This window comes from Myxococcus sp. AB036A (assembly GCF_006547355.1).
In the GTDB taxonomy this organism is placed as follows: Bacteria; Myxococcota; Myxococcia; order Myxococcales; family Myxococcaceae; genus Myxococcus; species Myxococcus virescens.
Genome location: NZ_VHLC01000023.1, coordinates 1 through 56,285 on the forward strand (window position 1 = coordinate 1; position 56,285 = coordinate 56,285).

The 56,285-nt window shown below is 68.8% G+C and carries 48 protein-coding genes, 6 tRNA genes and 4 pseudogenes; 21 read left to right on the forward strand and 37 right to left on the reverse strand.

Features of this window, described 5'->3' with window-relative positions:
* Positions 1-432: pseudogene (locus FL344_RS38480) on the reverse strand (hypothetical protein); the annotation flags it as partial.
* 146 nt (positions 433-578) lie between these two features.
* Between FL344_RS38480 and FL344_RS12100 the strand changes: the two are divergent.
* A complete protein-coding gene (locus tag FL344_RS12100) occupies positions 579-1,478 on the forward strand; it encodes a MaoC/PaaZ C-terminal domain-containing protein (protein WP_141618628.1) in 900 nt (299 codons plus the stop codon).
* A 28-nt stretch (positions 1,479-1,506) separates the two neighbouring features.
* On the opposite strand, the gene FL344_RS12105 is transcribed toward FL344_RS12100, so the two are convergent.
* Positions 1,507-2,721, reverse strand: coding sequence for a polysaccharide deacetylase family protein (locus FL344_RS12105; protein ID WP_228564973.1), 1,215 nt, complete (start codon positions 2,719-2,721; stop codon positions 1,507-1,509).
* Between the two features lie 213 nt (positions 2,722-2,934).
* Between FL344_RS12105 and FL344_RS12110 the strand changes: the two genes are divergently transcribed.
* Complete coding sequence (locus FL344_RS12110; protein ID WP_141618630.1) at positions 2,935-3,507, forward strand: hypothetical protein; 573 nt, start codon at positions 2,935-2,937, stop codon at positions 3,505-3,507.
* A 15-nt stretch (positions 3,508-3,522) separates the two neighbouring features.
* On the opposite strand, the gene FL344_RS12115 is transcribed toward FL344_RS12110, so the two are convergent.
* From FL344_RS12115 to FL344_RS38485, 10 genes are all read right to left on the reverse strand, one after another.
* Positions 3,523-6,345, reverse strand: coding sequence for an AAA family ATPase (locus FL344_RS12115; RefSeq protein WP_141591595.1), 2,823 nt, complete (start codon positions 6,343-6,345; stop codon positions 3,523-3,525).
* A 117-nt stretch (positions 6,346-6,462) separates the two neighbouring features.
* Positions 6,463-7,071 carry a cytochrome C gene (locus FL344_RS12120; RefSeq protein WP_141618631.1) on the reverse strand — a complete coding sequence of 203 codons (609 nt, stop codon included), beginning with the start codon at positions 7,069-7,071 and terminating at the stop codon, positions 6,463-6,465.
* 386 nt (positions 7,072-7,457) lie between these two features.
* Positions 7,458-8,000, reverse strand: coding sequence for an HNH endonuclease (locus FL344_RS12125; RefSeq protein ID WP_141618632.1), 543 nt, complete (start codon positions 7,998-8,000; stop codon positions 7,458-7,460).
* 21 nt (positions 8,001-8,021) lie between these two features.
* Positions 8,022-8,095 (reverse strand) — tRNA-Leu (locus FL344_RS12130).
* Positions 8,096-8,105: 10 nt separating this feature from the next.
* Positions 8,106-8,176 (reverse strand) — tRNA-Ala (locus FL344_RS12135).
* A gap of 135 nt (positions 8,177-8,311) precedes the next feature.
* Positions 8,312-8,387 (reverse strand) — tRNA-Gln (locus FL344_RS12140).
* An 18-nt stretch (positions 8,388-8,405) separates the two neighbouring features.
* Positions 8,406-8,476 (reverse strand) — tRNA-Lys (locus tag FL344_RS12145).
* A 76-nt stretch (positions 8,477-8,552) separates the two neighbouring features.
* A tRNA-Ile gene (locus FL344_RS12150) sits at positions 8,553-8,623 on the reverse strand.
* A gap of 44 nt (positions 8,624-8,667) precedes the next feature.
* Positions 8,668-8,753: transfer RNA gene (locus FL344_RS12155), tRNA-Tyr, on the reverse strand.
* A gap of 94 nt (positions 8,754-8,847) precedes the next feature.
* A complete protein-coding gene (locus FL344_RS38485; protein WP_194858444.1) occupies positions 8,848-9,006 on the reverse strand; it encodes a hypothetical protein in 159 nt (52 codons plus the stop codon).
* Between the two features lie 402 nt (positions 9,007-9,408).
* Here FL344_RS38485 and FL344_RS39010 point away from each other — a divergent pair, with 402 nt between their 5' ends.
* On the forward strand, positions 9,409-9,690 hold the full coding sequence (locus FL344_RS39010) for a hypothetical protein (protein WP_228558081.1): 282 nt from the start codon (positions 9,409-9,411) through the stop codon (positions 9,688-9,690).
* 359 nt (positions 9,691-10,049) lie between these two features.
* Positions 10,050-10,814, forward strand: coding sequence for a hypothetical protein (locus tag FL344_RS12165; RefSeq protein WP_228564974.1), 765 nt, complete (start codon positions 10,050-10,052; stop codon positions 10,812-10,814).
* Between the two features lie 55 nt (positions 10,815-10,869).
* Here FL344_RS12165 and FL344_RS12170 read toward each other — a convergent pair whose 3' ends face one another.
* A complete protein-coding gene (locus FL344_RS12170) occupies positions 10,870-11,337 on the reverse strand; it encodes an integrase core domain-containing protein (RefSeq protein ID WP_141618634.1) in 468 nt (155 codons plus the stop codon).
* A 142-nt stretch (positions 11,338-11,479) separates the two neighbouring features.
* On the opposite strand from FL344_RS12170, the pseudogene FL344_RS12175 reads away from it, so the two are divergent.
* Positions 11,480-11,880, forward strand: a pseudogene (locus FL344_RS12175) (transposase); the annotation flags it as partial.
* Positions 11,881-12,024: 144 nt separating this feature from the next.
* Here the strand turns inward: FL344_RS12175 and FL344_RS12180 are convergent.
* The 4 genes from FL344_RS12180 to FL344_RS12195 are packed head-to-tail and all read right to left on the reverse strand — an operon-like array spanning position 12,025 to position 15,663.
* Complete coding sequence (locus tag FL344_RS12180) at positions 12,025-12,633, reverse strand: carboxypeptidase-like regulatory domain-containing protein (RefSeq protein WP_141618635.1); 609 nt, start codon at positions 12,631-12,633, stop codon at positions 12,025-12,027.
* The gene (locus tag FL344_RS12185) at positions 12,633-14,297 is read right to left on the reverse strand and encodes a caspase domain-containing protein (protein ID WP_368667425.1); all 1,665 of its coding nucleotides are present in this window, start codon (positions 14,295-14,297) and stop codon (positions 12,633-12,635) included. The genes FL344_RS12180 and FL344_RS12185 overlap by 1 nt, the downstream gene beginning before the upstream one ends.
* 10 nt (positions 14,298-14,307) lie before the next feature.
* Positions 14,308-15,087 (reverse strand): hypothetical protein, encoded by a 780-nt coding sequence (locus FL344_RS12190; RefSeq protein ID WP_141618637.1) that lies wholly within the window; start codon positions 15,085-15,087, stop codon positions 14,308-14,310.
* Positions 15,088-15,090: 3 nt separating this feature from the next.
* Positions 15,091-15,663, reverse strand: coding sequence for an RNA polymerase sigma factor (locus FL344_RS12195; RefSeq protein WP_141618638.1), 573 nt, complete (start codon positions 15,661-15,663; stop codon positions 15,091-15,093).
* A gap of 370 nt (positions 15,664-16,033) precedes the next feature.
* Here FL344_RS12195 and FL344_RS12200 point away from each other — a divergent pair, with 370 nt between their 5' ends.
* The 3 genes and pseudogenes from FL344_RS12200 to FL344_RS12210 all read left to right on the forward strand — a co-directional run bounded on the left by FL344_RS12200 (position 16,034) and on the right by FL344_RS12210 (position 18,936).
* Positions 16,034-16,801 (forward strand): hypothetical protein, encoded by a 768-nt coding sequence (locus tag FL344_RS12200; protein WP_141591587.1) that lies wholly within the window; start codon positions 16,034-16,036, stop codon positions 16,799-16,801.
* A 343-nt stretch (positions 16,802-17,144) separates the two neighbouring features.
* Positions 17,145-17,300 (forward strand): annotated as a pseudogene (locus tag FL344_RS39015) (IS21 family transposase); the annotation flags it as partial.
* Positions 17,301-17,457: 157 nt separating this feature from the next.
* The gene (locus FL344_RS12210) at positions 17,458-18,936 is read left to right on the forward strand and encodes an FAD-dependent monooxygenase (protein ID WP_141618639.1); all 1,479 of its coding nucleotides are present in this window, start codon (positions 17,458-17,460) and stop codon (positions 18,934-18,936) included.
* Between the two features lie 437 nt (positions 18,937-19,373).
* Here the strand turns inward: FL344_RS12210 and FL344_RS12215 are convergent, their stop codons facing one another.
* The 4 genes from FL344_RS12215 to bla all read right to left on the reverse strand — a co-directional run bounded on the left by FL344_RS12215 (position 19,374) and on the right by bla (position 26,149).
* Entirely contained in the window at positions 19,374-20,642 is a 1,269-nt protein-coding gene (locus FL344_RS12215; RefSeq protein ID WP_141618640.1) for a matrixin family metalloprotease, read from the reverse strand.
* A 101-nt stretch (positions 20,643-20,743) separates the two neighbouring features.
* A complete protein-coding gene (locus FL344_RS12220; protein ID WP_141618641.1) occupies positions 20,744-21,622 on the reverse strand; it encodes an RNA polymerase subunit sigma-70 in 879 nt (292 codons plus the stop codon).
* Positions 21,619-24,813: a tetratricopeptide repeat protein gene (locus tag FL344_RS12225; protein WP_141618642.1), complete on the reverse strand. Its 3,195-nt coding sequence runs from the start codon at positions 24,811-24,813 to the stop codon at positions 21,619-21,621. The genes FL344_RS12220 and FL344_RS12225 overlap by 4 nt, the downstream gene beginning before the upstream one ends.
* A gap of 460 nt (positions 24,814-25,273) precedes the next feature.
* Positions 25,274-26,149, reverse strand: a complete 876-nt coding sequence (bla, locus tag FL344_RS12230) for a subclass B3 metallo-beta-lactamase (RefSeq protein ID WP_141618643.1) — start codon at positions 26,147-26,149, stop codon at positions 25,274-25,276.
* Positions 26,150-26,316: 167 nt separating this feature from the next.
* On the opposite strand from bla, the pseudogene FL344_RS39020 reads away from it, so the two are divergent.
* Both FL344_RS39020 and FL344_RS12235 read left to right on the forward strand, forming a co-directional pair.
* A pseudogene (locus FL344_RS39020) lies at positions 26,317-26,505 on the forward strand (hypothetical protein); the annotation flags it as partial.
* A 165-nt stretch (positions 26,506-26,670) separates the two neighbouring features.
* On the forward strand, positions 26,671-27,744 hold the full coding sequence (locus FL344_RS12235; protein ID WP_228564975.1) for a PQQ-binding-like beta-propeller repeat protein: 1,074 nt from the start codon (positions 26,671-26,673) through the stop codon (positions 27,742-27,744).
* Positions 27,745-27,844: 100 nt separating this feature from the next.
* Here the strand turns inward: FL344_RS12235 and FL344_RS12240 are convergent, their stop codons facing one another.
* The 5 genes from FL344_RS12240 to FL344_RS12260 form a co-directional block, all read right to left on the reverse strand.
* Positions 27,845-28,585, reverse strand: coding sequence for a hypothetical protein (locus FL344_RS12240; RefSeq protein ID WP_141618644.1), 741 nt, complete (start codon positions 28,583-28,585; stop codon positions 27,845-27,847).
* 285 nt (positions 28,586-28,870) lie between these two features.
* Positions 28,871-29,443 (reverse strand): ThiF family adenylyltransferase, encoded by a 573-nt coding sequence (locus FL344_RS12245; protein ID WP_141618645.1) that lies wholly within the window; start codon positions 29,441-29,443, stop codon positions 28,871-28,873.
* A gap of 9 nt (positions 29,444-29,452) precedes the next feature.
* A complete protein-coding gene (locus tag FL344_RS12250) occupies positions 29,453-29,701 on the reverse strand; it encodes a hypothetical protein (RefSeq protein ID WP_026113817.1) in 249 nt (82 codons plus the stop codon).
* Between the two features lie 163 nt (positions 29,702-29,864).
* On the reverse strand, positions 29,865-31,172 hold the full coding sequence (locus FL344_RS12255) for a S8 family peptidase (protein ID WP_141591578.1): 1,308 nt from the start codon (positions 31,170-31,172) through the stop codon (positions 29,865-29,867).
* A gap of 144 nt (positions 31,173-31,316) precedes the next feature.
* Positions 31,317-32,258: a hypothetical protein gene (locus FL344_RS12260; protein WP_141618646.1), complete on the reverse strand. Its 942-nt coding sequence runs from the start codon at positions 32,256-32,258 to the stop codon at positions 31,317-31,319.
* Between the two features lie 413 nt (positions 32,259-32,671).
* Between FL344_RS12260 and nfi the strand changes: the two genes are divergently transcribed.
* The 3 genes from nfi (at position 32,672) to FL344_RS12275 (ending at position 36,535) form a co-directional block, all read left to right on the forward strand.
* Positions 32,672-33,379: a deoxyribonuclease V gene (gene nfi / locus FL344_RS12265; protein ID WP_141591576.1), complete on the forward strand. Its 708-nt coding sequence runs from the start codon at positions 32,672-32,674 to the stop codon at positions 33,377-33,379.
* Positions 33,380-33,575: 196 nt separating this feature from the next.
* A complete protein-coding gene (locus FL344_RS12270; protein ID WP_141618647.1) occupies positions 33,576-35,921 on the forward strand; it encodes a GMC oxidoreductase in 2,346 nt (781 codons plus the stop codon).
* A 107-nt stretch (positions 35,922-36,028) separates the two neighbouring features.
* The gene (locus FL344_RS12275; RefSeq protein ID WP_194858443.1) at positions 36,029-36,535 is read left to right on the forward strand and encodes a DUF2267 domain-containing protein; all 507 of its coding nucleotides are present in this window, start codon (positions 36,029-36,031) and stop codon (positions 36,533-36,535) included.
* A gap of 4 nt (positions 36,536-36,539) precedes the next feature.
* Here FL344_RS12275 and FL344_RS12280 read toward each other — a convergent pair whose 3' ends face one another.
* From FL344_RS12280 to FL344_RS12295, 4 genes are all read right to left on the reverse strand, one after another.
* Positions 36,540-36,911, reverse strand: coding sequence for a Mov34/MPN/PAD-1 family protein (locus FL344_RS12280; RefSeq protein WP_225888602.1), 372 nt, complete (start codon positions 36,909-36,911; stop codon positions 36,540-36,542).
* 10 nt (positions 36,912-36,921) lie between these two features.
* On the reverse strand, positions 36,922-37,911 hold the full coding sequence (locus FL344_RS12285) for a hypothetical protein (protein WP_141618648.1): 990 nt from the start codon (positions 37,909-37,911) through the stop codon (positions 36,922-36,924).
* Between the two features lie 31 nt (positions 37,912-37,942).
* Positions 37,943-39,712 (reverse strand): VWA domain-containing protein, encoded by a 1,770-nt coding sequence (locus tag FL344_RS12290; protein WP_141618649.1) that lies wholly within the window; start codon positions 39,710-39,712, stop codon positions 37,943-37,945.
* A gap of 289 nt (positions 39,713-40,001) precedes the next feature.
* Positions 40,002-40,709 (reverse strand): metallophosphoesterase, encoded by a 708-nt coding sequence (locus FL344_RS12295; protein WP_141618650.1) that lies wholly within the window; start codon positions 40,707-40,709, stop codon positions 40,002-40,004.
* Positions 40,710-41,142: 433 nt separating this feature from the next.
* Here FL344_RS12295 and FL344_RS12300 point away from each other — a divergent pair, with 433 nt between their 5' ends.
* Both FL344_RS12300 and FL344_RS12305 read left to right on the forward strand, forming a co-directional pair.
* Positions 41,143-41,811, forward strand: coding sequence for an RNA polymerase sigma factor (locus FL344_RS12300; RefSeq protein ID WP_140788585.1), 669 nt, complete (start codon positions 41,143-41,145; stop codon positions 41,809-41,811).
* A 48-nt stretch (positions 41,812-41,859) separates the two neighbouring features.
* Entirely contained in the window at positions 41,860-43,047 is a 1,188-nt protein-coding gene (locus FL344_RS12305; protein ID WP_141618651.1) for a hypothetical protein, read from the forward strand.
* A gap of 50 nt (positions 43,048-43,097) precedes the next feature.
* Here the strand turns inward: FL344_RS12305 and FL344_RS12310 are convergent, their stop codons facing one another.
* The 4 genes from FL344_RS12310 to FL344_RS12325 are packed head-to-tail and all read right to left on the reverse strand — an operon-like array spanning position 43,098 to position 46,085.
* Complete coding sequence (locus FL344_RS12310; protein WP_141618652.1) at positions 43,098-44,270, reverse strand: AraC family transcriptional regulator; 1,173 nt, start codon at positions 44,268-44,270, stop codon at positions 43,098-43,100.
* 11 nt (positions 44,271-44,281) lie between these two features.
* Positions 44,282-44,836 carry a zf-HC2 domain-containing protein gene (locus FL344_RS12315; protein WP_141618653.1) on the reverse strand — a complete coding sequence of 185 codons (555 nt, stop codon included), beginning with the start codon at positions 44,834-44,836 and terminating at the stop codon, positions 44,282-44,284.
* Positions 44,829-45,596, reverse strand: a complete 768-nt coding sequence (locus tag FL344_RS12320) for an RNA polymerase sigma factor (RefSeq protein WP_090484355.1) — start codon at positions 45,594-45,596, stop codon at positions 44,829-44,831. Before FL344_RS12320 ends, FL344_RS12315 begins: the two co-directional genes overlap by 8 nt.
* Before the next feature lie 3 nt (positions 45,597-45,599).
* Positions 45,600-46,085 carry a PaaI family thioesterase gene (locus tag FL344_RS12325; RefSeq protein WP_141618654.1) on the reverse strand — a complete coding sequence of 162 codons (486 nt, stop codon included), beginning with the start codon at positions 46,083-46,085 and terminating at the stop codon, positions 45,600-45,602.
* A gap of 117 nt (positions 46,086-46,202) precedes the next feature.
* Here FL344_RS12325 and FL344_RS12330 point away from each other — a divergent pair, with 117 nt between their 5' ends.
* Positions 46,203-48,551, forward strand: a complete 2,349-nt coding sequence (locus FL344_RS12330; RefSeq protein WP_090484352.1) for an ATP-dependent helicase — start codon at positions 46,203-46,205, stop codon at positions 48,549-48,551.
* A gap of 105 nt (positions 48,552-48,656) precedes the next feature.
* A complete protein-coding gene (locus FL344_RS12335) occupies positions 48,657-49,121 on the forward strand; it encodes a hypothetical protein (RefSeq protein ID WP_141618655.1) in 465 nt (154 codons plus the stop codon).
* 28 nt (positions 49,122-49,149) lie between these two features.
* Here FL344_RS12335 and FL344_RS12340 read toward each other — a convergent pair whose 3' ends face one another.
* Positions 49,150-50,241, reverse strand: a complete 1,092-nt coding sequence (locus FL344_RS12340; RefSeq protein WP_141618656.1) for a PQQ-binding-like beta-propeller repeat protein — start codon at positions 50,239-50,241, stop codon at positions 49,150-49,152.
* Positions 50,242-50,276: 35 nt separating this feature from the next.
* Between FL344_RS12340 and add the strand changes: the two genes are divergently transcribed.
* The 4 genes from add (at position 50,277) to FL344_RS12360 (ending at position 54,457) form a co-directional block, all read left to right on the forward strand.
* Positions 50,277-51,437 carry an adenosine deaminase gene (add, locus tag FL344_RS12345; RefSeq protein WP_090484346.1) on the forward strand — a complete coding sequence of 387 codons (1,161 nt, stop codon included), beginning with the start codon at positions 50,277-50,279 and terminating at the stop codon, positions 51,435-51,437.
* An 81-nt stretch (positions 51,438-51,518) separates the two neighbouring features.
* On the forward strand, positions 51,519-52,298 hold the full coding sequence (locus FL344_RS12350; protein ID WP_141618657.1) for an SDR family oxidoreductase: 780 nt from the start codon (positions 51,519-51,521) through the stop codon (positions 52,296-52,298).
* Between the two features lie 161 nt (positions 52,299-52,459).
* Positions 52,460-53,884, forward strand: a complete 1,425-nt coding sequence (locus FL344_RS12355) for an RtcB family protein (protein WP_141618658.1) — start codon at positions 52,460-52,462, stop codon at positions 53,882-53,884.
* Between the two features lie 30 nt (positions 53,885-53,914).
* Positions 53,915-54,457: a hypothetical protein gene (locus FL344_RS12360; protein ID WP_141591563.1), complete on the forward strand. Its 543-nt coding sequence runs from the start codon at positions 53,915-53,917 to the stop codon at positions 54,455-54,457.
* Here the strand turns inward: FL344_RS12360 and FL344_RS12365 are convergent.
* Together FL344_RS12365 and glgC are read right to left on the reverse strand one after the other, a co-directional pair.
* Complete coding sequence (locus tag FL344_RS12365) at positions 54,454-54,975, reverse strand: GNAT family N-acetyltransferase (RefSeq protein ID WP_141591562.1); 522 nt, start codon at positions 54,973-54,975, stop codon at positions 54,454-54,456. The genes FL344_RS12360 and FL344_RS12365 overlap by 4 nt on opposite strands.
* A gap of 7 nt (positions 54,976-54,982) precedes the next feature.
* Entirely contained in the window at positions 54,983-56,212 is a 1,230-nt protein-coding gene (gene glgC / locus FL344_RS12370) for a glucose-1-phosphate adenylyltransferase (protein ID WP_011551635.1), read from the reverse strand.
* Positions 56,213-56,285: the final 73 nt, after the last annotated feature.

Genomic DNA, 56,285 nt, shown 5'->3' on the forward strand with positions numbered 1-56,285 from the left:
CACTCCCCACCGAGCCCATCCGGGTGGAGAACCGGCCCACGGCCCGTGCGCCATCACCGTCGCCTTGGGCGGCCTGTCCAGGTGGGTGGCGTGCTCGGTCTGGCGGCTGGCGGGGCGGGCGGGCCGTTCGGAAGGCTTGGAGCCTGATGGCGACGGTGATGGCGCACGGGCCGTGGGCCGGTTCTCCACCCGGATGGGCTCGGTGGGGAGTGTGTCGTCATCACCGCGACCCGCCGTCAGGGTGGACGTGTCCTTCGAGAGCTCCTGCGCGGCGGCGGTGCGTTGCGCCGCCGCGCCAGGCGGCGTCACCCGCGCCAGCAACTGGGCGCACTTGCGGCAACCTTCCGCATGTCTGCGCAATGGATTGGATTCCGAAGCATGAAGCTGTCCAGCGGCGAGCGCCCGCGCGGTGATTTCGTCAAAGCAGGACACGGAGGCAACGTTCTCCCACGCTCCGTGTCCCCGAGAAAGGGGGGCTTTTCATGCCAAGCGGCCCTTTCTTGGACTCTCTGCTTCACGCCGGGGGCCGCGCGTGCTGCCATGCGGTACGTCTGGCTGCGTCATCCTGGAGTCCCAACGTGTCCCACACTTCGCCCTCGCTCGAGCTCTCCCAGCCTCCGCTGCTCGCCAAGGAATTGCTGCGTGCCGCCGTGGCACGCCGGCCCTCTCGGCCCGGAGAGGTGCCTCGCCTGGATGTGCGGGTGAAAGGCTTCACCCCGGATGCCAGACAACTGGCCCGCTACCGGGAGGTGTGTGGGTTTCCCGAGGATGGCTACCTGCCGCTGCCTTTCCCTCAGGTGCTCGCGACGTCGCTGCACCTCACATTGCTCAACCACCCGGCGTTCCCCTACCGGTTGCTGGGCATGGTGCACGTGCGCAATCACATCCAGCAGCATCACCGCCTGCACGCCGGGGCCCGGCTCTCCGTCCATGCCTGGGTCGAAGGCCAGCGTGAGGCACGGCAGGGGCGCGAGCTGGATTTGCACACCGTGGTGGAGTCGGACGGCGCGCAGGTGTGGAGCGCCGTCACCACCATGCTCCGCCGCCTGCCTGGAATGGGGGTGCGGCCACGTGAGGCGGGGCGTCCTCCCTCCACCGACGAGGCGCAAGTCTTCGCCAACAGTCGTCCGGCCAACTGGTCCGTCCCGGAGAACGCGGGCCGCCGTTACGCCCGGGCCTCGGGCGACTACAACCCCATCCATCTATATGGCTTCACGGCGCGCCCCTTCGGCTTTCCCCGCGCCATCGTCCATGGAATGTGGACCGTGGGCCGCTGCGTGGCGGAGATGGGCGAGGCCGCGGAGGCTCCCGCGCTCACGTTGTCCTCGGAGTTCCGCCGTCCGCTCCTGCTGCCTTCCCGGGTCATCTTCCAGACCGCCCCGCAGCCAGAGGGCGCCGTTGCCTACCGGGTGATGGCGGAGGACGGCCAGCTCCACTTGCTGGGCCGCCTGTCACCGGGCGCGTCGCCAGCGCGGTGACGATTCGCCCGGCGCGGGACTGAGGGTGTCACTGCGGCACGAGCAACACGTCATCCAGGTACAGCGCCGGCTGGTCCGTGCCGGAGTCGTCCTGGAAGTAGATGTCCCGCAGCGTGCCCGTGGTGGCCCCGATGCTGGAGAGGGGAATCGTCACCTGTTGCCAGACTCCGGGAGCGATGGGCACCCCCAGCGCGGTGTCTAGGCGGGTGGTGCCAAGCATCTGCGTGCCATCGTGGAGCACCAGCCGCACCGCCTGTCCTCCCGCGGTACCGCCGTGGACCCAGAAGCGGATGGATTGATACTGCGCCAGGTCCAGCCCATGGTGGTGGAAGAGCAGGCCATTCCACGTGTCCGGCTCGAAGCGGATGGCGGCCGATCCCGCATGGACCACCCCCGTCTCGTCGAGCGAGTGGTCCGCCCAGCTCCAGTTGGCGAAGCCGTTCTGCAGTGCGTCGGTGTAGACGAACATGCCCGTGGTCAGGTCGGGTTCGGTGCGCCCCTCCGTCAGTGCCAGTCCTTCGGCCAGCGTCACGGTGCGCACGCCGTGCGTCTGCACGTAGTCGAGGATGTCCGCGAAGTGGGACGTCTCGTACTGGGTGTCACGGGTCGGCGTGCCGTTGACGAGCTCGTGGAAGACGAGGATGAGCCAGCTCTTCTCCGCGATGGCCTGGTCCACCCAGCCCTGGACGGTGCTGACTGGAACGGTGCGGGCCACGTCATTGGCGCGCAGTTCGTAGACGATGGTGTCGCGGAAGTTGCGGCCCGCGTTCACCGTGCGGCTGCTGGCGTAATGCTGGCGGATGGCGTCGAGCACCGGGCCGTTCTGCAGGCCATACGGCACCACGAGATTGGGGACGGCGGGCAGGCCCAGCGCGCTCTCCAGCCAGGCACGAGAGTCCTGGAGTTCGGCCGTGAGCTGCGTTGGGGACAGCGACGTCAGGTCCGGGTGTGTCAGCGTGTGGCTGGCGATGTCATTGCCCTCGGTGACGAGCGTCTGGGCTTGCGTCAGCGACATGTAGCCACCCCAGCCTTCGTGGATGGCCAGGGTGACGAGGCCGTAGGTGGCGGGGATGTTCCGCGCGTTGAGCTCGGGGCGGGCCAGCGAGAACTGTGTGGCCCAGCCGTCGTCCAGGGTGATGGTGACCATCCCCTCGGTGAAGGGCGCCGAGGCGAACGCGGGTGGCGCCAGGGACAGGAGGAGCAGCGAGACGAACCTTCGAAACACCCCGTGCGGTCTGGACATGGATTTCCCCCACCGCGGCGAGTCAGCCTCGTGCGGCATGATGAATCCGATACCAGACGGAACGGACGCCAGGCAACCGGCCGGGCCCCCTGGGCAAGCGGCGTGGACGTGGCAGGTGCATCACGCCGACGCCAGGGCGAGGGAAGGGATTCGAATAGGGGTGCCCCGTGTTCGTCTGAGCCACTGTAGGCCCTTGGAAAAGGAACTCGCTGCATGAAGACAGTCGCCGCGCTCGCATGTCTGTTGGCCTTGTTGGGAGCGATTCCCTCTCAGGCCGCCGAGCTGAAGGACGTATTCGGCCGTGAGGTCCCCGTCGGCAAGGGGCGGCCCACCCTGGTGCTGTACGCCAACCGGGGCTCTCGGGATGAGCTGCGCCAGCACGCCTACTCGTTCATCTACGACCTGCGCGAGGAGCGGCCCATTGTCCTGATTCACGTGGACCTGCGGGACGTCCCCGGCCTCTTCAAGGGCATGGCGCGGGGCGAAATCAAGAAGAGCCACCGCGAGTCCATCGAGCACATGCGGAACATCTTCCGTCAGCACGGCGAGGCGCCGCCTCCCGAGCTGGAGTCGTCGCTCTTCATGGTGGCGGATGCCAAGGGCGAGCCGCACCAGGCCATGGGGCTGAAGAAGGGGTTCGGCCAGGTCGTCGCCAAGGTGCTGAGCCCGTCGGGGCGGGAGCTGGCACGGGGCCCCTTCCCAGAGAGTGCCCGCAAGCTCGGCCAGACAATGGCCTCGGCCTCGGAGGGCCTTTCGACGCTCCGAGTCGTGGACATGTCCCGCTGACGCCTCGCGCCCCGCTCAGCTGCCGGGCGCTGGGGGCTCGGTAGGGGGCCGTGTAATCCATGCGGCGATGAAGACGTCCAGCTCGCCGCGCAGGACGTCCTTCACGCGCGGGGTGCCGGCGCCAGTGCGCGGGTCCTCCACCCGGGCGCCCCGTCCCAGGTAGTAACGCCGTGCCTCGTCTGTGTTGCTGCCCTGGCCGTAGACGACACGCGCGGCGATGTCCTTCAGTTCGTCGATCTCCGTGGCACCAGTGAGCGTGAGCACGCGTCCGGAGGACTCGTCCTTCACCGTCACCTCGGTGCGGACGCGCTGGAGGTAGGCGCCCTCGTGGCTCTTCATGGGCCGGCCCTGGACCTCCAGGTAGGCCAGCTCCTCCTCGGAGATCGAGCCGCCGCGGTGGACGCGCACGTAGGCGCGCTGGCGCTTCTCGTCCTCCAGCCGCCGGTGCATGCCCGCCTCGCCCGCGAGGAAGCCATAGGCTCCCGGGCCGGCGATTCGCACGACGACGCGCGAGGGCTCCTCCGCCTCGGCGACCGCGACCGCCTCGTAGCCGCGCCGCTGGGCCCAGCCCAGGTACATGGTGGCCAGTTCCTGCACCCAGGTCGCCTGGGCCTCCGCCGAGTCACTGGCGCAGATGTCCACCAGTGCCTCGGTGTCCTGGGTGGTGGCCCCGGAGGCGTGCAGGGCCTCCGCCATCTGGACCTCGCGCGCCACGTCCTCCACCTGCCGCGCCGCGGAGCCGAGCTGCACCTCGTTCTTCGCCTCCCGCACCAGCCGCCGCGCGAACAGGCCCGCGGCCTCCAGCCGCTCCAGTTCGTTGAGTTGCGCCTCCACGGTGCGGAAGGCGCGGATGACCTCGGCGGCACGCGTGGGGTCGTCCCAGAGGTTGGGCGCCTGCGTCTCCGCCAGCAGCTCCGCGCGGCGCTGCTCCAACTGCGGCCGGCCGGCGGAGTCCGCCAGGGCGCGCGCCTTGCCCACCAGGCGGTCCATCTCGAACAGGAGTGACTTGCGGTCCAGCCGCCGCTTCACCGGCGCCGCGCGAGCGGATGGCAGCAGCAGCTGTGCGGTGGGGGAGGGCGGCGGCGCGGCGGGCTCCGCCACGGCGGTGACGCGGCCGCCCAGGCGGGCCTCGACGCGGACGGGCGTGCCCGGAGGCAGCGGCCTGCGCGCAATCTCCACGGCCAGCGCCGCGGTGAGCGTCTTCTCGATTTCACGCTGCAGGTAGCGCGCGCCGAACTGGGGCGAGTAACCCCGCTCCACGAGCAGGTCCACCACTGCGGGCGTCACCTCCACGTCCAGGGCGCGCGCGCGGATGCCCTCGCGCTCCAGCACGCGGCCGACCTCGCGCTGCGCAATCTTCCGGATGTCCACCTTGGACAGGGGCCGGAAGTGGCAGATGGCGTCGAAGCGGTTGAGGAACTCCGGACGGAACGCCTCTCCGATGCGCCGGTCGACCTCGGGGACCATCTCCTCCGCGCGGCGCGCGCCCGTGAAGCCCATGCCGGACTCGCGATACACCTCCGCGCCCACGTTGGACGTGGCCACGATGAGCGTGTTGTTGCACGACACCGTCTCGCCGGCCCCGTTGACGAAGGTGCCCTCGTCGAAGAGCTGGAGGAAGCGGTCGTGGACGCTGCGCGCCGCCTTCTCGAACTCGTCGAGCAGCAGCACGGTGAACACCTTGCCGTCCAGCAGCGCGCTCAGCTCTCCCCGCCGTGTCTCCAGTGCCGGGGCCCAGGTGGCGCCGAAGGGGACGCTCTCGTCACCGTCGTTGGGGTAGTCCGCCATGTTGAGGCGCACCAGCCTGTCCGCCGAGCCGAACAGGTACTCCGCCAGCAGCTTGGCCAGCTGCGTCTTTCCCACGCCCGTGGGACCCGCGAAGAGGAACACGCCCAGGGGGCGGCGCGGATCGTTGAGGCCGGCCTTGAGCAGCGCCACCGAGCGCAATACCGCGCCCACTGCGTCCGTCTGTCCCAGCAGCCGCTCGCCGAAGAAGCGCTCTGTCTCATCGAGGTCCAACGGCATCGCGTCGTCGACGACGAAGCGAGGCAGCCGCGTGGCCGCGCAGAAGCGGGTGAGTACGTCTTCGGGACCCACATGGTCCTTGGCCGCGCTGGCCGCCTCCGCGGCTGTCTCCTTCAGCAGCTCGATGGCCTTGCGCGGCATGCGCTGCGCGAGCAGGAACTTGGACGACAGGCGCAGCGCCAGGTCGCACGCCGCCGGGTCGATGGGCAGCCGCAGCTCGCGCTCCAGCTCCTCCGCCACGCGGCCCAGCACCCAGCGGGCCTTCTCCATCGGAGGCTCATGCAGGGGCAGCAGGTGGAGCCGCTCGGCCAGCGCCTCGTCGGAGCGAAGCAGCTCCTGCACGCGCTTGGGCTCTGTCTCGAAGATGAAGCGCAGGCCTCCGGTGCGCAGTCCGCGCACGGCGACGGGCGCCAGCGGGCCACCGAGGGCCGCGGGCAGGTCCCGGATGTAGACGATGGGGCGGGGGTGCCGGGCGAGGTAGGCCAGCAGCTCCTCGAAGCTCTCCGCCGCTTGGCGCTGGGTGCTGCGCGCCAGGATGTTGGCGACGGACACCTCCACGACCCGTGCATTCGCCAGCTCGGCGTCCACGCGGCCTTCGGCGATGCGCCGGGCCACCTCCTGCACCAGGGCGCTCTTTCCCACGCCGGGCTCACCAGCCAGCAGGGGATGCTTGCCGCCCCGCGTGAGCAGGCCCAGCACCTCCGTGACGGCGGCATCCACGCCGTGTGCGGCCGGTAGCTTTCCCTCCCGCGCTAGCGCGGTGAGGTCGCGGTCGATGAGCCGCTCCTGGTCCTCGCTTTTCCTCGTCGCCATGTCTCGTCTGCCGCCCCCTCGCCGGGAGCGCACTCTAACCCCCTTGAACCGTGGGGGTGAGCGCGCAATCCCGGTCAAATGCGTGCCCCGAAGGGGACGCGGCCGTGACGGCCCCGCTCAAGGGGCTGGCGGCGGGGCCATTCCTGGCTGGGCCGGGGGGATGGCCCGGAGATATTCGTAGACGGCCTTCAGGTCCTGGTCGCGCATCTTCGCGTAGATGGGCCAGGGCATCACCGGGATGATGGCTCCGTGTTCACGGCCTGTCCGCATCAGCGCCAGGAACGCCTCGAAGGTCATGCCGCCTGGGAGACCCTGCGCATCCGGGGTGATGTTGGAGGAGACGAGGCCTGGACCGAACGGCTTTCCTCCCGCGAGGAAGTTCGTGGTGTTGATCTGCTCGGGTTCGCCCTGATGCGGGTCGCCTCCGGGGAGATAGCCCGGCTGGGTGTGACAGTCGCTACAGCCGGCCTGGGCATTGAGGATGTAGCTCCCCAATCCCACCAGGTTCCGGTCCAGGCCTTCCAGCTTCAACGGCACGGGCGAGATTCGAAACCCGATGTCGATGCGCTCCTGGTCCTCGGCGCCCACGGGAATCTGGGCCTGCTCTCCTCCGGGAGGTTCCTTCTGGGCGGAGTCATTCGACCCGCAGCCAACGCCGACACCTCCCGTGATGCCCAGGAGGACCCAGCCCGCCGTCACCCACCGTCCCATCCGCGCATGCATCATGTGTCCGTCCCCTTGTTTGGCCGGTGGCGGGAGCGTAGGGCCGCTCGGGGGCACGGCCATGCTGCGTGCCGGTGTCGCATCACGTCACGCTGCGGACAGTCCCGTGTGGCCCGAGGACCGGCGGGGCATGCATAGCGGAAGCCGGAGGACTCGAACCTCGGGCCGAAGAGCGGCTCGCACCCGTTAGCAGCGGGGCCTGGCGCCATCGCCAGTTCAGCTTCCAGAAAAACCGCCAGCAGCGACATCCCGCCTGCTGGCGCGCGGGGCGGCTGTCGGGGTGGGAGCCGCCTCTGGCGGACTCCCGGACCTCCGAGTGCATCCACCGCCGGGGCGGAACACTCAGGAGGCGGAAGCCACCTCGGGTGGCTCCCCTTTCCCCCACGGCCTTACTCCTGCAGTTCCACGTGCCAGTAGGCGACGTCCCTGAGGAACTTCGCCCAGGACATGGGCATGCCCTTCTCGAACAGGAACGTCAGGTGCATCGCCTCGGGCACCTTCTTCGGCTTCATGGGCGCCGTGCGCAGGGCCATGCGGGCCTGCTCCGGCGTCCGGTTGCCCTTCTTCTGATTGCAGGGCACGCACGCGATGACGATGTTCTCCCAGCTCGTCTTGCCACCCTGTGCGCGCGGCAGGACGTGGTCATACGTGGCCTCCGCGCGCGTCACCTTGATGCCGCAGTACTGGCACCGGCAGTTGTCCCGCAGGTAGACGTTCTCCCGGCTGAACTTCACGCCCTTGGGCCGCCGGCGCAGGCCTCGGATGAAGCGGATGACGGAGGGCATGCGAATCTCCACCGTCACCGAGCGCACGACGCGGTCCTCGTACTCCTCGACCACCTCGACCTTGCCCTGGAAGATGAGCATCACCGCGCGTTGCCAGGGAACACGTGCGACAGGTTCGAAAGACTGACTCAGGACCAGCGTCTCCATGACACGATGCCTCGTGGGTTATGCCGGAAGCGGGAGTCGAACCCGCACCCTCCAGGCTCTCGACCTGGTGCCTCTGCCAATTGGGCTACTCCGGCGTTGGTGAAGTGGATTCGCCGGGATTCGAACCCGGATCCCTCGGGTGCAAGCCGAGTGCTCTCCCCTTGAGCTACGTACCCATGTGCTGCAAGAGCAGGCCGCCAGGGAATCGAACCCTGCATGCGCGGATTTGGAGTCCAAGCTGCTCCCAAAGCGCGGCCTATGACGAACTGCTCCCCAAGGAGCGCGCAAACGCTCTGAGGGGGTGAAAGGTGTGGAACCGGAGGCAGGCTTTGCACCTGCACCTGCGGAGTCAGAGTCCGCCATCCTTGCTGGTTAGACGAGTCCGGTATGTGCTGCTGCTTCAGATACCTCCGGAGGGATTCGAACCCTCGCCGTCCGCTTAAGAGGCAGATGCTCTACCAATGAGCTACGGAGGTGTGTTGTGTGCCGCCCCAGGAAAGAGCAGACGGCATACATTCATCACGACGATTCAGTTATCAGATAGCCTGTCTGTCGGGGTACTCGGACTCGAACCGAGATTTCTCGCGTATCAGACGAGTGCCCTACCCTTGAGCGATACCCCGTGAGGTGTGTGCGACTGGGCGTGGCGGGCCACGCTCGTGCTGCATGGGGACGCTGGGAGTTGAACCCAGCGGGCCCTGTCGGGCTCGGGCTCTACAGGCCCGCGCGTCTCCCCTAACGCTCTACGTCCCCGGAGGAGCGGGGCCCTGAAAGCCGAGAGGCCGGGTCCCCTGGATGGGAGCCCGGCCTCTGCGTGGCTTGGCGCGCCGGTGACGGAGCGCGAGCTTCAGCAGGGTACGGGCGGATGGCCGCCAATCCGGTCAAATCCCACGATGCACTTCGAATCGAAGCTCACAAGGGAGCTGGAGGCGGCGTCGAGCTGGGACCAGAGGTTGTTGCGATAGCTGCGCTTCATCGGGTTCGTCTGCATCGTCAACGTCGTCATGGTCGCCGCTCCTTTCGAGGAGACCTTACGTCCGGTGATTTTCGTTCCTGACAAGGCTCGGTGGCACAGAGTGTCGCATGGTGCTTGCGATAGAGCTCGGTGCGCCTTCATGCTGCCGATGCAGAACCCCTTGTCGGTTCTCAACCAGAAAGGTCGCCCTCCATGCATGGTGCATTTGGCAAATCCTCGTGGGCCTGCGGTGTCGTCTTGCTGGCGGGTACGCTCGCCTCGTGCACGCAGCAGGCGCCACCGACATCCATGAACCTTCGAGAATTGAACATTGTGGACGCGCAAGGACAGACACGTGTCCGCATCGGGGCCCCCCTCCCGGGACCACGTGCCGCGCCCGGTTATGGACTTCAGTTCCTGGGCCCGTCGGGCCAGGAAATGGGAGGGATTGGAATGCTGGACGAGCGAGGCTTCCATGGACTGTGCTTCGACAGCGCGGAGGGCTATGAGGCCGTGTGTGTCTCAACCATCCGCGGGAGGCCCTCGATTCAACTTCGCTCGAACGATGGGAACTCCCCCCAGGAGCGCATCACCCTCGGTGTCAACGAGAGCGGCGTCGCGACCGTGGAGATTCGCGACGCTGCTGGCAAGACGCACGTCCGATTGGAGGTCGGAAAGGACGGTCATACGCGCATCGAGGGTGTCAGCCCGCCCCTGACAAGCCAGGAGCCCTAGACTCCGCGCTGATGGCCCTCGTGCCGGCCAAGCCCCGAGTCGTGTGGAGTTGGTGAAGAGGGGCGAGCAGGAACGAGGGACGCTTCTCGGTTAAACCGTCCGAGAAGGTCCTCTCCAGCAGCCCCGCTGAATCCAATCCCGACGTGCGCTTCTTCGCCGACTCCGCCGCGCCATCGGGCGGGTGGACGTGGACGCTCGGAAAGACGTTCGCGGGGGAATCAGCGCTGAACGAGCGACTCCTCACTCGCGAGGCCCACCGTCAGTGCCGCAGCGAGGCGGTGCTCCACCAGGGCCTGCGACTCTCGTGCGCACGCCGTGTTATGCGGCTCCGCTCAAGACCTTCCGACACGGAGCAAGTCATGCGAAGCCTCATTCTCTGGACCCTGCTGTTGTTCTCCACGACGGCCCTGGCGGCCGAGACACGACTCGTCGTGAGGGCTCTCGCTCGGGACGGCAAGTTCGTCGGGACGTCAATGGGAGGCGTGCGGGTGGTGCTCCGGGATGCGCAGTCCGGCCAGGTACTGGTCAGCGGCGTCACTGCCGGCTCGACAGGCAACACCCAGACGCTGATGAAGCAGCCACAAGTGCGGGGGGCGCCGCTCGCGGATGAGTCATCCGCGAAGTTCACGGCCACCCTGGACCTCACCGAGCCGCGGCTGGTGACCGTGGAGGTGTCCGGGCCCCTCGCGCAGCGGCAGGCACTCGCCACCAGCACGACCCAACTCTGGATGCTCCCCGGCAAGCACCTCGAGGGCGATGGCCTCATCCTGGAGCTGCCCGGCTTCGTGATGAAGGTGGTGACCCCGTCAGCTCACGAGTTCTTCAAGCTCCCGGCCGACAAGAAGCTCACCCTTCCTCTTCGCGCCAACCTCACGCTCATGTGTGGCTGCCCTACCGAGCCCAAGGGGCTCTGGGACTCCAACCGGTATGAACTGCAGGCCACGGTGAAGCACAACGGGAAGCCGCTCACCCAGCTCCCCCTGAAGTACGCCGGGAAGACCAGCACCTTCGAGGCAGCGCTGTCCGTCCAGCAGCTGGGTATCTACGAAGTCACCGTGACTGCATACAACCCCATCACGGGCAATACCGGAGTGGACTACACCACGTTCATCGTCGAGTCCTGACAGTGTACCGCACCGGGTTGTTGAGACACCAGGTTGGTCGTAATCAGGCCGCTTGCTACTGCATGAGTTCCCGCCGGGCCTGACTGGGCGAGAGGAAGTTGTGACGCTCCGGCAGCCAGTGCTCGTTGTACCGGTGAGCCCACTGCCGCAGGGGCCGCCGGAGTTCTTCCACAGTGGCGAAGGTGCGTACCCAGCGCAGTTGCTCTTTGATCCTGCGGATGAAGCGCTCGGCGCAGCCATTGCCCTCGGGACTGCGGACGAAGGATGGGCTGGACGCGGCGCCCAGGAAGCGCAGCTCGTCCTGGAAAGCGTCGGAGGTGTACTGACTGCCGTTGTCGTGGCGAATGGTTGGCCCCGACGCCACACCCCGGCCGTAGGCACCGAAGCGCGCCTTGACGTCCTGGCGAATGGGCTCGAGGTCCTCGAAACGGGTGCCCACATTGGCTTTGTGGATGCCGACACACTCGGCGGTGCCGTGGTCGACGGCGATGAAGACGGTGGCCTGGCCCTCCAGCGTCGTCACCGTTCAGGTGGCGTCGGTGCCCCACATGATGTCGGGCTTGTCGGTGGTGATGATGCCGTCATGGTGGCGAGGACCCAGCGCCCGGCGGGCTCGGCCCGGTTGTCCATGACCAGAAATCCGCGCTTCCTGGGGACCATCAACAGCCTGGCTCTGCGTCCAGCCGTAGTCCGCGCTCCTCCCCACCGAGGCAGCCACACTGGCTCGGCTCGAACAGGATGCAGAAGCCGCTCGCGTCGGGCGCTGGCACGTCGCTTCTGCGAACTGGTACGCGAACGCGGCGTTACGCGCGGTGCCAAGCCGACCTCCTCGTGCGCCACCTTCGAGCAGTGGCTGGCCGAGGCGCGCACGTGTGGAGTACGCGCGGTGGAGACCTTCGCGCAGGGGCTTGAGCTGGGTGGCGATGCCGTCCGGGCCGCGCTGACCACCTGCTGGAGCAACGCCCAGGCGGAGGGGCAAATCACGAAGCTCAAGTTCCTCAAACGTCAGATGTACGGCCGCGCCAGCTTCAACTTGCTGCGTCGCCGCGTGCTGCTGGCCGCCTGAGCCTATCCTTCACATAAAATGCGGGAGAGCCACGAAATCGGGGCAACTTCAGCCGCGCTGTCCCACCTGCCACCGCACCAACCACCACCGCACCTCACCTGCTCGGCCTCCCCGTCCACCCCTCGGGCCCCTGACGCAGTCGTGTTAGTCCCCGCCGTCGTCATCTCCCCCGTGGTCATCGTTGCCCAAGACGACCTCGCGCACCAACTCCTCCCCTTCACGGACGCAGACGCCTTCGTCCGTCTTGTCGTGCTCGTCCCCCTCGACCTCCAGCGTGTAGCAGCCCGCAGGCAAAGGACCGATGCGCACCTCGCCGCTCGATGCGTCCACCTCCAGGTCATCGAACACGGTTTCGTCCACCTCCACCTTGGCGCGCGGCGGCACGTCGCCCCGGCTGTCACGCACGCGCACGGTGATGAAGCCACCCAGGGGCGCGTCGATAGTGCCCACGTCGATGATGCGAGCGCCCTGTGCCAGCACCTTCGTGCGGGCAGCCCGGGTTCGCGAGGCCACCAGGAACAACTCCACGGAGGTGGCGGGGACGTCCCTCAATTCGAAGCGCCCGTCCGGGGACACGCTCGCGCGTAGGTCGGGCTTGCCGAACACGCTCACCACCGCCACGTCGGCCTCGACGTCGAGGATTCGCCCGCGCACGATTCCCGCCTCCAAGGGCCCGTTGTTGAAGCCGCCACAGGCTCCCGCGACGGACAGCGCCGCCATCGCCAGGAACGACGGATGTCTCGACGCACGCATCAGAAGCGATACCCTCCACTCAGCGACAGGCCACCGAAGCCAACCACGCGGGTGCGGCCGTCCACCGGGATATAGGCCCAGAGCAACTGGCCCTTCGCCTCCAGCACCAGCCGGGCTCCTATGCGCCATGAGACTCCCCCCATCCAGCCAGGCCACACCGTGAGGTAGCGCTCGTCCTGGCTCAATAGGTCCAACTGGAAGGAGCGCTCCAGCCACAAAGCGGCCACACGCGGCCCTGTGGACACCCCCAGCCGGCCCCACTCCCACGAGGGCCCCACCGTCACACCCAGCATCACCGCGCGGTGGCGCACCGGCACCGTGCCTCCCACGTCGAGCCTGAGTGCCTGACGCCCTTCCCCCACCACCAGGTCCACCCCGACATCCAGCCGCTGCTCCAGCAGCACTCCGCTCAGCCGCAGGCCTGCTCCCGCCATCACCGTGGGCGGGAGCACCTCGCGGCGGTTGCGTCCATCGAGGAATCCCAGCGCGCCCACCTCCAGGGAGACGGTGCGACGGTCGCCCTCCGCCAGCTCACGCAGCAGCGAATCCAGCGCGCGCCGCTCACCAGGTTGGAGCGCCACGGTGTCCTCCCACAACAGCTCGCCGCCCTTGTGCAGCCCCAGCTTGCGCCTGCCCTCTGGGAGCGCCACGCCGCCGGGCAGTTCGCCCGCGTCCACGCCATCCACCTTGAGCGTGAAGCCCTCCAGGCGCGGGCTGTAGGAGAAGACCTCCGGCTGTCCAGGCCTCGTCAGCGTGCCGGCGAGCAGCACCGGGTCCGCGCCCACTTCCGTCATCCGCGCGCTCGGGCGCTGGCGGCCCTGGGTATAGGTCCACGTGTGGCGGCGCGCCCAGTCGTGCGCCTCGGTGGCGCTCACCGCGCCATCCCGGTTGCGGTCTCCGCGGCCGTCAAGCGCCTGGATGAAGAAGTGCGTGTAGATGTCGTTGGCGAGCGCGTCGTCCTCGCGCGCCGCCTCGCCCCAGTCACTGGCGGACAGGATGAGCGAGGCGCGACTGTCCTCTTCAAGCGGACGCGGAAGGAACGCGGCCTTGGTGCGCTCCAGTTCGTCGAGCACCGCCGGGGGCAGCAGCGACTTGCCCGTCCCGCTGTGACACGTGGCCAGCACCAGCACCCGCCTGCGCGAGGCCAGCCGCTCCAACTCCCGCTCCAGTGCCGCCATCTCCAAGCCCGTGCCCTGCACGTCCCGGAAGCGGGTGTCACGCATCACCAGGTAGCGCTGGAGGTCTCCTCGCGCGTCGCGCGCGAGCGTTCCGTGGCCCGAGACATAGACAACCACCACATCCTTCGGCCGCCAGGGACGCGCCGCGAGGGCCCGCAGCGCATCCAGCACCGCCGCGCGCGTGGTCTGTTCGGGGCGGCTCAGCACCGTCACCGAGTGGAAGCCCCCGCGACTCGGGTCCGCCAATGCGCGCCCCAGATCCTCCGCGTCCTTGCCCGGGTAACGCAGGTCGTTCCAGGACTCGTCATCGTAGTGGTTGACGCCGATGAGAAGCGCGTGCCGCTCGCCCTCGTGCGCCGACGCGAGCTCCGCCGAATCCAGGCGCACCCGCACCGCCCGCCCCTTCTCCCCCGTGCTGACGGCAGTACAGGCGGAGAGTGACAGGAGGGCGAGCCACAGGACGACGTGGAGGCCTGGACGGTTCACGCACACACGCTCAGGGGACAACATACCCCGGATCCACACGCAACCGGAGTCGGGCCTGGGTCGCGTCCTCGGGCACCTGCCGCTGGGCCAGCGCCGCGCCCCGCGCGGCCTCGGAGTAGGGGCCACGTGGCCACGCGGCCAGCACCAGCGCCCTGGGCCCCTGCTCACCTTCCAAGGAGACGCCCGCCAGCTCGCCCTCTTCGCTCAGGTCATGCGTGCCCGCCTGCAGCGTGTATCCGCCCAGCATCTGCGCGGGCCCGTCTGGAGACTCCAACACGAGCAGCGCGTCGGCGACCTCGCTGGAGCGGTAGCGCACGAGCACCACCGCGCCCGAGGGGAGCACGGCGTCCTCCGTCACCGCGCGCAGGCTCCCATCCGGTAGTTGCGCGACCGCTGTCAGCTCCAGCGACATCACCGCGCCGCCCTTCAGTCGCTGCGACGGCCCTTCGTGCGAACCCGTCAGCAGCTCCGGGTGGATCGTGAAGGCGACCATGGCCGCGACGGCCACGGCCACGGCGCCAGAGAACCACACGCGGCGGGGGGCGACCAGGCGGCGGCGCAGCCGTGCCCAGCCCAGCGCGTCCTCGCGCGCGGGCGTGAGCGCCCCGAGCGCCTCATCCGCCATCGCGTCCAAGCCGAACACGGGCTCCGCGTCCGCCCCCGCGAGGAACGCCTCGCACACCTCGCAGGGCCTCGACAGGTGGTCGGCGAAGTACGCCACCTCGTCGGGTGACTTGTCTTGCAGGGCCCGCAAGTTGCGCGCATCTAGGTGTCTGCCCGCGTCGCTCATGGCTCATCCCACTCCCGCGGCCAACAGCCGCGCAAGCAACTCACGCTTCACCCGCGCGCGAAAGCGCTCCAGGCGCATCGTCACCGCGCTCTTGCCCAACCCCAGGCGCTCGGCGATCTCCCGCGCGCTCAGTTCCCCCTCCAGATAGAAGAGACGCACCGTCTCCTTCTCGGGGCCTTCCGGCAGCGACTCGATGAGCTCGCGCACCACCGCCACGCGCCGCTCCAACTCCAGGAATGGAGGATGCGCGGGCGTCGTCGTCGCCAACTCCAGCGCCAAGTCCTCCGCCGCGCGACCTCGGACCTGCGCGCCCCGACTGAGCGCCTGCGCATGGTGCCGCGCAATCGTCACCAGCCAGCTTCCAAAGGCGCGCGGGTGCTGGAGCCGTGGCAGCTCCCGGAAGGCACGAACGAAGGTCTCCTGAACCACGTCCTCCACTTCCGCGGGCCCCAGCGCGGAGTAACCCAGCGCGGCGCGACGCACGGACCCATGGAATCGCTGGTACAGCTCCCGGTGGGCATCCTGCGCGCCTCGGGTCGCCCGCTGGATGCAGGTGGAGAGCTCCTCCTCCGTCACGAGATGTTCCCCTCGCCCATACCACGAGAAGCCACTCGCCCCCCGTGGAGGTCCCACATGGACTCGACGTGGCTGCCTGCTCCACATGCGTGCGCCATGGCCCACACGCGGGATGCTCCGGTCCACCGGACGCACTCCATCCTCCAGGCACGCACACAAGACATGTCTCCCCAGTCAGTACCCCGCCTGCAAGGAAGGAGTCACGAGCTGACTATCGGCCACACCCCGTCCCACTCGCACGAGCACGACGCGTCGCGATGTGGCCGATAAGCGCCTCGGTGCTCCTTCATTTTCAGACCGGGGATTTTCGGGCGGCCCCAGGCCGGAGGCGCCGCGCGCCAGCTCCCCTCGCCACCAGGAGATGAAAGGTATGCGATTCATCGGCTTGTTCACGTCCCTCATGTTGCTTTCGGCGTGCGGCAGTGAGGAGACCGTCAAGGTCGGATTGAGCGCCCGCGTGGGCGCCTCGAGTAGGGCCCAAGCCGTTCCCGGCAAGGTCGCCCAGCAGCTCGAGGCGTCTACCGGCATCACCATCGACCGCGTCCGCCTCTCTGTTCGCGAACTGGAACTGGAGCACGAGGGCGACGACAGCGATGACGGGCAGCGGAGTGGACCGGATGACGACCGTCCGGGCTCGCACGACGACGACTCCGAGCAGGAGATTGGCCCGTTCCTCATCGACATGTCGGCGGAGGACCTCAACGGCAAGGTCATCCGCGTGGGCAACCTCCAGGTGGAGCCCGGCATCTTCGATGAAATCGAGTTCGACATCGGCAAGGTGTCCACCACCGAGGCAGGTGAAGACTCCGCGCTCAAGGAACTCGCACAGCTCGGCGCGTCGGTGGTCATCGACGGCCACATCGATGGCCTGCCCTTCAGCTTTGTCTCCAGCATCCGCGTGGAGCAGGAGCGCGAGGCCCACTTCGAGGTGAAGCAGGGCGAGGAGCCGAACATCACCATCAACATCGACCCAACTGGCTGGTTCGTCGATGACAATGGTCAGCGGTTGGACCCGCGCAATGAGTCTGCGCGCTCCACGATCGAGAACAACCTCCGCCGCTCCATCGACGCCTTCGACGACGACGACATGGATAGCAACGAGGATGACGACGACAACAACGACACCAATGATGATTGAGTCCGCCTGAGTCGAAGCGGCCCGCCCCTCGATTGCGTGAGGAGCGGGCCGTGTCCTTGTGGCGCTCAGCCGCGAATGTGGCATGTCTTCCAAGGTTCGCGATTCTCGAACGGCCTCAGGATGTGCGCCTGAAGTCGACTCGTCGCAGGAGTGGACTGGCGGAGCGCTGGGCATTGCGAGCGGAGAGGTAGGCATGCACCCGGGCCATGAGTTGGTTCATGGTCCGGCAGCGGTGGTTGCGGGTGTTCCGCGCCGGATTGTTGAGACACCTGGTTGGTCGCAATCGGGCCGAATGTTCCGCAAGCATCAGGCGCTTCAGCTTCTCGACTCTCCCGTTGCCCTCGAACGGCAGGTGGACTTCGGCCGGAAGCTCGTGTCCATCGCAGGCCACAAGGTGCGGGTGCACTTCCTCGTGGCCGACCTCTCGTACTCCGGGCGCCTCTTCGTCAAAGCCTTCCTGTCCGAGCGTCAGGAGGGCTGGCTGGAGGGGCAGGCGTCCGAGCTTTTCGGATTCGCGACGGGCCGTGGGCGTACCCATGGCAGCCCTCTCCGCTCTATCCACTGCCAGCAAATGCCAGACCCCGGGTATTGCCGCAAGCCCCCCTGGTCGTGCTCCACCATGGCCCGTTTCAATCCAGGAGCGGGAGGGCCGAGAGATGCACGCGGACATGGTGACTCAGCACGCAGTGGTGATTGCTGGAGGGGGCCCGACCGGGCTGATGCTGGCGGCGGAGCTGGCGTTGGCTCAGGTGGACGTTGCCATCGTCGAGCGGCGCGCCAGTCAGGAGGTCGCCGGCTCTCGATCGCGCGGCCTGCACGCGCGCAGCCTGGAGGTGCTCGATCAGCGTGGGGTCGTCGAGCGCTTCACCTCGCAAGGGCAAGCGGTCCAAAATGTCGCGTTCGGGCAGGCGCATTTGGACCTCAGCGACTTCCCGACGCGTCACAACCACGGGCTCGCGCTCTTGCAGGAGCGCTTCGAGCGCATCCTGGCGGAGTGGGTGGGTGAACTGGCGGTGCCCATCTACCGTGGGTGCGAGGTGACGGGCTTCACGCAGGACGACACCGGCGTCGACGTCGAACTGTCCGACGGCCGTGTGTTGCGGGCGAAGTACCTCGTCGGGTGCGACGGGGGGCGCAGCCTCGTCCGCAAGGCGGCAGGCATCGAGTTCCCGGGGTGGGACGCGTCGATCAGCTACCTCATCGCCGAGGTCGAAATGACCGGAGCGCCGGCGTTCGGCATTCGCCGGGACGAGAAGGGCACCTACGCCATGGGCAAGCTGGAGGACGGACGCGTGGGCGTCGTGTTGAGAGAGGAGCGGGTCGGCACGGGCGACGCGCCGACCCTCGAGGGGCTGCGCGAGGGGCTCGTTGCGCTCTACGGGACGGACTACGGCCTGCGCAGCGCCACGCACCTCTCGAGGTTCACCGACATGACGCGGCAGGCGGCGTCCTACCGGGACCGGCGGGTGCTCCTGGCCGGCGACGCGGCCCACGTGCATTCGCCGATGGGCGGACAGGGGCTCAACCTCGGTGTGCAGGATGCCGTGAACCTGGGGTGGAAGCTAGCCCAGGTCGTGCGCGGCGTCTCGCCGGAGAACCTGCTCGATACGTACCAGGCCGAGCGGCACCCCGTCGCGGCCCGTGCACTGCGGAAGACCATGGCGCAGACCGCGCTGAGTCGCGGTGACGCGCGGATGGACGCCGTGCGCGAGACGCTGGCTGAGTTGCTGCAGATGGACGGGCCACGCAAGCAGTACGCGGCGATGATGTCGGGGCTGGATGTCCACTATGAGCTGGGCAACGGACACCCGCTGCTCGGGCGCCGCATGCCGGACCTCGACCTGGTCACCGCCGACGGCCCGCGGCGCGTGTTCCACCTGTTGCACGACGCGCGGCCAGTGCTGCTCAACCTGGGCGAGCCCGGCACTCTCGACATCACGCCTTGGGAGGACCGGGTTCGGAGTGTCGCTGCTCGCTACACGGGGGAGTGGGAGCTCCCGGCGCTCGGCGCGGTCACGGCGCCCGTTGCGGTGCTGATTCGACCGGACGGACACGTGGCGTGGGTCGGGGAGGGCACGGTCCAGGGGCTGCGTGAGGCCCTGACCCGATGGTTCGGGCCTCCGCGTGCGACGTAACGCGTTTCGCTTGCTTCCTGGGAAACGCGGAGCGAGCGCCGAGAGTCCCAGGAGGAGCATGAGCTCCGGAGGCCTGTTCCGGAAGACCTCCCGGGTCAGCAATGCGGTCGCATAGGGGGCCGCCGTGCATGTCGCTTGACAGGGGGCCCCCCGGAGGGGCCCGGCAGCTCCACGAGGGTCGGGCGCTCTGCGGAGTCTTGGCGCTCTGGGGGGCTCTCAGGAGCGGCATGACGGGTGAGCTGTCTGCTTCGACGCTACGGGAACTCGCCAGCCTTGTGCTCACCGCGCTCACTCGCCTTGACGTACGCATGACGCAGCGACCGAGTGTTGGGTAGGCACAGCCCCTGTCTTTCTTTGACCGACGGTGGATTCGAACGCGCGCCTCCGCGGCGAGGAGCCGGGAGGCGCGCGTGGGTCCAATCGTCGTTCAGCCGCCTTCAGTACGGATAGAGCTCCGCCGCCGCCTGCGCGTCGCAGGACGATGTGGTGGCCGCGCACACGGTGGGATCCGTGTACATGATCGAGTTGCAGTTCCCGTGGTGGGCAAAGCCGATGCTGTGCCCGACTTCATGGATGGCGACAGTCTTCGCGTGGTGCGCGCCCCGGTGGTACGTGTTGTTCAATTGGATGGTGCTCCGGGTCATGCAGGAGCCCGACCAGGAGTTCGTCGCGTACCCGTACCAGCCAGTGGCGCCGTACCAGGCCTCGTACACCATGACGTCGGAGGCGCCGCTGGAGCGCCAGTAGAGATAGAGGCTGTTGCTGATGTTCGTGTACATCCACGCGTTCATGGCATCGCCGACCGGCCAACGCGTGCTCGTGTAGTCCGTGAACGTGACGTTCGTCGGCTTGCGGCACCACTTGTAGCCGAAGCGTGCGAGCCCGCACCAACTCTGGGCGGTCACCGTGCCGGAGTCCGCCTTGAGCAGGGTCTCCGGTTGCGTATCAGGGCCCATGTACTGAGCGCTGCTCACACGGGCCTCGACACGTGTGAGCAGCGCGTCGACTGTCCCGCCCTGGGCGCGGCCGTCCTCCACCAGGACCCGTCCCAGCGGTCCGCCGGTCACGGAGTAGAGTTCGGTCCTGGCGCTCGCCGCCACAGGCTTGTCGCCTCCCTGCGGCGTGAGGAAGAACACCGCTCGCTCGCCCATTTTCGGCAGCGGGTTGTCCGTCGGCGCGAGCATGCACCCGTCAGAGAGCAGGCCGCCGGGGAACACGACGTCCACGGTGCTGCCCTGGGCGACCACGTCGCCCGAGGCGCTCTTGAGTCCCACCAATGCGCGCGCGATGTCGTCGATCCGCACGGTCGCGATGGTCACCGGCAGGTCGCTGTAGGTGCCGCTCTCCTCGCCGGTGGACTGCCCCTCCACCTTGGATTGCGCATAGGCGCGCATGACGTCAAAACGCGTGGACTCCACCTGGCCGTTGATGATCAACGCAGAGTGGTCGGTCAGGTCCTCAATCGAGCCCTGTTCACGGACCCAGTCCATCACGAGCGAATGCTCCGTTCCTTCAACGTGCGTGTGGGAGGGTGGGGGCGTGCCGGGCACCCACGCCGTCACCTGCACGTCCTGCTGAACGGGTGGGGCCGGTTCCTCGACCCCGTCGTTGGTGCACCCCAGCGCACCCAGGAGCGCCAGGGGCACGAGCCAGGAGCGTTTGGGATGAATCGTCATCGCGGTCTTCTTGGGACTGGCTTCGCGCATGCTCTCTCCTCCGGGTTGGAACACGCCTGAAGGACGGAGACGCGTGCCGCTCGTCTCATGGGAAACCGAAAAAAACTGCAACGATGACTACGGCGGAAAAATCAGTCCGCCATGAACTGGCGCAGACTGACGTCGAGCTGGCTGCGGACCAGGCGCAGCAGGCTGTCCAATTCGCCGGGCGTCAGCCTCAGCCGCGTCATCAGCTCCTCGCGGGTCAGTTCCATCAGCCGCTCGCGTGTGCGCGCAATCCAGCGTGCCACGGTGGAGCGGGGCGCCTGATACGTGGCGCTCACGGCGTCCATGGCCATTCCATGCACGTGGTGCAACCGAAGCAGGTTGCGCTCCTGGGCCCCCAGACGACCCAGCGCGGCGCGGAGGGCCACGCGGAAGTCTTCCTGATGCCGCTCACGGATGAAGGCCAGCTCGGGATCCGCGCCCAGCCGCTCCGCGAGCGCCACCGGGGCCCGCTCCAGCAACTCGCGCGGTGCGGCGCGCTGCTGGTCGATGTGGAGCCGCAGCGCCACCGCCCGCACCCACTGCTCGAGCGGACCGCGCCCGGAGTAGGAGGCCAGCTTCGGCGGTGCGCCATTCACCGGGACCAGAAGCCGCTGGCGCAATGCCTGCCGCAGTTCGTCCACGAGGGTGGGCGCCTCCCTTGGCAGCCACGTCCCCACCTGGGACAGCACATGCGTGTCGAGCGCCTCGTGCGCCCTCGCTTCCCCCTGCACACAGGCGAAGGCGAGGAAGACATCCGCCGCGCGCAGGCTCGCGAACACCTCGTGTGCCGCTTTCGTAGAGGGCAGCCGTTGCGCCACGTGCGCCACGAAGGACTCCGCGTCCATGCGCAATTCCGGCCACGCCTCGCGTGCCTCCCGCACCAGCGCAGCGAGGACATCCTCCAAGTTGGGAAGCGCTCTCAGCGCCGGGACGAGCGCGTGCGGCGCCCGGGACAGGAAGGATTCGGTCAGCTCGGACGTCACGGAACACCTCCACCGACGATTCCACCCACGCGGCTGGGAGAGAGACGGGGCGCCTCGGCCGAGGGGGCGCCGTGGGTCGACAGCCAGACGCGCACCGTGTGCGCGCGAGGCGCGTGGATGGGCGCGCTTCGGGCATAGGCCGTCTGGGCCTCTCGCGCCAGGGCGAGCGCCCGGGGCCGCTCCTCCTGTGACTGCCAGAGGGCTCGGGCGAGCGCGAAGTTCGCTCGGGCCAGCTCGGCCGGGGCCAGCTCCACCTTCTTGCCGAGCGCCACCGCACGCTCCAGCGGTTCACGGGATTCACGCAGCCGGCCGCCCTCCACCAGCGCCTCGCCCAGCAGCCCGAGCGTCTGCGCTACCCGGGGGTGTTCCGCTCCGAGCGCCTTCTCGCGCACCTCCAGCGACCGCCGCAGGTGTACGAGCGCCGGGCGCACTCTTCGCAGTCTCAGCTCCACGTGTCCCAGGTTGTAGAGCGCGCTGGCCACCTTCGGGTGGTCGGGGCCGAGCGTGGCCTTCCATAGCGAGTGCGCCGCGCCGAAGAGGGCGCGTGCGTCCTCCAGGCGGCCCGCGTCCATCGCCACCGAACCCAGGTTGTTGCGCGACAGGGCTACGTCCGGGTGCCGGGGACCCAGCTGCGTCTCCTGGATATTGAGTGCTTCTCGGTAGGCAGCCTCCGCCTGCGCGAGGTGACTCAGATCCGCCCGTGCATTGCCCAGGCTCAGCAACACGGTTGCCACCCGCAGCTGCTCGCTGTCCCCGCCCTTGCGCAGGCTGGCCAGGGCGCGCTCGTAGTGGGGAATCGCCTTCTCCAACTGGCCTTGTCGTGCGAGCGCGTCGCCCAGGTTCACCCGGATCATGCTGGTGTTGGAGTGCTCCGCGCCCAAATGACGCTCGCTCAGGTCGAGCGCCTCGCCATGGCGCGCCACCGCCTCGCCCACCTTCCCCTGGAGCCTCAGCGCGGTGGCCACATTGTTGAGGTGCACGGCGCCTAGCGGGTGCTCCTGGCCGTACACCGCCACGATGAGCGCCAGGGCGCGGGCATGGTGCTGCTCCGCCTCCGCGTGACGCCCCAGCGCGTTGAGGGCCACACCCGTGCCGGTCAGGACATCTGCGAGCGCCACGTCCCGAGGCCCGCGCGCCCGCTCAAGGAGGGCCAGGGCCTTGCTGGCTTCCGTGAGAGCACGCGCGTACTCGCCCTGCCGGTAGCTGAGGCTGCTGAGGACGCGGTGCAGCTCCGCGGCCACCTCCAGGGAGGCTTCGGGACCCAATCTTTCCAGCGCGGCCTCCGCCATGCGCGCGGTGCGCTGGGCCTCCTTGACCAGGCCCATGCCCTGGACTTCCGTATAGAGGAGGCGATTCCACGCGCGCGCGGCCGTCTCGTCATCGTGTCCTGCCTCCGCTACGCGCACCGCTTCCTCCAGTGCCTCACGCGCTGCGGCGAAGCTCCCGGCGGTGCCTCGCAGCTCGCCCAGCAGGAGGAGGGCTCCCGCCAGCGTGGGCCGGTGCCTCAGCCCTCGCAGTGTCCCCACCACCTCTTCCAGCCGGGGCAGCACGCGTTCATGGAATCCGGCCGCGCCCTGCACGCGCAGTCCCTCCAACTCCTGGCGCAGGCGCGCCAGTTCCCGCCGGGCCTCCGGGGCTTCTGGCAGTGGGTCCACGCGGGCGAGCGCGTCCCGGTTCGCGCACGCGGACAGGGAGGGGAGCTGCCGCGCGGCCTCGGATGCCCGCGTGAGCGCCTCGCGCTCACCTCGCTCCAGCAGCTCCACCAACACCCGCAGCGCCTGGTGCCGGCCATCCAGGCACGCGGCGCGCAAGTCCATGAGCCGCTCGGACTGCGCCTGTCGCACGCGCGTGTCCTCGCACGATTGCCGCTCCTGGGCCACCAGCGCCTGGGCATAGGCGTCGAGCGCCCGCGTGGTGGACTCGAAGGCGTCCCCCGGCACCGGCGGCCCTCCCTGACGGAAGCGCTGCTCCAGCCGGACCCGGTGCGCCGCGCCCCAGGCGTCCTCCAGCCGGCTCTCGAAGCCGGTGCACGCTCGCGCGGCGTCACCGCGTGCCATGCCGAAGCCCGCGGCGGCGCTGGCCGCCACACTTGTGGTCAGCACCGCGGCCACCCAGCGCCAGCGGCGCGCGTGTGCGCCCGACTCGAGCCGGGCGAGGAGCGCGGCCAGGGTCAGGTGGCGCGAGGATGGCTCGGCGGCCAGGCCCCGCAGGACGGCGCGGCGCACGGCGCGGGGCACTCGCGAGCCGCGGGGCGGCGGCGTCACTCGCGCCTCACGCAGGGCCTGGACGTGCTCGCTCGTCGTTCCTCCCGCGAAGGGCCGGTGGCCGAAGAGGGCTTCGTACAGCGCGACGCAGAAGCTGAACTGGTCGCTGCGGGCGTCCGCGCGAAGGCCTCGCCACTGCTCCGGGGACATGTACGCGGGCGTGCCCCGCCGGACGCCGGTTCGGGTGTCGCCGTCGGTCGCCAGGAGCTGTCTGGCGGGGGCATCTTCGCCCCACGGTTCCCGTGGAGTCAGGAGAGAGGGCTCCGCGCGGGCGAGGCCGAAATCGGTGACATGCACCTGGCCGTCGTCCCCGAGCAGCACGTTGTCCGGCTTGAAGTCGCGGTGCACCAGCCCCACCGCGTGTGCGGCGGCCAGTCCCTGTCCCGCGAGGAGGAAACGCGAGAGCACCTCGTGCCACGGCCGCGGCCGCTCCGCCAGCCAGTGACGCAGCGTCCGCCCACGCACCAGGTCCATGGCGAGAAAGACGGTGTCGCCATCCAACCCCACGTCATGCACGGTGACGACATTCGGGTGGGACAGCCGGGCCAGGGCCTGCGCCTCTCGCACCAGCCGCCCGCGAGCCTCCGCGTCCGCCACCGCCCCGGGCTTCACCAGCTTGAGCGCCACTTCCCGGTCCAGGTCCGGGTCATACGCGGCGAAGACGATTCCCATGCCCCCCTCGCCCACGGGGCGCAGCAGCACGTAACGCCCCACGCGTGCTCCAGGCTCCGGCGTACCTCTCAGCAGAGGTGCCGTCAGGGGCCCTCTGCCTTCCGGGGACGGGACGCCATCTCCCCTGAGGCCTGCCACCACCGCGCAACATGCCGCGCAGCCATCCAGGTGGGCCTCCAGGCGGGCCACGGCATCCGCGGACAGGCGCCCCTGCTCCCAGTCCAGCAGCTCGTTCTCGTCAGGACACGGAGTCATGAGGAAGTCCGTCAGACCGACCCAGCCGCAAACTCATCGCACCGGGAAAGAGTACGTCGCCAGTGAGGCGAGCTTCTACCGGGGGCTGCGCGAAGGGGGTTGCGCGGTGCCTTGTTGGCCGCCGCGAAGAAAGGCAGACACGCTCTGGCTTGCGGGCGTAGCAAGCCCTCTTGGGTGTTCTGGGGGGCCTGTCTGGGGATGATGTCCGGGCCGAGGTTTGTGGGGCGCCTGCGTGTGTTTCGGCGGAGATGGGATACGCGACTCCCTCCGAACCTGGTGCCGTCGCGAGGTTTGCCGAGTCCAGATGTCGGGCTCGGCAAATGTCCTTGGACGGAGACGCGGGTTGCTACTTCGCCCCATTGGGGGCCGAAGGTGGCCCCCCGGAAGCCGCATGTGTCCCGGCGCGAAGTCGCCACGCGGGAGCGACTGAAGTGCCGGACGGGCGCCGCCTGCGCGTGCTTCAACGGGCCTTGCGGCGCTCTTCGGCCAGTTGCGTGTTGAACCCGCGCTCGGCAGCATCCGCGTAGGCCTTGCAGCTCATCGCCTTGGCGCCGGCCGCGTCTCTGGCTGCATATTCCCAGCCACTGGAGCCCGGATGCGGTGTGAGTAGCACATCGCAGGGCAGGGCGCGCACGGTGGCGAAGCTGCGCCGGTAGTCGCTGATGATGTTCGGATAACGCGGGTTGGCCACCAGTTGATAACCGGGGGCGCTGAGGCTGTCGGCGTAGGCAATGCGTACCGGCTTGCCATCGCGAGTATCATTCCACGTCCAGGCGATGCTGCCCGGGGTATGCCCCGGCATGAAATGCGCGGTGAAGTCGACGCCGCCCTGTGAGACGACCTCACCGTCCATCACGACGCGATCCGCCACGACTGGCGGGTAGGTGATGTCATCGCCGAAGTGCAGATCATCGCTGCCTCCGCGCGCCAGCAGCACCGCCGACTCGGCGCTGGCCACGAGCCGCGCGCCGGTGCGGCGCTTCAGTGCGGCGAAGGGGCCTGCGTGGTCGGCGTGTGCGTGACTGCTGAGCAGCAGGCGCAGGTCCTGCGGCGCGAAGCCGCGACGCCGCAGGTTGGCCAGCAGATGGTCGGCCATCTGGGGCATGCCACCATCGAGCATCACGACGCCGTCCTTGGTTTCCACCAGCAGGGCGGTCAGCTCCTCGGTGCCAATCTGCCAGGTGTGGTCGGCGATGCGCAGCGGCTGCATGGGCTTCAACCAGGACGCATCAACGGTATAGGCCTGCAGCTGCGGGAGCGTCGGCGGCGCGCCACCGGCGGTAGCGGAGTGCAGCAGGCAGGCGGAGAGGGCGCAGGTGACTGTCCGGAAACGCATGGCGAATGAGGATGTGGGAAGGTGAAGAGACGCTACCACTGTCCTGAACGGGTGTTTCGCAGTTTCATTGTGACAAGCGAAAATCGTCCGTATTGCCCTCCTGCTCGGCGCGGATTTTCATGTGTTGTTGATAATTTTAGCCTTCGTGGTTTCCCCAAGTAGAGCAAGCTCCGTTCCTCTCGCGGCTGCTGGACGAGTTCGCCATCAGCGAGCGGCAACGGAAGATTGCCGAGCTCAACGTCTTCCGGCCTCCTGAGTCGGAAGAGTGGCTGCGAGTCGCCCTTCCATCGGACGTGGCGAATCCGGAGCGCATGCTCGAATCCTACAGAGACTTGTCCGAAGTCCTCGTGGTCGCGAGGACTCTCTCACGCTTCAACTGGTCCGAAAATTGGGGGCAGACCAAGTTGACCGAGCGCATTCGCGCAGCCAACCTCAAGGCGACGGGTCCGAGATGCCTCCGCTTCCAGACGAGGGTCGTCGCGACGAACGCCATCTGCCGGGCTGCTAAAAGGGATCTACCCATGTCGGATTCATCTCGCTCCGTATTCTTTGGCGCCAATGCTGCGCGGACCGGACACTTCGAGGGAACGGGGCCGCTCGTGGTCAAGCGAGCCCGCTGGAAGTTCAAGCCGGGCACGCTTGCGACCACACGCAACACGCCTGCAATCCACGATGGCGTGCTGTTCGCGAACTTCGACAATGACAAGCTCTACGCGCTTGACCTCGCGAAGGGAAAAGAGCTCTGGAGCGTGCGGGTCGGGGGGCGCGTTTCTGAGAGCATCTCGAATCCGATGGTTGCGCATGGTTTGCTCTTCGTCGTCGGTGGCGGGCAGTGTCACGCCGTCGATCTTGGCACGCACGCCATCCGCTGGAGCGTCTCGTGTGACTCCGAGGCGACCTCCTCGCCAATCGTTGTCGACGACGACGTCTACGTGGGAACGCGGCTCGGTGGGGTGGTCGCCATCGACGCGCGGACGGGAGTCGAGCGATGGCGCGTGCAGCTACGCTGTGGTGAGAGTGTGGGGTCCGCGGTCAGCGTGACGCGCGATCAGGTCGTCGTCGGGACCAGACGCGACTTCGTCGAGGGCCACATCGTCGCGCTCGACCGCGCCACGGGGGTCGAGCGATGGTCGGCGAAGGCCGGTGCGATGGCCAACGGCGGAGCGCCCGCGATCGAAGGCAACACGGTTTATGCCCTGTCCGGTCTGGGGAAGTGCCTTCGCGCGCTCGACCTCGCCAGTGGCAAAGAGCGTTGGTTGTATGAGACGGGCGGCGCGCTGTGGGGAACGCCCGCCGTTGCGGACGGCGTCGTGTGCTTCTCCGGCTATCACGGGATTCTCCACGCGCTGGACCAAGATACCGGGAAAGAGATTTGGTCGGTCGCGCTCGACAAGCCCCCGAAGGATACAGTCTCACCGACGATCGCAGGTGGCGTCGTCTACATGGGGGCCGGCAACGTCGTCCACGCCTGGACGCTCCGGGAGGGAACCGAGCGCTGGCGGTGGCAGGCTCCCTATCGCGTGTCGACCGCACCGCTCGTCGCCGACGGCACGGTCTACGTGGGCTGTGACCGCGCGATCGTCGCGCTGGGGTAGCGTCGGCCGCCCGGCTTCCACATGACTCGCAGGCCCAGACCCCTGCCGCGCCTCAACATGGCCTCTATCCCGTCTATACGCACGAGACACGCCTGAACAGCTACCAGACAGTCCGGAGCTTCGGTCCGCGGTAGCCCCACTTCACGTTGAGCAAGCTCGAATTGGGATCGATGCGGCCCCCGTCGTCGTCGCGCCAAACGATTTTCGGGGTGTGGACCATCCGCGCGTAGTCTTCGTCCCTACGTTCCATCCATTCCTCGTGGGTGAGGATCGTGCTCTTGCTGTCGGCTTCGTCCGTGCACGTGAGCCCCAGCCGGGTGAGCAGCTCGAACTCGTCTGCGTCGGCGGTGAAGTTGCCATCGATTTCCCTCAGGGGCCCGAGCTCGACATCGTGCCCATATGCGAGCTGTTCGATTCGACCGCAGCGCAGGTAGCGATCCGCGCGCCCCATGAACGGCGACTTTTCGAGCACCGAGGGGATGATACGGGCCACCCCGTTGGCCCACAGCGTGAACTTCAGGGCGTTCGAAGCCAGCTTGACGCGCCCCCCCTGCTGGGTGCCCGCTCCTTCGGCGATGACGAGCTCTTTCGATGCCACGTAGGTCGTGCCCATGAACTCGAGCTCGACTGGCGTCTTCTTTTCGAAGCGAACCTGCAGCTCGGCCCCGAGTCCCCCTCGCGGCGAGCCGGTGAGCGAAACCAGTACGCGCGTGACCGCCTTTTTGGCGCGAATGAGTGGCACCTGCGCGGACAGGTCGAGTGCCGTCAGCCCTCGACTCGCCGCGATGGCGCGCCCCCACTCGTTCCACAACTTCACTGCAAGCAGTTCTCCGGTCGCCATCGAACCTCCGAGCACGTGAATCGCAGGTTGCGGCGGTGCGCTCCGTCAGCCGCATAAGAGGAGCGTCGCCGATTTGACGGGGGCAACTCTACCTCCTACGCACGCAGCGTTGCGGCGTGTTGCGAGTCGCAGGCGACGACGCTCGCCGCGGAGCCGGCTGCCATCCGTGATGTCGCGAACCGCGTCGGCGATGAGACGGAGAGCGCGTTCACCAAGGACTTCAATCGTCACTTCGCGAGACGCCAGGCGCGTAGCGGCGCCGAGTCTGGCGCACGCGCCCGTGAGTCACTGGGACAGGACCGAACTCAGGTTCACCAGCGAATCACGCCGGGTACCGTGCTTCACGAAGTCCTGGATGGCGCGGGCCAGTGTCGCGGAGAGCAGCCCCAGCAAGGGGAGGTGTGCGCCTCCTTCACAGGTGGCCTGGCCCTGGGCATCCTCGGCATCCGGGGTGAAGCGCTCATCCCAGCGCACCAGCCCGAAGGTGCCATCCGCGCTCACCGCGCCGTGGACAAGCGGCTTTCCCGTCCGGCGCGCGTAGTCGATGAGCACCTGCCGGCTGTGCTGGTTGTCCATGCAGTCCACCAGCAGGCCCGCGCCACCGCAGAGAGCCTCCGCGTTGTCCCGGGTGAGCCGCACGCCGTGGGACTCCGCCTTCACCCCGTGCAGGTTGAGGAGTTGGAGCTTGAGCGCCTCGGCCTTGTTCTTCCCGACGGAGGGCTTCACGTAGGCCTGGGCGAGCAGGTTCTTGGACTCGACCCGGTCGAAGTCGATGAAGACCAGGGTGGCCTCCAGGTTGCGACACAGCACCGCCGCGGTGGAGCCGATGGCGCCCACGCCACAGAAGAGGATTCGCATGGCGGTGTCTCACCGGGCCCCGAAGGGGACCTTGGGACGCAGGTAGATGCGCTCCTCACCCCGTGCGCCCCGGAACCGGTCGACGACGAAGTGGGCGAACGCGTCGTCGCGAAGCTGGCTCAGGTGAAGGCCGGGCACTCCGCCCGAACGAACCAGCTCCGTCGCGATGCGGCGGATGTCCGTGTCCGGCACGGGGCCGTCCAGCTCCACCGGGACGTCCGCGGACATTCCGTCGTAGGTGATGTTGAGCGTGGCCATCGTCGTGTGCGCCTCCTCACGCGCCCGGCGGAGCGCGAGGGTGCGCCCCGTGGGACTCACGCCGGGACGGCGATGGGGGCAGGCTCCTGACGATACCGGCCAGCGGTGTTGCCAACCGGGGCCCGGCTCCCCTCACGGGAAGCCGGGCCGCCAGGGAAGACGCCTACCGCGGCTCGCTGCTGCTGACCACGGCGGGCTTGGGCAGGAAGTCCTTGAGCTGCACGACGGGCAACCCTGGGAGCGCGGTGATGAAGCCCGAGTACGCCATCAGGTTGGGCGAGCACCAGCCCGGGTTGGACACCGTGTTCTCGGTGGCGTTGGTGAACACCGCATTGGCGACCGTCTCGGGCTTCGCCGTGGGATTCACCTCGAGGAACAGCGCGGCCAGTCCCGTCACGTGAGGGGTGGCCATGGAGGTGCCGCTCATCTCCCGGCTCTCGCGGTCACCGTAGTGCCAGGAGGACTTGATCTTGTTCCCCGGCGCGAAGACGTCCACGCAGTCCCCCCAGTTGGAGAAGGTGGCGCGCTTGTCCTTGCTGTCGGTGGCGGCAACGGTGATGGCCTCCGGCGCACGGGCGGGGGAGTGCTTGCAGGCGTCGTTGTCTTCGTTGCCCGCGGCGACGACGTAGGTGACCCCCGCGGCGATGGAGCGGCGGACCGCGTCGTCGAGCGCCGGGTCCTCGTCGCTGCCCAGACTCATGTTCGCGACGGCAGGCGAGATGTGATTCCGGGTCACCCAGTCGATGCCCTCGATGACGCCCGAGGTGGCTCCGGATCCGTCACAGCCCAGCACGCGGACGGAATGGACAATCGCGTTGCGGGCGAGGCCGTAGGAGGCGCCCGCCGCCGTGCCCGCGACGTGTGTCCCGTGGCCGTTGCAGTCATTGCCCCGCATGCTGTCGCCAATGGCGTCGTAGCCGATGGAGGCCCGGCCACCGAACTCCCGGTGCGAGAAGCGCACACCGGTGTCCAGGATGTAGATGTGCACGCCCTGGCCCGTCGCGGTGAAGGTGTAGACCTTGTCCAGCGGGAGCTTGCGCTGGTCCATCCGGTCGATGCCCCACGTGGGACCCTGCTGGCTTTCGGCGATTTTGACCACGCCATTCTCTTGCACGTAGTCCACTGCGGGGTCGTTCGCCATGGCCCGCGCCTGGGTTTCCGTCATCTTGGCCGCGAAACCACGCAACGCATTCTCATACATCGCGAATGCAGTGCCACCGTAAGCCGTGATGAGGCTCGTCGTGGCTTGCTGGACCTCGACCTGTTCCAGGCTTTGTGCGGGCGACTTCAGGACGACAATGTATTCACCCGGAATCTTCTTTCGGACAGTGATGAACTTGCCGGTCTGCTTCTGGCCCATCGTGGGCCTGCTGGCCGTGCGGTCCTTGCAGGGCACCTGCCGCGATGCGCACGCCCCCATCAGCAACATCATGCCCACGGAGACGAACAGCTTCAGTGTGTGTCGATTCATGTTTTACCCAGAGGAAAATGGTTGTGATGGGTAAAACGGGTGTACATCAAAAACGGCTTATTCATGAATCAACCCGGAGGGATGAGACGGCGGTCCGTGATTGAACATGCCATGGCGCTCCAAGGCGCGATGTCTGGCCATGACCTACCAAGGACGAATGGTGGTTCCCCATTCGTACAAGACTGCTTCGAGTGGACGTTTCCCGGGGCGTGACAGGATGTCGTTGATGCCCATCTCTCGTGCTGCGTTCACCAGGTGGGCATGCCACGTGCCATGCGCGTCGGAGAGTCGCGTCGCGGCGATGGCCAGCGCGCTCGCGCCCACGGAGTAGCCGCCAAAGACGAGCGGACCGCTGGCGGAGTCCTCCTTCCCCTTCACTCCGCGAGGCCACTCCCGGCAGGCCGCCAGCGGTAGGAGTGCGCCCGCGGGCCGAGCGCAGTAATCCCGCACCAGGGTGGCGGTGAAGGTTCCCGCAGCGGGATGCGCGGCCATGGCGAGGAAGGCGCCCGTCCACGCGAGCGTGGTGGCCCGCTGCGTACGCTCCACGACGCGTCCCTTCGCGTCGACCCGGGTGGGAAAGCCCGAGGGCAGGGCGGACAGTTCCACCAGTCGCGCGATGAGGCGCTCCGCCGCGGCCTCGGAGGGCGCATGGCCTCGCAGCCGGCCATGGAGCAGCAGCGCCGCGGCGGCCGGCGCACTGTCACACGGCCAGATGGAGGTACTGAAGCTGGGCAGCAGCAACTGGTGTTCAAGCGCCTTCACGACCTGGCTGGCCAGGGCATCGAAGAGCGCCGTGGACGCAGCGTCCTGCATGCCCGCGCGTTCGATGCCCGCGAGCATCAGCAGCACATAGCCTCGGTAGAGGATGCTCCGTGGCAGGGCGTGGCCCAGGACGACGTCCGTCCCACCGCGCGTGAAGGGGGCCCGGGCACGCCCCAGCGCATCTGCGAGGAGCGCATGCAGTCGTCGCTGCGTGTCCGGCAGGGGATGGCCGTCCAGCGCCGCCTGAACGAGGATGAAGGACAGGTGGCCATCGCAGAGGAGCTGTGACTCGACGAAGCGGCGCTTCGCATCGCCGAGCAACATCGTTTCGCACCCCTTGCCGAGGATGCGCTGTTCCAATGCGTCCAGCGCGGCTGAGGAGAGCTGTCCGCGTCCCTGGGATGCAGAAGGAGGGCGGGGCGGCGCATGGTCGCTCCCTACCGGGCTCTCCGTTCTTGCGCTGCCGACCAGGCATGCACAGAGCGCCAGGAGGGGAAGGCCCGTCCGGCGGAAGCGGGCGTGGGTGGGTCGTGGCATGGGCGGAGAGCTGAGCACGCACGCGTAGGGCCAAGGTCCTCCGGTGGGCTCGCCGGTCGCCAGGACAGGCTCAGCGGTTTCTTCTCGCGCGTGGAGGGTCGCGGGTTCCAAAGGGGCACGGCCCGTTCACCAGTCCACGCTGAAGGGACGTCATGGGTTGCCCTTGAGGTCAGAGCCTTCAGATTGGCAGTGGAGGTTGCGTGTGCATGGAGCTTCAGCCCGAGGTGAGCCGGTGGGACGTCACGCCTTCGGAGGCGGTGGAACTGCAGCGTCGGCTGCGTGAGCAGTTGGTGCTCCGGCCGCCCCCTGGGCTGAAGGTGGAGCGCATCGCGGGCGCGGACATCTCCACGGAGAAGGGGAAGGACACCGGGTTTGGTGGGTTCGTCGTCCTGGACGTGGAGACGTTGGCGCCGGTGGCCCAGTCTGAGGCCGTGGTGACGTTGCACTTTCCCTACGTGCCGGGCCTGCTGTCCTTTCGCGAGCTGCCCATCATCGCCGCTGCCTGGGAACGGCTCACGGTGCGCCCCGATGTGGTCATCTTCGATGGACAAGGCACCGCCCATCCCCGGCGCATGGGGATTGCGTGTCACGGAGGGTTGCTGTTCGGCGTGCCATCCATCGGCTGTGCCAAGTCCCTGCTGGTGGGGACGCATGGACCGCTGGGCGAGGCGAGAGGCTCCACCGCGCCCCTCATGCACCGGGGCGAGGTCGTGGGCATGGCGGTGCGCACGCGCAAGGGCGTGCAGCCCGTCTACGTGTCCCCGGGCCACCTGATGGACCTGCCCACGGCGGTGGAATGGGTGCTCAAGGTGAGCCCGAAGTACCGCGAGCCGGAGACCACGCGGCATGCGCACCGGCTGGTCAACGCACTCCGTCGCGCCGACGGAGAGGGCGCCGAACTGGAGTAGGTGCCGGCCCCTGATTTTGACCGCCGTCCCAACCGACTCTATGTCCGGAGGTGGCTCCCTCGCTTGGGGCCTCAAGGAACGGCGGCTCGGGCGTCTGTCTCCCTGTTCGTCCTTCCCGCCAGCCCGTACTGGCGGTAGCACCTCAGGCCGCGAAAAGGGGCAAGGGCCAGGGCGGGAGATGTCATTGGGAGCGCGAATGCGGAGGTTGTCGTCACCTTGGAGTGAGCTGGCGTCGCATTACGCCGTGGTGGTGGTGGGCTCGGGGTACGGAGGGGCCATCACCGCCAGCCGGTTGGCACGCGCGGGCCAGCAGGTCTGTGTCCTGGAGCGAGGCCGGGAGCTCCTGCCCGGTGACTACCCGCGCACGGACGCCGAGTTCATGTCCGAGTTCCAGGTTCACTTCGACCCCGAGGCCGCCGGCGATGTGGGCAGTCCGACGGCCTTGTTCGAGCTCCACCGGGGCGGGGACGTCTCCGTCGTCACGGGCTGCGGCCTGGGCGGGACGTCGCTCATCAATGCCAACGTGGCCATGCGGCCGGACCCTCGCGTGTTCCTGGACGGGCGTTGGCCGGACGCGTTCCGCGCCGACGTGGACGGCTTGCTGGAGGACGGCTTCGCTTGGGCCGAGCACATGCTGCGGCCGTTGCCCTATCCGGAGTCCGCGCCGCCGCTGGCCACGCTGTCGGCGCTGGCGAAATCGGCGGAGAAGCTGGGCGGCACCTTTCGCCGGCCACCCCTGACCGTCACCTTCGAGGAAGGCGTCAACGCCGCGGGGGTGCGTCAGGGCGCTTGCACGTTGTGCGGTGACTGCATGACGGGCTGCAACTTCGGCGCGAAGAACTCCGTGCTGATGAACTACCTGCCGGACGCGCACCGCCATGGGGCGAAACTCTTCACCGAGGTGGGCGTGCGCTACCTGGCGCGCGATGGTGCCCGGTGGCGCGTGTACTACCGGCCGATGAACGCCGGCCGCGAGCGGTTCGATGCGCCAGACCTGTGGTTGACCGCCGACCGCGTCATCCTCGCGGCGGGGACCATGGGCACCGCGGAGCTCCTGCTTCGCTCGAAGGCGCTGGGGCTGTCCCTCTCCGGGCGTCTGGGCCAGCGTTTCAGCAACAACGGGGACGTGATGGCGTTCGGCTACAACACGGACGTCCCTGTCCATGGCGTGGGTCTGGGCGAGGCGCCCTCCGCGGGGCGCGAGCCCGTGGGCCCCACCATCACCGGTATCATCGATGACCGGGCCACGCTGCGGCAGGAAGACGGCATGATCATCGAGAACGGCGCGATCCCCGCCGCGCTCGCGCGCCCCGTGACGGCGCTGCTCGCCGCTGCGTCGGCCATCGCCGGGCAGGACACGGACCGGGGCGCCATCGACCGGGTTGGGGAACTGGCGCGCATCGCGGACAGTGCCGTGCGCGGCCCGTACCACGGGGCCATGCGCAACACGCAGACGTTCCTCGTGATGTCCCATGATGACGGCGCGGGTGAACTGCGCCTGTCGGGCGACCGGGTCCGCGTCCACTGGCCGGACGCGGGGAGGCAGGCCGTCTTCACGCGGGTGGATGAACGCCTGCGCCGCGCCACGGAGGCGCTGGGCGGAACCTTCGTGCGCAATCCGCTCTGGAACAAGCTCACCGGCCACGAACTGCTGTGCACCCATCCCTTGGGCGGGTGCGCCATGGGCGAGCGCGCGGAGGAGGGCGTGGTGGACCACGAGGGCCGCGTCTTCGCGGGGGCCGAGGGCACGGAGGTCCATGAGGGCCTCTACGTCAGCGACGGCTCCGTGATTCCGAGGCCGCTGGGCATCAACCCGCTGCTCACCATCTCCGCTGTAGCGGAGCGCACCGTGGCGCTGATGGCCCGGCGGCACGGTTGGAGCGTGGACTATTCGCCTGTTCCGGAGGCCCCGGGGCCGCGGCCCACGCAGCCCCTGGCCGTGCAGTTCACCGAGACCATGTACGGCTACATCTCCGCGGGGGCCGACGAGGACTTCCTGCGAGCCGGGGACCCCGCGCGCAGGGATACGTCGCCGTTCCGCTTCATTGTCACGGTGGACTCACGGGACCTGGAGGAGACGCTCGCGCATCCGCTGCATCCCATGCAGCTGTCGGGCTGCGTGGTGGCGCCCGTGCTGTCCTCCCGTCCGATGACGGTGGAGCAGGGCGTGCTGCACCTGATGACCCACGAGGGCGCTCGTCCTGGCGGGCGGCGGATGCGCTACCAGCTCCCGCTGGTCTCCGAGTCCGGCGAGCGCTTCTTCGTCGACGGCTACAAGGACGTCCATGACGACGACGGTCCGGACCTGTGGGTGGATACCACGCGGCTCCTGGTGTCCATCTACCGTGGCGAGGACGCTTCGGGGCCCTGCATCTTCCGGGGCTACCTGCGGCTGAACGCCAAGGACTTCGCCGTGCAGCTCTCCACCCTGCGGGTGCTTCATGCCCAGGGCACGGTGCAGCGGCTGGCCGCGCTCGCCCGCTTCGGGCGTTTCTTCTTCGGGGAACTCTTCGAGACGTACGTGCGCAGCAAGGCCGCGTAGCGAGCGGGGAGGCGGCGGCACGGCTTTCGTACCGCTATGTCGTGCTCCTTCTGGATGGCGTGGGCACCGTGAGGCGCACACGCCATTTCATGAAGGAAGGACAGCCCATGCCCAATGACCGTGAGCAGGGAAAGGGCGCTCCGCAGGGCAGCGAGCGTCAGACCAGCCGCCGGGATACGCCCATCGAGGTCCGCAGGCGGCTGCGGCACGAGTCACGCACGAGCCAGACGTACGCGGCCTTCATCAAGCACCTGTGCGAGCGAGGCGGCATGTCGCCCGCCGTGGCCGAAAAGGCCGCGGTGTCCGTCCTCTGCGCTTTGGAACAGCGAATCCTCAGTGAGGAGGCAAGCGACCTGGAGGACCAGCTTCCTCGCAAGCTGACCCTGCTGCTGCACCGCTGTGAGAAGCACGAGGAAGAGCTGCCTCCCAAGTTCCACCGCGAGCACCTTCTGCGTCGGGTCGGGGAGGACCTGAGCCTTCATCCGGACGCGGTGGAGCCGGTGGTTCGCGCGGTGATGGATGCCGTCCGCCACCAGATAACCGAAGGGGAGTCCGAGGACGTCATGGGCCAGCTCCCGCCGGACATCCGCGACCTGTGGACGCGCACCGTCTGAAGACTCAAGCGAGGCCGCTGGGGGTGTGGCGGATGCCGGAGGCGCTGCGAAGCGCCTCGGCCCACCAGGGCTCGGCCGCCACCAGGACGTCTCGGCCTCGCAGGCGCGCCACCATGCCCTCGGGCGCCACGACGGAGAAGCGCAGGGGCTTCCCGAGTGCGGAGGTGAGCGCGGCCATGGTGCTTTCATCCTCGGCGGAGAAGCCGAGTGGTCCGTCGGGGTGGCTGTGCGCCACCTCTTCAAGGACGTCACGCAGCCGCCAGATGGCTTCCCAGCGGGCGCGTGAGTCGGGCAGTTGATTCGGGCTGTCGGACGCGTCGCACCACAGCACTTCGCCGCCGTGGCCGATGAGCAGGCAGACCTCTCGTGTGGACATGGCCGTCTCCTCAGGCATGCCGGGTCACCACCAGGACATCCGTTTCAATGGCCTCGCGAATGACGGATGGCAGGCTCTCCAGCGTGACATCTCCGTCCGCACCGGCCAGGCAGATGCCCGCGTCCAGGACCTGGAGCGAGTCCGCCGCGACGATGGAGACGAAGCGCTCCCCCATGAAGGCATACGTCACCTCCAATCGCTGGCCCGCGAGCCGCCGCAGGTCCAGCGGACGCGCGCCCGCGTTCAGCAGCGCCTGCTGTGCGCGCTGCATGCCGTCCTCCCTCGGATTCCCGCGGACGCCCCGCGTCGCCAGACGGGCCATGCGTCGCTGGGCTTCCTCAACCAACTCCGCGGACCGGGCTCGCCGCTCGGCGTCCTCTCGCTCCTGTCGCGTCCGCACCGCCTGGGCCTCACGTTCATGGTTCAGACGCCGCAGGCAATCCTCCGCCGGAACGCGGCCCCCCTCCGCCACCGCGAGTATCCGGCCTCGGACCTCGGCGGGTGCGAAGCGGATGCCCACGTCGCGCGAGACACGCTCCAGCAGGGCGTAGCCAAACGCGGCCCGCAGGGGGGCACTCACGCCCCGAATGTGGGCGAGGGGTTGGTTCTGCTCCAGCGCGAGGCGTGCCGCGCCCTCGGCTTCGCTTTCGAAATCCACGCCTTCGAAGAGCAGGGTGCCGTCAAACCATCGGCGCGCGCTCACCGGCGCCAGGCGCGGCGGCTCCTCCTCCGGCATCAGCTCCAGGGGCTCCGCCACGGCGCCCTCTCGCACCAGCCGGCGTCCCCAGGCATGGCCCCGGACGCGCGGCAGCGCCTCCAGGCACTCGGGCTCGGAGGGCTCACGCGGCGTGGCGTCTCGTCCCTTCACATCGAAGCGCCACCACCCCGGGGTGACCGGGGTGGTGACACGGAGGCGTCGCGAGGCGGAATCCACGGTGCCACCGCCCAGATACGGCAGCACCACCGACTCCACCTTCCCGAGGAACTTCCGGTAGTCCACGACGCCTCCTCCTTCCTCACTGCGTTTGGCTTCACGCCACCTTCAGCAGCGGCGTGCGCATCACCCGCTCCACCCAGCCGGACTGGGCGGTTCCGGGCAGCGTGGGCGCATCCATCAGCGCCTTGAGCACCCGGGGGACCTGGTACGGGTCCTCGAACTGGTCCACGTTCACCTCGCTGAAGGGCACTCGCAGCTGCGCGGCGCAGGTTCGAACCGTCGAGCCCCGCGCATGTGCCACCGACACCAGCAGGGCCATCGCCGACACCGGGATGCGGAGGTCGCGGAATGCCCGGGCGAACTGGTCGCCTGCCTCTCCGGCCTCGTCTCCCACCACGATGACCACCAGCTTCGCGTCCTCCGGCACGCGAACGCCGTCACGATGCAACGCGTACAGCGCGGAGGCGTGCACCGTCCCTCCCGACGCCCGCAGCCCCGCCAGCATGTGCTGGACGGCGATGCGGTTGGCGGCCTTGGGACGCAGCACCGTGCCCAGGGTGTCGAACGCGGCGATGTGCAGCTTGTCCATCGGGAAGCCCGCGAGGATGCGCGACAGCGCCTCCTTTGAACTCTCGATGGCCCCCTCCATGGAGCCCGACTTGTCGATGAGGAACATCACCCGCACGTCGGTCTCCGCCGTCGCCTCCGCCACCGCCTGCCGTGCCGCGTTGTCGCTGGCCTCCTCCAGCTTGCGTCGCAGCACCGCGCTGCGGACGTTCTTCGCGATGTTCAGCGCCCGCTGGTCCGTGGCCGTGTGCACCGCCTTCTCCCAACGCGCGCGGATGGCCGGGTCCGTCAGCAGGCCCAGTTCCTCGAGCGTGGGCGTCATCAGCCGCAGGTCACGGTCCGACAGCGAGGGCAGCAGCGCCGCCATGATGGCCGGCGTGAGACCCACGTCCTTCGGCAGCCGGCCCACGACCTCCTTGTAGGAGAGGCGCTCCAGGTCGATCCACTCGCAGATTTCCGCCTCCGACAGGCCGTCGAAGCGCTCGCGCTTGACCAGCGTCAGCCCATTCAGGCCCACCTCGCGGTGGCCCTGCGCGGACTGCTTCTGCTTCCAGCCGAGCACCTCGAAGAAGCCCTGCGCGCGCGGCTTGTAGCCCGCCTTGCGCGCCAGCTTCTTCAGCGTCTCCTTGTAGCCCGCCTTCACCAGGCCCTGGAGCATGGGCATGTTGGCCTCACGCGCAGCCAGCCACTTCGATGCCACGCGCTTCCAGCGGCCCAGCGGCGCCTTTCGGGACGCCGGGTCACCAAAGCCAGCCTCGCGGTTGAGCCGAGCGATCTCCGGATGCTCCAGCAGCTCCGCCACGCGCAGCACCGCCTTGGGCGTGAGCATGCGCGTCGACTTGCGCTCGTAGTGGAGCACCATCGCCTCGCCAATGGCTCGCCAGTCGTCGTCGTGGAAGGCCACGCCGCCCTGTTCGTCGCGCACGGGCTGGCCCGCGTGCTCCTGCACCAGCATGAGCGCGCACGTCGCGACCTTGAGGTCGCGCCAGTCCGTCTGGGTCAGCGCGTACGACGCGAAGTGCGCCATCAGCTCCGCGTTGAGCCGGTAGATGTCCAGGAGTTGCCGGTAGAGCTTCACAGCGGCGGGCACGAAGAGGCCCGGCTTCACCGGACGCCCCTTTTCACGCTGGAACGGCGTGGCGTGCGCCGCCGCGTGCCAGGTGCCATTCACATCCAGGCCAGGCCGGTTGTGCCACAGGTGGGCGGAGCCTCCGAGCACCAGGTCCAGCAGGCGCTCGGCGGGACCGCGCTGCGACTCGGGCAGCAGCGCGTTCGGGTTCTGCGTCTGGGTCGTCATGGTGTCCCCCTAGGGACGTGCCGCGGGTCAGGCGCGGGGCGGACCACTCGCGACGAAGCGAGCGGAGTGCACCGCGCGTGGACGCACGAGTGCCTCGCGCTTCAGCGAAGGCGGCCCGTGCGAAGTGAGGATGGGGAGGAAAGGGTGCGCCCGAGTGACGAGGCCGTTCTTGGATTAACGGTCCCAGTGCTCTACCGCTGAGCTACGGAGCCACGAATGGCTCCGGCGGGATTCGAACCCGCGACAGCTGTATTGCGTGTTGGACCCCGTCGGCCGGGCGCGAAATCGATTACGAGTAGACGGACACGTCGCCGTGGACCGGAAACCGGGCCACGGCCTTGCCGCCCCGGTATGTACTCCGGGCCGGCACCGAGACGAGCTCCCAGGTGGGGAGCACCACCGCCGTCAGCGACCGTCCGTAGACGCACCCGGTGTCGATACCCACCGCGTGCTCGGTGACGAGCGGCGCGTCGAAGACGGTGTGACCGAAGATGACCCGCTCCGGGCCCGTCCAGTGGTGTGTCCAGAAGGTCCAGCCCTCGGGCGCCTTGGACGGCCAGTAGCTCTTGGCCGCCGGGGGCCGGATGCACTGGGCATGGAGCAGGTGGTACGGGTCCTGTCGCTCGACGGGGATGTCCGGCAGCATGCCGGCGTGCACCACGATGGCGTTGTGCTCCGGCAGCCGCAGGTAGCGTGGCAGCCGGGCCATCCAGTCGTAGTGCCCGGGTTGGAGCACCCGGCGAGTCTCGAGGTGGTCGGGATGCAACCGCTCGTCCGCCCGGTGGCGCTGCTGGAGGTGCTTCTCCTCGTGGTTGCCGAGGATGGCCTCGTGCCGCATGGCCAACTCCACGCACTCGCGGCGCTTCGGGCCCCGGTCCACCAGGTCACCCGCGAAGATGATCCGGTCGCTGGAGGTCGCGCCCACCTTGCCGAGCAGCTCCACGGCTTCGTCGTAGCAGCCGTGAAGGTCTCCGATGACGATGGTGCGGCGGGACATGACGCGAATCCTCAAGAAGGAAAAGGTTGAGCGCCCGAGTGAAGAAGCCAGTTGGCTGATTCCAGGATCAGTGACGGACCACCCGTCGGCATACGCCCATGGGGCATATGTGTGGAGTCGAACCACGGCTTGTAGGGCCGCTTCGGCCGGGCGCTCGAAAGCGATGGGGGCGAAGACGCGGGCCCCCGCTGTTCCTGACAGGTGATTTTCCGGGGCCCGGTTTCTGACGCCTGCTCTATAAATCCCGTCAGGAACGCCATGCGGCTTTCGTCCGACTTCGCGGGTGCCAATTGTCCGGTGATTCCGCCGGGTTGGCGCCCCCTGCTTGTCTCGGAGGCTGCCTGCGGATGCCAACGTGGTACCTTGCCGCGCCACATCCCTGTAACCCAACATCCCGGGGCGACTTCCCCGGCGCAGCCCCCAGGTCCTTCCGGTGTACGAGCAGCTCACGGATGACGAATTGTTCGCGGAGGTGGTCCGCCGCCGCGCCACTGGCGAGCCTGTTGGAGGTCCGCTTGGGGCGTTGGTGCAGCGGTGGGCCCGGCCCTCGCGGTACGTCATCAGCAAGATTCAGGCGAGCTACGGCCGTGGTTCCCCAGCGGACGCGGACGAGCTCTTCCAGGACGCGGTCGGGAAGTTCATCGACCGGGGTCTGGACCAGTTCCGCGGCGTGTCGGAGCAGATGCCCGGCCGGAGCGCGTCTCCCAAGACGTTCTTCCTGCGCATCGTCAAGCACGTGGCCATCGACTTCTACCGGAAGCACCGCGAGGAGCTCGCGGCGCCTCCGTCGGACCCCGATGACGCCATGGAAGAGCCACCCTCCGAGGTGGCTCGCGCCGTCGAGTTCGGGAAGCGGCGTGAAGAGCGCGCCGAAGCCCAGGAGCTGTATTGGGCGGCATTTGCCCGCCTCCAGCAGGAGCACCCGAAGGAAGCTTCGGCTTGGGACCTGTACCACCACGAAGACGTCGAGGATCACGAAGAATGTGCCCGGCGCCTGAACATCACCGTGGTGAACAGCTACAAGCGCGTCAGCCGGGCCCAGGCCTACCTCAAGCTCTACCTGCTGGACCTTCATCGCGAGTCGCATGGGGAGGAAGCGTGAGCCGCCTCCTTCCCCGCCACACCCGGGGTACCCAGGAGGAATGAACCCATGATTGTTGGAGATACGCTGTCCCGCTATTCCGCCCGCCGCTCGCAGCTCCTGTCGGGCACGGCTTCTCCCGGTGAAGTGCTCGAGGCGGCGGGTGACCTGCTGCGCCGCCGCTCCCGGTTGGAGACCGAAGGTGTGGACGCCGCCCTGCGGGGCCTGGGTCGACCTCAGGTGGAAGCCTGGTTGAAAGCGCAGAAGCCCCAGTCGCTGCAGCCGGTGCTGCTGAGGGCGGCGGAAGAAGCTGTCGAGGTGGCGCTCGACGGTGGTGAAGAGGCGGACATGTGGCGGGTCTCCGCGCTGGAGGGACTTTCCGCTCGCGACCGGGCCGCCTCCGCCGCACACGCCCTGGCCGTCTGGGAGGGCTTTCACGGTGCCCTCGACGGCGAGTCCGCGCAGCTTCGAGACCGCTTTCTCGCCGCGCTCCAGAGTCTGGACTCAGCACTCCATCCCCGAGCCCGTTGGTTCATCCCACTCAATCCGCAGCGCCGGCAGGAGCGCGACCTCCTCGAGCCCGCCGAGCAGGACGCCGCCTGGTGGTTCTCCGCGCGCGCCAGTTGCGATGACCTGGTCGCCACCTGGACGGCCAATCCCCAGACGCTGACGGCCCATCTTCAGGACTGCGACGCGTGCCGCGCGGACATGGCGGATGCCGCGCCCGTGGACATGCCCCCCCGCCGGCACCTCACCGCGGACGACCTCTGGCGCCTCGACATGGGGCTGCTGTCCGAGGACGAGCGGACCCGGCTGGATGCGCACACCGCGCGCTGTGGCGAGTGTGCCCAGGCCGTGCTGGCGCTGGACGAGGGCGAGGCGGCCATCGAGGAGGCGCTGGACATGGAGGAGGACGGGACGGTGGCCCGCTCCGCGCGCACCTCGCGCGCGCCTGTCTCCCACCGCGCTCACGCCGCCCGCCTGCCGGAGCAGCGCGAGGTGCTGGATGAGCGCCGCGACTTTCGCGTGGTGCTGGTGCGCGAGCGTCAGCGCGTGCGCCTGCTGGTGCAGCCCCTGTCTGGCCGGACCGTGACGGCGGCGGTGTTCCTGAGCCCCGGCCGTCCCTCGCTCAAGCCGGCCCATGGGCCGGAGGGCATCGCCTTTGATTTGACGTCCGCGTCGTCCACCGGCGCGCGCTCTGCCCACCTGTCCGTGCAGGCGGGGAGCGAAACCCTGGAGCGCGACTTCGCCTTCTGACGGGAGGTCCCCGCTTCACGCCGGGGCCCGTGGTCACGGGCCCTCCGCGCTCAGGGGGACATGGGGATTGCGGTCCGCTGCGTGTCGAGCGCCTGACGGCTGCGCACGGGGGGCCGCGGAATGGGAAGGCTCCCCGCCGGCAACGTGGGGCTGAAGCCATTCACCAGGAAGGAGATGATGAGCTGCGCGTTGGGTGGGCGGGTGCCGAGCGCCGCGCCGCAGACGTCCAGTTGGTCCATCACCCGGGGGCCTTCGGTGCGCTGGTAGCGGTTGCACGTGGCCCCCACCTGCGGGTCCAGGTGTCGTGCCATCTCGCGCATGTTGCGGCCCCAGCGCATGGTGAGCTTCTCTGGCGTGAGCTGGATGTTGACGGGCTCCTCACCCCACGTCCCCTCGATGAGGGTGCGCCGTCCACCGGCCTTCAGCTTCAGCTCGAGCGCGCGCTGTCCCAGCGTGCCCGTCACCGCGATGCCGTGCTCGTAGACTTCCTCACCGAGGATGCTCACCCAGACGCCGTCCTTGCGCCGGGTGTACGGCTTGTCCGCGGCGATGCGGCCGTGGTTGAACCAGACGTCGCCCACGCGGCCCAGGGGCAGTTGGTCGTTCTTCGCCACCGGCGCGGGTGCGTCCTCCAGTCCTGAAGGACCGGCGGCGGTCACCACCGGCCGCGAGGCCAGCAGGTCCGTCACCGGCACGGACGTGTCGACGACCTCGAAGCGCACGCCGTCCAGCCAGGCCTGCCCCGTACCGCTCATGATGAGGCCGGCCATGATGGTGGTGGCTTCCTTCGGGACGTCCAGCACCACGTCGTAGCGCTTGCAGCCCGCGGTGCCCACCAGGGCGCGCGACTGCATGTTGTCGAAGGCCAGGGGCTGCTTCGGGTCGGGCCCTTCCACGCGCATCCACAGGCCTGCCCAGCCCTCCACGTCCTTGATGCGGAGCGCGCCGGAGAAGCGCAGCCGCTTGCCCCGGAAGTCATGCGCGCCGAAGGCCTGCATGAAGGTGCCGTAGCCATTCTCATCCAGCGACAGCGAGCGGAGGTAGGCGCTGCGGTTGCCTTCGCACGTGGCGCTGCTGTCCACGCCGGCCTCGTAGCGCTTGGGGGCGCTCTCCGTCACATACCAGCCGACTGGCAGCTTCTGGGCGCCTTCCGACGGCTGCGCGCCGGCCCCGGTGGAGGCCAGCGCGAGCAGTAGGGCGGCGAGTTTCTTCCGGAAGTCCATGACGGGAATCCTCACAGCGACACGGGGCGGCGCGCGCTCAGCGCACCCTCGGGGAGGCCAGTGCGGGCCTCATAGCGCGGGACTTCACCCGAGCCCCAGGGATATTGGACGAGCAGCCCACGCTCCTCGGCAGTCTGGGTGCAGGACGCCTGGGTGGCCAGGTCCGGGCACGCCACGACGATGGACTGAGGCTCGGCGACCTCTGTCTCGAATTCCACCGAGGGCGGCTCGACATGAAGGGCCAGTGTCCTGGGCGCGTCGGGCGGTTGCCGTCCACCGGGCAACACGACGAAGGCCCAGGCCGCCGCCGCGGCCAGCGCGGCACCGGCCAGGCCGGCCGCGAGACGTCGAGTCTCCCATCGGGCCGGGCGGAGGACGTGGACGGCGGGCGCATAGGTGTTGGCGACTTCGTGGAGTTGCTCCGACAGCAGGGCTTCTTCCTGGAGCAGGCGGGCGCACGGATCACATTCCAGCGTGTGCGCCTCGAGGCTCGCGGCCTTCTCGGGTGCCAGCGCCCCCAGGATGTACTGCTCCGCGGAGTCGCGGGTGAGGTGGGGCTTAAGCATGGGTTTCCTCCTCGAGCGCGGTGCGCAGCTTCTTGCGGACCTCGCACAGGATTTGCCGCACGCGCTGGACCGACAGGCCAACGCGTGAGGCGATTGCGGCATGAGGGAGCTCCTGGCCGTCACAGGCCAGGAGGAAGACGTTTCGTGCGCTGGGAGACACCTGCGCCAGCGCGGCATGGGCGCGGGAGAGTTGCTCCTCGGTCAGCAGGCGCCGCTCCGCGGATACGGACGGGTCCACCGGGTGGTGACGCTCCGGCAGTTCATCCACCGCCCCGGCAATGGACTCGCGACGGGCCCGTCGTGCGTCGTCCGCGGCCAGGAAGGCCGCCTGGGTGAGGGCGAGGTTGGGCAGGCGAAGCTCCGTCAGCAGCCCGCGCTGCTGTTGCTGGATGAGCCGCGCCCAGGTCTCCTGGGCCAGCTCTTGCGCCCGGTCCACCCGGACGCCACGTGCGAGCAGCGATACCACGACCCGCCGGTGATGGCGTGCGACCAGCGCGTCCCAGGCCGCCCTCTCACCCGCCAGGGCGCGCCGCGCGAGGAGGGCTTCGTCCTCCCCGGGCGCCGTCGCCTCGGCCGGCTCGTCGGCTTCCTTTGACAATCGCAGCGTCGTCATCCGCAGGCCCTGCACGGCTGCACTCATGCCGTCTTCCCGTCGCTCAGAGGCGTCCGGGGAGCACGCCTCCTCCCCGGTGTCCCCTGAACGTGTGTCCGGCGCGGACATATCGATGGGGGCAGGGAAGATGTGGGGCGGGGTGGGCAAGGGTCAGTTGACGGCGGGACTGTCTCCCGACGCCCAGCGGAGGTTGGAGAGCTTCACCACGCCCTGGCAGCGGCCGCACACACGGCCTTCACCGTCGTACACCCGGGCGGTGGCGAAGTGGAGGGACACCGTCTGGCTGTCGATTTCGGACTCCACGCGCAGACTGTCGCCGGTGACGGCGCGCTCGAAGCTCATGGACAGCTGCACGGTGGCGCAGCGCCGGCCCGGGTCCACCAGGGCGCCGGTGCAGCCCACGGCGTAGTCGAAGAGGGCGGCGAGGATGCCTCCGTTGACGGCGCTGGCGCTGCCGGCGCCGCCCCGGTGTTCGGGCCGAAGTTCGGGGATGGTGACGACCACCTTCCGGCCCTCCGGAAAGCTGAGTTGCGCGCCGAAGAGGCGCAGGGTGAGGCTCTGGGAGAACTGCTCGGCGTAACGGTCCGGGTCAGCCTGGGAAGGCCTCGAAGGGGCGCCGGACGTGGAGTCGGACATGGAGTCGCTCCATTATATAAGCGCACCGCATGCCTTGGGGGCCGAGCGGCCGGGCGGGACTGCGGAAGGGCGCCCATTGGTGGGGGAAAGACGTTAGAAGCATGGGTTCCCTCCCGAATGTCTCCCGCGAACCCACACGAATCCGCCCTCCTCGAAGACCTCAATGCGCCACAGCGCGAGGCCGTGTTGCATGGTGACGGCCCCCTGCTCGTCCTGTCAGGGGCGGGCAGCGGCAAGACGCGCGTCATCACCCGGCGCGTGGCGTATCTGGTGAAGGTCCACAACGTCTACCCGTGGCGCATCCTGGCCGTCACCTTCACCAACAAGGCGGCGCGGGAGATGCGCGAGCGCCTGGTGCAGTTGCTGGGGGCCCAGGCGAACGAGCTGGTGGTGAGCACCTTCCACTCGGCGGCGGCGCAGATTCTCCGCCGAGAGGCGGAGCACGTGGGGCTCACCCGCTCCTTCGTCATCTACGACGACTCGGACCAGCTCAACGTGGTGAAGCGCGCCATGCGCGAGGCGGGCATCGAGTCCATGCAGCCGCGCGAAATCCTCCACCGCATCGACCAGGAGAAGAACGCGGCCCGGCTCCCGGAGCACATGCAGGTCGCGCCCGGCGACGAGCGGGGCCAACTGGTGCGCAAGGTGTACGCGGCCTACCAGGAGCGACTGCGCGCGGCCAACGCCGTGGACTTTGGAGACCTGCTGCTCCTGCTGGTGACGCTGTTCCGCACCCGGCCGGACGTGCTGGAGAACTACCGGCGCCGCTTCCACCACGTGCTGGTGGATGAGTTCCAGGACACCAACCCGGTGCAGTACGCGCTGCTGAAGCAGCTGGCGCCGCCCCCTTCCGCCAACCTGGTGGTGGTGGGCGACGACGACCAGTCCATCTACCGGTGGCGTGGCGCGGACGTGGACAACATCCTCGGCTTTCCGCGGCAGTACCCCGGCGCGAAGGTGGTCAAGCTGGAGCAGAACTACCGCTCCGACCAGAACATCCTGGACGCGGCGCATGAGGTCATCCGGAAGAACACGCGGCGCATGGAGAAGAAGCTCTGGTCCGAGCGCCAGCGGGGCCAGACGCTCAACCTGATGCTCAACCGCGATGAGCGGGCCGAGGGGCAGGAGGTGGCGCGGCAGATTCTGGCGCTGCAGCGGGAGGGCTTCATCAAGCTCTCCAGCATGGCGGTGTTCTACCGGGCCAATGCGCAGAGCCGCGTGCTGGAAGAGGCGCTGCGCCTGGCGCGCGTCCCGTACACCCTGGTGAGCGGACGCAGCTTCTATGACCGGGCGGAAGTGCGGGATGCCTCCGCGTATCTGCGGCTGATGGTGAACCCGCGCTCGGACGCGGACCTGCTGCGCATCATCAACATCCCGGCGCGTGGCATTGGCGACACCACGGTGGAGCGGGTGACGGACTTCGCCAACGCGCGCGGCGTGAGCCTCTATGAGGCCTTGTCCCAGCCGGAGCAGATTCCCGCGCTCAATGGGGCCGCGGTGAAGCGGCTCAAGGGCTTCCGCAACCTGCTGGAGTCCCTGACGGCCTTCGCCCAGACGAACGAGGAAGCCGCGGGCGCGGTGGACCAGATGCTGCGCGAGACGAAGCTGGTGGAGACGCTTCAGGCCGAGGGCAGCGACGAGTCTCAGACGCGCGCGGAGAACCTCCGCGAGTTCCTGGGCGCAGCGCAGGAGTTCGACCTGAACCGAGCGGCCGCGGCGGTGGCGGCCGCGGCGAATCCCCCCAGCGACGTTCCTCCCGAAGTGGACGCGGCCCCGCTGACGGCGGACGTGCCGGCGCTGCAGGCCTTCCTGGAGCAGATTTCGCTGGTGGGCGAGGCGGACGCGGAGGTGGGCGAGGGCCGGGTGGCGCTGATGACGCTGCACGCGGCCAAGGGCCTGGAGTTCGACGCCGTCTTCCTCACCGGCATGGAGGAGAACGTCTTCCCGCACTCGCGCGCGGTGAAGTCCGAGTCCACGTTCCTGAACGAGGTTGCCTCGGCGGACGGGGAGCCCTCGGAGGAGATGGCCGAGGAGCGGCGCCTCTGCTACGTGGGTTTCACGCGCGCGCGAAAGCGGCTCTTCGTGAGTCTGGCGCAGTGTCGCTCGCTGTTCGGTGAGCTGCGCTACAACGCGCCCAGCCGCTTCCTGCGGGATGTGCCGCCGGCGCTGTTTGGCATCAGCGAGCAGGAAGTCCCCGAAGCGCCTCGGCCCATGGTGCCCTCGACGCCGCGCAAGCGGACCTGGGATGAGGACGACGGGCCGCGCATCGACCGCTCGTACTCGCAGGCGTCGGACATGGACGGCGTGGGCGGGGACGTGCGCGGCATGCGCGTGCGCCACGAGCAGTTCGGCGTGGGCCGCGTGGTGTCCGCGGACGGCAACGGCCCCAACGCGAAGGTGACGGTGGAGTTCGGCGGAGGCGTGGGCCTCAAACGCATCATCGCCCGTTTCCTGATGCCGGGCTGAGAAGCGGGCACCCGAGTGGACAAGCCGGTTTGGAGGCGTGTGGGAGCGACAAAAGAAAGCCCGCGCGCCTGACAGGGCGAATGCGCTGGTGGCAGAGTCCGGCGCGTGAGACTCGCCTCGCTGACCTGGTGCCTCCTGCTGGTGTGGTGTGGCTTCGGCTGTTCGCGAAGCTTCTCCTCGCAGGACCTCGGCGTGCAGTACGAGCCGCCCTCGGGCATGGACCTGCGCTCCGTGGAGGCCGGGCCCCCGGCGCTGGCCCGCTTTGACGGGGGATTGGAGCTGCGCTCGGTGCGCGGCGCGGTGCCCGCCCTGGATGCAAGCCCGGAGGCCGTGCTGGCGGCGGCGGGGTTGAAGGCGCCCGGAAAGTTGCTTCAGGACACGGAGGGGACGCTCCCAGCGGGGCCCGTGGCGCGCTACGAATTCTCACAGACGGGCGGCGTGCGCTCGATGGTGTACTTCGTGCCCAGGAAGGACGGCTTCGTCCTGGTGACCTTCTCCGCGCCCGAGCGTGACTACGGCACGCTGTCCGCCCGGGTGGAGCGCTCACTGTCGACACTGCGGGCGTGGTGAAGCCCGCGGCGGCGTCCCGATTGAAGGCTCAAGGGTCGGTCTTGCGCAGCCGCCACGACAGCACGCGGCCATCAAGTCCCAGGACGATGACCTGGTCGCCGAGTACCACGGGGCGGGTGCGCAGCGGCGTGTCCGCGCGGACCGAGAAAGCCTGCGCCCAGGTCCTCGTGTTCAACGCGATGAGCCGTCCCTGACGCCCGCTGGTGGGCACCAGCAGCAGGTCCTCTCTCACTGGTGTCACCTCCGAGACGAGCGGGTCGGGCAGCGTGACGCGCGCCACCTCCTTTCCATCCGAAGGGGACAGGCCGACGAGCGAGGAGACTTCTCCAGCCGTGCCGACCCACACCGTCCCCAGCGCCAGCGAGGGGGGACTGCTCAGGGCCGCCGCGGGGGCCTGCTCCCACAGGGACGTGCCGTCCCCGAGCCGCAGCGCCAGGACGTGGCCCTGGCGGGTGCTCACGTAGAGCGTGTCCCGCCACAACGTCATCCCCAGCACGTCCCGGAGGTCCCGCTGCCAGCGCTTCGCCCCATCCTGGGTGGCCAGGGCCATCAGCCCCGCGTCACCCAGCGCCACCACCAGCAGGCCGTCCTGGAGGACCGGCACGGGAAATCCACGGGGCGCGGCCGTCGCCTCGGGCTTTCCGGGTGGGGGGCGCTCCCAGTCTGTCTTCCCCGTGTCCGTGAAGAGGGAGCGGACGGACCCATCCGGCGCGACCAGGAAGACGAATTTCCCCTCCGCATCCGCCACGGGTGCGGTAAGGACAGGGGGCTCTCCGGTGAGGCGCCATTGCACCGCGCCATCCGCGAGGCTCAGCCGGACCAGGTCTCCGCCCACCGTCCCGGCGATGACGCTGTCTCCCAGCAGGGCCGGGCGTGTGGCCACCTCTCTGTCCAGGGCGGCCCGCCAGGAGACCTGGCCGGTCCGCTCCAGGCGGACGACGGTGCCCGCCTCATTGGCGGTGAGGACGCCGTCCGGCAGGGCCACCAGCCCGGCTCGAGATGAGGCGTCCGTGGAATGGCGGAAGTCGCTCGTCGCGGGCTCCCGGCACCCCATGGCGGCCACCAATGTCAGCGCCAGGGCGGGCAGCAAGGGCGTGCATGGACAGGCGCGAGACGACATGGTTTGGAGGATGACGCAAGGAAGGAACTTGGACCATGCCTACCATTCGTGATGACGAGATTCCCAGCGCCACCGGCATTCCTTCGTCCGCCCGTCGGACGGACTTCGTGCCGCCGCCCACCCTGGCGGTGACGGAAGAGCTGTTGCGCGCACTGCCCAAGACGGACCTCCACTGCCATCTGGACGGGTCCATGCGCCTGAAGACCATCCTGGAGCTGGCCGAGCAGCAGAAAATCAAGCTGCTCGCCGACACCGAGGATGGGCTGGCCAAGGCCATCCACATGGGCGAGGTGTGTGAGAGCCTGGAGGAGTACCTCGTCGCCTTCGACGTGACGCTCTCCGTGCTCCAGACGGCCGAGTCCCTCTACCGCGCCGCCTACGAGCTGGCCGTGGACGCCGCCGCGGAGAACGTGCGCTGGCTGGAGGTCCGCTATTCGCCCGCGCTGCACCTGCAGAAGGGCCTGAAGATGACCACGGTCATCGACTCCGTGCTGGAGGGCCTGCGCGCCGCGAAGCGGGAGACGGGCATCAAGTGCGGCGTCATCGTCTGCGGCATCCGCCACATCAACCCGCAGACGTCCATGCGGCTGGCGGAGCTGGCGGTGGCCTACAAGAACCGCGGCGTCATTGGCTTCGACCTGGCCGGCGCGGAGGCGAGCTTCCCGGCGAAGGACCACCGGGACGCCTTCCAGCTCATCCTCAAGAACAACGTCAACTGCACCGCGCACGCGGGCGAGGCCTACGGCCCCGAGTCCATCTCCCAGGCCATCCACAACCTGGGCGCGCACCGCATCGGCCACGGCACGCGGCTGCGCGAGGACGGGGACCTGCTCAACTACGTCAACGACCACCGCATCCCGCTGGAGGTGTGCCCCACCTCCAACGTGCAGACGGGCGCCGTGACGAGCCTGTCGGCGCACCCGCTGAAGTTCTACTTCGACTACGGCCTGCGGGTGACCATCAACACGGACAACCGCCTCATCACCGACACCACGGTGACCAAGGAGCTGTGGACGGCGCACTCCGCGCTGGGCCTGTCGCTGGAGGACCTGACCACCATCCTCGTCTCCGGCTTCAAGAGCGCCTTCCTCCCGTTCCGGGAGAAGCAGGACATGCTGCGGGCGGTGAACGAGGAAATCGCCCAGACGCTGGCGGCCTTCGACCAGAAGCGGCACCTGGTGAAGCAGCCCGCTTGATGACGTGACGTCCGGCGTCCCGGCCCCGTGCGAGGTGCAGTCGCCTCGCACGGGCTGGCGCAGGCCGCGAGGAGGTGGCACGTGGACCTGGAGCTGGGTGGCAAGGTGGTACTGGTGACGGGTGGCTCGGAGGGGCTGGGTGCCGCGGTGGCTCGGCGGCTCGTCCGGGAGGGCGCGAAGGTGGCGCTCTGTGCCCGCGGGGCGGAGCGGCTGGAGGCCACCGCCGCGGCCCTGCGCGCCGAGGGTGGGGACGTGCTCACCGTCCAGGCCGATGTGTCACGTGCGTGGGAGGTGGAGCACTTCGTGGATGCCGCCCACGCGCGCTTCGGGCGCATCGACGGGCTGGTGAACAACGCGGGCACCGCGGCGGGCCGGCCCTTCGCCTCGGTGAGTGACGCGGAGTGGGAGGCCGACCTCCAGCTCAAGGTCTTCGCGGCGATTCGCGCCTCGCGACAGGCGCTGCCCTTCCTGAAGGAGTCGGGGAGCGGCGCCATCGTCAACGTGCTGGCCATCGCGGCGAAGACGCCCGGCGCGAACTCCACGCCGTCGTCGGTGTCTCGCGCGGCGGGGCTCGCCTTGACGAAGGCGCTGTCCAAGGAGTTGGGCCCCCACGCCATCCGGGTGAACGCGGTGCTGGTGGGCATCATCGAAAGTGGCCAGTGGGCGCGCCGTGCCAAGGAGGTGGGCAAGCCCGTGGAGTCCTTCCAGCAGGAGATGGCACGTCACGCAGGGGTTCCGCTGGGCCGGGTGGGGAAGGCGGAGGAGTTCGCGGACACCGTGGCCTTCCTGCTGTCGCCCCGTGGTGGCTACATCAGCGGCGCGGCCATCAACGTGGATGGCGGCCTGTCCGCGGCCGTCTGATTTCCCTTCGTCAGGAACGGGCCGGGTGCCCGTGTGTGGAGGATGAAGACGGCTTCGCGCCGTCTGGCGACCGCGGCTGCTGACCCCAGGTCCCTCATCTCTCCGTCACGTCCCCCTGGGTGTGCCCGTCTTCGGGCCCCGGGGCATTCCTGAGTTGGGTCATGCAGCCGAAACTGAACCGGCTTCTCCGGGCGCTCGCCCGCGAGGGGCTCGAGGTCGCCTATGACGGCCGCCTCTATTCCGTCCGCCTCCTGGGTGACGCTCACGCGCCGCCCGCCGAAGTCCTCCTCCCACCGGACCTGCCCGTCGAGGGCAAGGCCTTCCAACAACTCGCCCAGCTCGCGGCCTTGAGACACCCCGGTGGTGGCGAGGTGCTGCGGGTACGTGCCACGCCCGACTTCCACCCGGGAGATTCCGGGGTGGCCATTGGCTCGGTGCTCCACACGCGCGGGCTGGTGGTGCCCGGCGCCATTGGCACCGACATCAACTGCGGCATGCGGCTTCACGTCGCGGACATCTCCGTGGAGGACTTCCTGGCGAAGCGGTCGGCCTTCGTCGAGCGGATGAAGGGCCACTACTTCTTCGGGACGCGTGACGTCACCATGGACTCGCGGGCCTCCGAGGCGCTGCTGCGCGACGGCGTGCAGGGCTGGCTCCTGGAGACGCTGGAGCAGCCGCTGGGGTGCGCGGGACGGGCCGACCTGGCCCAGCTCGACGCGGAGGTGTCGCGCATCCACCTGGGCGGCGGGCTGAAGGGCCATCCGCGCTGGGCGCCCGAGTCCTTCACGCGCGAGGGGCTGGTGCGCGACGCGGGCCTGGCCACCATTGGCGGCGGCAACCACTTCGTGGAGGTGCAGCGCGTGGAGGCCGTGGAGGACCGGGCGCGGGCGTGGGACTGGGGCGTGCGCGAGGGACAGCTCGCGTTCATGATTCACTCTGGCAGCCGGGACGTGGGCAAGCACGTGGGCGTGGCCTGGCAGGAGCGTGCGCGCCAGGCGTGGCCCGCGGGAACGCCGCTTCCGGCCAGCGGCATCCTCCCCCTGGGAGATGCGCGGCTCGTCACCGAGTATCTGGAGGCGGAGGCGACGGCGGCCAACTACGCCTTCCTCAACCGCCTGTTGCTGGCGGAGCTGCTGCGCCAGACGCTCCGGGAGCTCTTCGGGGACGTGGAGGCGCCGCTCGTCTACGACGTGCCCCACAACCTGACGCTGCCCTACGAAGGCGGCTGGCTGGCGCGCAAGGGCGCATGCCCGGCGGGGGCGGAGCAACCCGTCATCATCCCCGGCTCCATGGGGGCCACGTCCTTCCTCATGGTGGGGTGTGGGGATGCGCGAGCGCTGGAGTCCGCGTCGCACGGCGCGGGCCGCGCGCGCTCCCGCTTCTCCCTGTCGCGGGGCGGCGCGGACCAGAGCGAGGCCGCCCTGGGGCTGACCGGCGTGGACTGCATCACCCTTCGCGCGGAGCGCCGCGTCGAGGAGGCGCCCGCGGCGTACAAGCCCATCCGCCCGGTAGTGGATGCCCAGGTGGAGGCCGGCATCGTCCGGGAGGTCGCCCGGCTCTCCCCCCTGCTCACCTTCAAGGCCTGAGCAGGGAGGGAAGGGGGCACGTCATTTCACTTGGCGTGCTCCCCCGTCTGCGAGTGGAATGGCCGCGCGGCGGGCCCACTGCCCGCACGGCATCTCACGCGGCATCGAGGGGAACTGGGGACCATGGAGAACACCTACGGAACGATGAACTCTCCCGGCGGAGCGGGCGCGAAGGAGGCCGTGTCGCTGCCGGCCATCCTGCTGATGGTCCTCTCCGCCATCACCGTGCTGCTGGGACTCATCAACGTGCTCCAGGCGTTTGGCGCCACGGACCCCGCCGTCGAGGAGGCGCTCAACAACCCCGAGCTGCCCGAGGGGGCCCGGCAGCTGCTCGCGGGCATGACGACCACGGGCGGCAAGCTGATGCTCGCGCTGCCCACGCTGGTGCTCAACGGCCTCGTCTTCTTCGGCGCGCTGAAGATGAAGAACCTGCAGAACTACGGGCTGGCGATGACCGCCGCCATCATCTCCGTCATCCCCTGCTGCGGCCCCTGCGCCTGTCTGGGCATCCCCGTGGGCATCTGGGCCCTGGTGGTGCTCAACAAGCCGGAGGTCAAGGCGGCCTTCACCTAGCCGCGGCGCCAGGCCGGCCATCGCCCCATGGCCGTGGCCGGCCGCTGCTTCTGCATCCGCACGCACGCCAACTGGACGTCGACCGTGAGTGGGCGCCGGGAGGAGTGGACGGAGGCATAGCCGTGCCGCTGATAGAAGTGTTCGGCGTTCAGGCTGGCATCCAGCCCCAGCAGCGGCGCGCTGCCCCGCCAGACGGCGGACTCCAGGGCCGACAGCAGGGCAGGGCCCACGCCATGGCCCGCCTCGTCTGGCACGACGTAGAGCGCTTCCAACTCACCTAGCGCCGCGTCCACCTGGCCGAAGCCTACCGCGCGCCGGCCGCGCTCCGCCACCAGCACCGTGCGCGGACGCTCCGGCCGCAGGTAGCCCTCCGGTTTCAAGAGCCGCACCCAGGTGCTCACCTCGTGCGGCGCGTACGCGCGAAGGCACAGGGCTTCCACGGCCAGGGTGTGGATGCGCCACAGCGTGCGGCGGTCGGACTCCTTCGCGGGCCTCAGGAGGAGTCCTTCCGCGCCCATGGCCGTCTCAGGTCACCTTCATGCCCTTGGGAATCACGACGACGCCCCCCGGCGTGACGTGGAAGCGCCGCCGGTCCTCCACCGGGTCGAATCCGATGGTCATCCCCGGCGGAATCTCCACGTTCTTGTCGATGATGGCCCGGCGGATGCGGCAGCGCCGGCCGATGGTGACGTTCTCGAACAGGAGGGAGTCCTCCACCTCCGAGTACGAGTTGACGCGCACCTTCGGCGACAGCACCGAGCGCCGCACGCTGCCGCCCGAGATGATGCAGCCCTCCGCCACCAGCGTGTCCATGGCGTGGCCCACGCGGTGGTTCTGCTCGTCCGCGAAGACGAACTTCGCCGGCGGGTAGTTGTTGGGTTGGGTGTGGATGGGCCAGCGGTCGTTGTAGAGGTTGAACGTCGGGTCCACCTCCACCAGGTCCATGTTGGACTGGTAGTAGACGTCGATGTTCCCCACGTCCCGCCAGTAGCCGCGCTCCTTGGCCTCCTGGCCGGGGACCTCGTTCTGGGCGAAGTCGTACACGTACACCGGCGCGCGCTTGTACAGCTCGCTGATGATGGACTTGCCGAAGTCGTGCGCGCTCGCCTCGTTCGCCGCGTCCCGCACCACCTCCTGCACCAGCACGTCGGTGGAGAAGAGGTAGTTGCCCATGGAGGCCAGGCACATCTTCGGGTTGCCCGGCATGGGCGGCGGATCCTTGGGCTTCTCCAGGAACTGCCGCATCCGCCCGTCCGGCCCCACGTCGATGATGCCGAACTCGCGGCCCTGCTCGATGGGGACGGGAATCGCGGCCACCGTGCACGCCGCCTTCTTCGTGCAGTGGAAGTCCAGCATCTGGCGCGTGTCCATCCGGTACACGTGGTCCGCGCCGAAGACGAAGATGTAGTCCGGCTCCTCGTCGGTGATGATGTTGAGGTTCTGGTAGATGGCGTCCGCGCTGCCCTTGTACCAGTCCAACCCCGTCCGCATCTGCGCGGGGACGGCTTCCACGTAGTGGCCCAGGAACGCCGTCATCCGCCACGCGCGGGACAGGTGGTTGTTGAGCGAGTCGCTCTTGTACTGCGTCAACACCTTCATCCGGTACACGCCGGAGTTGGCGAAGTTCGAGAGAACGAAATCGATGATGCGGTAGCGGCCGCCGAAGGGGACAGCGGGCTTCGCGCGCTCGCGCGTCAGGGGCTCGAGGCGCGTGCCAGCGCCTCCAGCCAGAATCATCGCCAGGACTTTGGACATAGGTGTTCCGGACGTTAGTCGTCCCTGGAGGGCCGGCAAGGGCACGTGTGCCCGCCTGCCAGCCATCGTTGAA

Bases quoted from the DNA above. Each gene is read 5' to 3' on its own strand.
- FL344_RS38485 (WP_194858444.1), bottom strand. From the start codon at position 9,006: ATGACGACGTTGACGATGCAGACGAACCCGATGAAGCGCAGCTATCGC.
- FL344_RS12270 (WP_141618647.1), top strand. From the start codon at position 33,576: ATGCGGAGGTTGTCGTCACCTTGGAGTGAGCTGGCGTCGCATTACGCC.
- bla (WP_141618643.1), bottom strand. From the start codon at position 26,149: ATGCGTTTCCGGACAGTCACCTGCGCCCTCTCCGCCTGCCTGCTGCAC.
- FL344_RS12280 (WP_225888602.1), bottom strand. From the start codon at position 36,911: ATGTCCACACGAGAGGTCTGCCTGCTCATCGGCCACGGCGGCGAAGTG.
- FL344_RS12165 (WP_228564974.1), top strand. From the start codon at position 10,050: ATGCGAAGCCTCATTCTCTGGACCCTGCTGTTGTTCTCCACGACGGCC.
- glgC (WP_011551635.1), bottom strand. From the start codon at position 56,212: ATGTCCAAAGTCCTGGCGATGATTCTGGCTGGAGGCGCTGGCACGCGC.
- FL344_RS12225 (WP_141618642.1), bottom strand. From the start codon at position 24,813: ATGACTCCGTGTCCTGACGAGAACGAGCTGCTGGACTGGGAGCAGGGG.
- FL344_RS12105 (WP_228564973.1), bottom strand. From the start codon at position 2,721: ATGTCCAGACCGCACGGGGTGTTTCGAAGGTTCGTCTCGCTGCTCCTC.
- FL344_RS12180 (WP_141618635.1), bottom strand. From the start codon at position 12,633: ATGCGTGCGTCGAGACATCCGTCGTTCCTGGCGATGGCGGCGCTGTCC.
- FL344_RS12310 (WP_141618652.1), bottom strand. From the start codon at position 44,270: ATGGACTTCCGGAAGAAACTCGCCGCCCTACTGCTCGCGCTGGCCTCC.
- FL344_RS12260 (WP_141618646.1), bottom strand. From the start codon at position 32,258: ATGTTGCTCGGCGATGCGAAGCGCCGCTTCGTCGAGTCACAGCTCCTC.
- FL344_RS12325 (WP_141618654.1), bottom strand. From the start codon at position 46,085: ATGTCCGACTCCACGTCCGGCGCCCCTTCGAGGCCTTCCCAGGCTGAC.
- FL344_RS12275 (WP_194858443.1), top strand. From the start codon at position 36,029: ATGCCCAATGACCGTGAGCAGGGAAAGGGCGCTCCGCAGGGCAGCGAG.
- FL344_RS12290 (WP_141618649.1), bottom strand. From the start codon at position 39,712: ATGACGACCCAGACGCAGAACCCGAACGCGCTGCTGCCCGAGTCGCAG.
- FL344_RS12115 (WP_141591595.1), bottom strand. From the start codon at position 6,345: ATGGCGACGAGGAAAAGCGAGGACCAGGAGCGGCTCATCGACCGCGAC.
- FL344_RS12210 (WP_141618639.1), top strand. From the start codon at position 17,458: ATGCACGCGGACATGGTGACTCAGCACGCAGTGGTGATTGCTGGAGGG.
- add (WP_090484346.1), top strand. From the start codon at position 50,277: ATGCCTACCATTCGTGATGACGAGATTCCCAGCGCCACCGGCATTCCT.
- FL344_RS12240 (WP_141618644.1), bottom strand. From the start codon at position 28,585: ATGGCGACCGGAGAACTGCTTGCAGTGAAGTTGTGGAACGAGTGGGGG.
- FL344_RS12245 (WP_141618645.1), bottom strand. From the start codon at position 29,443: ATGCGAATCCTCTTCTGTGGCGTGGGCGCCATCGGCTCCACCGCGGCG.
- FL344_RS12355 (WP_141618658.1), top strand. From the start codon at position 52,460: ATGCAGCCGAAACTGAACCGGCTTCTCCGGGCGCTCGCCCGCGAGGGG.
- FL344_RS12190 (WP_141618637.1), bottom strand. From the start codon at position 15,087: ATGAGCGACGCGGGCAGACACCTAGATGCGCGCAACTTGCGGGCCCTG.
- FL344_RS12125 (WP_141618632.1), bottom strand. From the start codon at position 8,000: ATGGAGACGCTGGTCCTGAGTCAGTCTTTCGAACCTGTCGCACGTGTT.
- FL344_RS12215 (WP_141618640.1), bottom strand. From the start codon at position 20,642: ATGCGCGAAGCCAGTCCCAAGAAGACCGCGATGACGATTCATCCCAAA.
- FL344_RS12255 (WP_141591578.1), bottom strand. From the start codon at position 31,172: ATGAATCGACACACACTGAAGCTGTTCGTCTCCGTGGGCATGATGTTG.
- FL344_RS12365 (WP_141591562.1), bottom strand. From the start codon at position 54,975: ATGGGCGCGGAAGGACTCCTCCTGAGGCCCGCGAAGGAGTCCGACCGC.
- FL344_RS39010 (WP_228558081.1), top strand. From the start codon at position 9,409: ATGCTGGACGAGCGAGGCTTCCATGGACTGTGCTTCGACAGCGCGGAG.
- FL344_RS12295 (WP_141618650.1), bottom strand. From the start codon at position 40,709: ATGTCCCGCCGCACCATCGTCATCGGAGACCTTCACGGCTGCTACGAC.
- FL344_RS12330 (WP_090484352.1), top strand. From the start codon at position 46,203: ATGTCTCCCGCGAACCCACACGAATCCGCCCTCCTCGAAGACCTCAAT.
- FL344_RS12200 (WP_141591587.1), top strand. From the start codon at position 16,034: ATGCGATTCATCGGCTTGTTCACGTCCCTCATGTTGCTTTCGGCGTGC.
- FL344_RS12305 (WP_141618651.1), top strand. From the start codon at position 41,860: ATGATTGTTGGAGATACGCTGTCCCGCTATTCCGCCCGCCGCTCGCAG.
- FL344_RS12250 (WP_026113817.1), bottom strand. From the start codon at position 29,701: ATGGCCACGCTCAACATCACCTACGACGGAATGTCCGCGGACGTCCCG.
- FL344_RS12340 (WP_141618656.1), bottom strand. From the start codon at position 50,241: ATGTCGTCTCGCGCCTGTCCATGCACGCCCTTGCTGCCCGCCCTGGCG.
- FL344_RS12110 (WP_141618630.1), top strand. From the start codon at position 2,935: ATGAAGACAGTCGCCGCGCTCGCATGTCTGTTGGCCTTGTTGGGAGCG.
- FL344_RS12315 (WP_141618653.1), bottom strand. From the start codon at position 44,836: ATGCTTAAGCCCCACCTCACCCGCGACTCCGCGGAGCAGTACATCCTG.
- FL344_RS12235 (WP_228564975.1), top strand. From the start codon at position 26,671: ATGTCGGATTCATCTCGCTCCGTATTCTTTGGCGCCAATGCTGCGCGG.
- FL344_RS12120 (WP_141618631.1), bottom strand. From the start codon at position 7,071: ATGATGCATGCGCGGATGGGACGGTGGGTGACGGCGGGCTGGGTCCTC.